The 57,671-nt window shown below is 35.0% G+C and carries 55 protein-coding genes, 2 pseudogenes and 1 riboswitch (2 of these 58 cut by a window edge); of the genes and pseudogenes, 23 read left to right on the top strand and 34 right to left on the bottom strand.

Translation table 11 applies throughout. The features are described 5' to 3' along the window. Window positions 1-146, bottom strand: partial view of a YuzB family protein gene (locus ACQVV1_RS21385; protein ID WP_000526076.1) — the 5' portion only. The gene continues 79 nt to the left of window position 1, outside the view; 146 of the gene's 225 nt are visible here — the first part of the coding sequence; the start codon lies at window positions 144-146; its stop codon lies off the left edge, out of view. 284 nt (window positions 147-430) lie between these two features. Here ACQVV1_RS21385 and ACQVV1_RS21380 point away from each other — a divergent pair, with 284 nt between their 5' ends. Next, the gene (locus tag ACQVV1_RS21380; RefSeq protein ID WP_000868355.1) at window positions 431-1,123 is read left to right on the top strand and encodes an RsfA family transcriptional regulator; all 693 of its coding nucleotides are present in this window, start codon (window positions 431-433) and stop codon (window positions 1,121-1,123) included. Between the two features lie 128 nt (window positions 1,124-1,251). Then, complete coding sequence (gene lipL / locus ACQVV1_RS21375) at window positions 1,252-2,097, top strand: octanoyl-[GcvH]:protein N-octanoyltransferase (RefSeq protein ID WP_242254137.1); 846 nt, start codon at window positions 1,252-1,254, stop codon at window positions 2,095-2,097. A 48-nt stretch (window positions 2,098-2,145) separates the two neighbouring features. Here the strand turns inward: lipL and pta are convergent, their stop codons facing one another. Beyond that, window positions 2,146-3,117 (bottom strand): phosphate acetyltransferase, encoded by a 972-nt coding sequence (gene pta, locus ACQVV1_RS21370; RefSeq protein ID WP_000067215.1) that lies wholly within the window; start codon window positions 3,115-3,117, stop codon window positions 2,146-2,148. A 281-nt stretch (window positions 3,118-3,398) separates the two neighbouring features. Between pta and hemQ the strand changes: the two genes are divergently transcribed. From hemQ to gerQ, 4 genes are all read left to right on the top strand, one after another. After that, window positions 3,399-4,142, top strand: coding sequence for a hydrogen peroxide-dependent heme synthase (gene hemQ / locus ACQVV1_RS21365; RefSeq protein ID WP_060633003.1), 744 nt, complete (start codon window positions 3,399-3,401; stop codon window positions 4,140-4,142). Window positions 4,143-4,466: 324 nt separating this feature from the next. Beyond that, a complete protein-coding gene (locus tag ACQVV1_RS21360) occupies window positions 4,467-5,738 on the top strand; it encodes a serine hydrolase (protein WP_242254135.1) in 1,272 nt (423 codons plus the stop codon). A 175-nt stretch (window positions 5,739-5,913) separates the two neighbouring features. Then, window positions 5,914-6,336, top strand: coding sequence for a cell wall hydrolase CwlJ (cwlJ, locus tag ACQVV1_RS21355; protein ID WP_063223928.1), 423 nt, complete (start codon window positions 5,914-5,916; stop codon window positions 6,334-6,336). A gap of 27 nt (window positions 6,337-6,363) precedes the next feature. Further along, window positions 6,364-6,801: a spore coat protein GerQ gene (gene gerQ / locus ACQVV1_RS21350; RefSeq protein WP_000068638.1), complete on the top strand. Its 438-nt coding sequence runs from the start codon at window positions 6,364-6,366 to the stop codon at window positions 6,799-6,801. A 31-nt stretch (window positions 6,802-6,832) separates the two neighbouring features. On the opposite strand, the gene ACQVV1_RS21345 is transcribed toward gerQ, so the two are convergent. The 3 genes from ACQVV1_RS21345 to ACQVV1_RS21335 form a co-directional block, all read right to left on the bottom strand. Beyond that, a complete protein-coding gene (locus tag ACQVV1_RS21345) occupies window positions 6,833-7,201 on the bottom strand; it encodes a DUF423 domain-containing protein (RefSeq protein WP_000688311.1) in 369 nt (122 codons plus the stop codon). Window positions 7,202-7,265: 64 nt separating this feature from the next. Next, window positions 7,266-7,553 (bottom strand): YwdI family protein, encoded by a 288-nt coding sequence (locus ACQVV1_RS21340; RefSeq protein WP_063223929.1) that lies wholly within the window; start codon window positions 7,551-7,553, stop codon window positions 7,266-7,268. A gap of 6 nt (window positions 7,554-7,559) precedes the next feature. Then, window positions 7,560-8,552, bottom strand: a complete 993-nt coding sequence (locus ACQVV1_RS21335) for a potassium channel family protein (RefSeq protein WP_242254313.1) — start codon at window positions 8,550-8,552, stop codon at window positions 7,560-7,562. A gap of 95 nt (window positions 8,553-8,647) precedes the next feature. On the opposite strand from ACQVV1_RS21335, the gene ACQVV1_RS21330 reads away from it, so the two are divergent. The 3 genes from ACQVV1_RS21330 (at window position 8,648) to ACQVV1_RS21320 (ending at window position 11,431) form a co-directional block, all read left to right on the top strand. Further along, complete coding sequence (locus ACQVV1_RS21330; protein WP_431169474.1) at window positions 8,648-9,931, top strand: purine/pyrimidine permease; 1,284 nt, start codon at window positions 8,648-8,650, stop codon at window positions 9,929-9,931. 178 nt (window positions 9,932-10,109) lie between these two features. Then, on the top strand, window positions 10,110-10,931 hold the full coding sequence (locus ACQVV1_RS21325) for a Cof-type HAD-IIB family hydrolase (protein WP_063223932.1): 822 nt from the start codon (window positions 10,110-10,112) through the stop codon (window positions 10,929-10,931). Between the two features lie 209 nt (window positions 10,932-11,140). Next, window positions 11,141-11,431, top strand: coding sequence for a DUF3817 domain-containing protein (locus ACQVV1_RS21320; RefSeq protein ID WP_002191320.1), 291 nt, complete (start codon window positions 11,141-11,143; stop codon window positions 11,429-11,431). 41 nt (window positions 11,432-11,472) lie between these two features. Here the strand turns inward: ACQVV1_RS21320 and ACQVV1_RS21315 are convergent, their stop codons facing one another. The 5 genes from ACQVV1_RS21315 to ACQVV1_RS21295 are packed head-to-tail and all read right to left on the bottom strand — an operon-like array spanning window position 11,473 to window position 15,938. Continuing rightward, window positions 11,473-12,150 (bottom strand): uracil-DNA glycosylase, encoded by a 678-nt coding sequence (locus ACQVV1_RS21315; RefSeq protein WP_242254131.1) that lies wholly within the window; start codon window positions 12,148-12,150, stop codon window positions 11,473-11,475. Window positions 12,151-12,169: 19 nt separating this feature from the next. After that, window positions 12,170-13,162, bottom strand: a complete 993-nt coding sequence (locus ACQVV1_RS21310; RefSeq protein ID WP_063223934.1) for a DUF2705 family protein — start codon at window positions 13,160-13,162, stop codon at window positions 12,170-12,172. Further along, entirely contained in the window at window positions 13,155-14,072 is a 918-nt protein-coding gene (locus ACQVV1_RS21305) for an ABC transporter ATP-binding protein (RefSeq protein ID WP_063223935.1), read from the bottom strand. Before ACQVV1_RS21305 ends, ACQVV1_RS21310 begins: the two co-directional genes overlap by 8 nt. Next, complete coding sequence (locus ACQVV1_RS21300) at window positions 14,069-14,950, bottom strand: SGNH/GDSL hydrolase family protein (RefSeq protein WP_242254129.1); 882 nt, start codon at window positions 14,948-14,950, stop codon at window positions 14,069-14,071. Before ACQVV1_RS21300 ends, ACQVV1_RS21305 begins: the two co-directional genes overlap by 4 nt. Before the next feature lie 10 nt (window positions 14,951-14,960). Continuing rightward, on the bottom strand, window positions 14,961-15,938 hold the full coding sequence (locus tag ACQVV1_RS21295) for a LacI family DNA-binding transcriptional regulator (protein ID WP_309259570.1): 978 nt from the start codon (window positions 15,936-15,938) through the stop codon (window positions 14,961-14,963). A gap of 97 nt (window positions 15,939-16,035) precedes the next feature. Between ACQVV1_RS21295 and ACQVV1_RS21290 the strand changes: the two genes are divergently transcribed. After that, window positions 16,036-16,662 (top strand): YczE/YyaS/YitT family protein, encoded by a 627-nt coding sequence (locus ACQVV1_RS21290; protein ID WP_242254125.1) that lies wholly within the window; start codon window positions 16,036-16,038, stop codon window positions 16,660-16,662. A gap of 24 nt (window positions 16,663-16,686) precedes the next feature. Here ACQVV1_RS21290 and ACQVV1_RS21285 read toward each other — a convergent pair whose 3' ends face one another. From ACQVV1_RS21285 to ACQVV1_RS21275, 3 genes are all read right to left on the bottom strand, one after another. Further along, a complete protein-coding gene (locus ACQVV1_RS21285; RefSeq protein ID WP_242254123.1) occupies window positions 16,687-17,982 on the bottom strand; it encodes a homoserine dehydrogenase in 1,296 nt (431 codons plus the stop codon). A 141-nt stretch (window positions 17,983-18,123) separates the two neighbouring features. Beyond that, window positions 18,124-19,029, bottom strand: coding sequence for a homoserine O-acetyltransferase MetA (gene metA / locus ACQVV1_RS21280; protein ID WP_431169471.1), 906 nt, complete (start codon window positions 19,027-19,029; stop codon window positions 18,124-18,126). Further along, complete coding sequence (locus tag ACQVV1_RS21275) at window positions 19,013-20,311, bottom strand: bifunctional O-acetylhomoserine aminocarboxypropyltransferase/cysteine synthase (RefSeq protein WP_309259571.1); 1,299 nt, start codon at window positions 20,309-20,311, stop codon at window positions 19,013-19,015. Before ACQVV1_RS21275 ends, metA begins: the two co-directional genes overlap by 17 nt. A gap of 93 nt (window positions 20,312-20,404) precedes the next feature. Then, a riboswitch (SAM riboswitch) is annotated at window positions 20,405-20,509 on the bottom strand. A gap of 319 nt (window positions 20,510-20,828) precedes the next feature. Here ACQVV1_RS21275 and ACQVV1_RS21270 point away from each other — a divergent pair. After that, entirely contained in the window at window positions 20,829-22,058 is a 1,230-nt protein-coding gene (locus ACQVV1_RS21270; RefSeq protein WP_431169470.1) for a chloride channel protein, read from the top strand. A 43-nt stretch (window positions 22,059-22,101) separates the two neighbouring features. Here the strand turns inward: ACQVV1_RS21270 and ACQVV1_RS21265 are convergent, their stop codons facing one another. Then, the gene (locus ACQVV1_RS21265) at window positions 22,102-22,797 is read right to left on the bottom strand and encodes a YjjG family noncanonical pyrimidine nucleotidase (protein ID WP_431169469.1); all 696 of its coding nucleotides are present in this window, start codon (window positions 22,795-22,797) and stop codon (window positions 22,102-22,104) included. A gap of 106 nt (window positions 22,798-22,903) precedes the next feature. Here ACQVV1_RS21265 and ACQVV1_RS21260 point away from each other — a divergent pair, with 106 nt between their 5' ends. Further along, entirely contained in the window at window positions 22,904-23,575 is a 672-nt protein-coding gene (locus ACQVV1_RS21260; RefSeq protein ID WP_063223944.1) for a transcriptional regulator YeiL, read from the top strand. A gap of 62 nt (window positions 23,576-23,637) precedes the next feature. Here ACQVV1_RS21260 and ACQVV1_RS21255 read toward each other — a convergent pair whose 3' ends face one another. From ACQVV1_RS21255 to ACQVV1_RS21245, 3 genes are all read right to left on the bottom strand, one after another. Continuing rightward, window positions 23,638-24,264, bottom strand: a complete 627-nt coding sequence (locus tag ACQVV1_RS21255; RefSeq protein ID WP_431169468.1) for an FMN-dependent NADH-azoreductase — start codon at window positions 24,262-24,264, stop codon at window positions 23,638-23,640. Window positions 24,265-24,455: 191 nt separating this feature from the next. After that, window positions 24,456-25,103 carry a response regulator gene (locus ACQVV1_RS21250; RefSeq protein WP_431169467.1) on the bottom strand — a complete coding sequence of 216 codons (648 nt, stop codon included), beginning with the start codon at window positions 25,101-25,103 and terminating at the stop codon, window positions 24,456-24,458. Window positions 25,104-25,123: 20 nt separating this feature from the next. Then, the gene (locus ACQVV1_RS21245; RefSeq protein WP_242254109.1) at window positions 25,124-26,674 is read right to left on the bottom strand and encodes a GAF domain-containing sensor histidine kinase; all 1,551 of its coding nucleotides are present in this window, start codon (window positions 26,672-26,674) and stop codon (window positions 25,124-25,126) included. Window positions 26,675-26,808: 134 nt separating this feature from the next. Between ACQVV1_RS21245 and pdxK the strand changes: the two genes are divergently transcribed. Next, window positions 26,809-27,633, top strand: a complete 825-nt coding sequence (gene pdxK / locus ACQVV1_RS21240; protein WP_431169466.1) for a pyridoxine/pyridoxal/pyridoxamine kinase — start codon at window positions 26,809-26,811, stop codon at window positions 27,631-27,633. 78 nt (window positions 27,634-27,711) lie between these two features. On the opposite strand, the gene ACQVV1_RS21235 is transcribed toward pdxK, so the two are convergent. The 8 genes from ACQVV1_RS21235 to ACQVV1_RS21200 form a co-directional block, all read right to left on the bottom strand. Further along, entirely contained in the window at window positions 27,712-28,767 is a 1,056-nt protein-coding gene (locus ACQVV1_RS21235; RefSeq protein WP_242254107.1) for a GGDEF domain-containing protein, read from the bottom strand. Between the two features lie 146 nt (window positions 28,768-28,913). Then, complete coding sequence (locus tag ACQVV1_RS21230) at window positions 28,914-29,117, bottom strand: YbdD/YjiX family protein (RefSeq protein WP_063223950.1); 204 nt, start codon at window positions 29,115-29,117, stop codon at window positions 28,914-28,916. Continuing rightward, complete coding sequence (gene cstA / locus ACQVV1_RS21225) at window positions 29,110-31,185, bottom strand: carbon starvation protein CstA (RefSeq protein WP_431169465.1); 2,076 nt, start codon at window positions 31,183-31,185, stop codon at window positions 29,110-29,112. Before cstA ends, ACQVV1_RS21230 begins: the two co-directional genes overlap by 8 nt. Window positions 31,186-31,306: 121 nt before the next feature. Beyond that, the gene (locus tag ACQVV1_RS21220; protein WP_242254103.1) at window positions 31,307-32,023 is read right to left on the bottom strand and encodes a LytR/AlgR family response regulator transcription factor; all 717 of its coding nucleotides are present in this window, start codon (window positions 32,021-32,023) and stop codon (window positions 31,307-31,309) included. A gap of 265 nt (window positions 32,024-32,288) precedes the next feature. Beyond that, window positions 32,289-33,488, bottom strand: coding sequence for an MFS transporter (locus ACQVV1_RS21215; protein ID WP_242254101.1), 1,200 nt, complete (start codon window positions 33,486-33,488; stop codon window positions 32,289-32,291). A 288-nt stretch (window positions 33,489-33,776) separates the two neighbouring features. Further along, window positions 33,777-34,517: a WecB/TagA/CpsF family glycosyltransferase gene (locus ACQVV1_RS21210; protein ID WP_242254099.1), complete on the bottom strand. Its 741-nt coding sequence runs from the start codon at window positions 34,515-34,517 to the stop codon at window positions 33,777-33,779. 15 nt (window positions 34,518-34,532) lie between these two features. Beyond that, a complete protein-coding gene (locus tag ACQVV1_RS21205) occupies window positions 34,533-35,633 on the bottom strand; it encodes a glycosyltransferase family 4 protein (RefSeq protein ID WP_242254098.1) in 1,101 nt (366 codons plus the stop codon). A 78-nt stretch (window positions 35,634-35,711) separates the two neighbouring features. Then, window positions 35,712-37,118 (bottom strand): O-antigen ligase family protein, encoded by a 1,407-nt coding sequence (locus ACQVV1_RS21200; protein ID WP_431169464.1) that lies wholly within the window; start codon window positions 37,116-37,118, stop codon window positions 35,712-35,714. 271 nt (window positions 37,119-37,389) lie between these two features. Between ACQVV1_RS21200 and ACQVV1_RS21195 the strand changes: the two genes are divergently transcribed. The 3 genes and pseudogenes from ACQVV1_RS21195 to ACQVV1_RS21185 all read left to right on the top strand — a co-directional run bounded on the left by ACQVV1_RS21195 (window position 37,390) and on the right by ACQVV1_RS21185 (window position 39,453). Continuing rightward, the gene (locus ACQVV1_RS21195) at window positions 37,390-38,022 is read left to right on the top strand and encodes a trimeric intracellular cation channel family protein (protein ID WP_000924376.1); all 633 of its coding nucleotides are present in this window, start codon (window positions 37,390-37,392) and stop codon (window positions 38,020-38,022) included. Window positions 38,023-38,151: 129 nt separating this feature from the next. Then, window positions 38,152-38,649: pseudogene (locus tag ACQVV1_RS21190) on the top strand (protoglobin family protein); the annotation flags it as partial. Window positions 38,650-38,712: 63 nt separating this feature from the next. After that, window positions 38,713-39,453, top strand: coding sequence for a methyl-accepting chemotaxis protein (locus ACQVV1_RS21185; RefSeq protein ID WP_396023932.1), 741 nt, complete (start codon window positions 38,713-38,715; stop codon window positions 39,451-39,453). Window positions 39,454-39,543: 90 nt separating this feature from the next. Here ACQVV1_RS21185 and ACQVV1_RS21180 read toward each other — a convergent pair whose 3' ends face one another. After that, window positions 39,544-40,857, bottom strand: a complete 1,314-nt coding sequence (locus ACQVV1_RS21180; RefSeq protein ID WP_431169463.1) for an ArnT family glycosyltransferase — start codon at window positions 40,855-40,857, stop codon at window positions 39,544-39,546. Between the two features lie 312 nt (window positions 40,858-41,169). On the opposite strand from ACQVV1_RS21180, the gene ACQVV1_RS21175 reads away from it, so the two are divergent. The 4 genes from ACQVV1_RS21175 (at window position 41,170) to ACQVV1_RS21160 (ending at window position 46,120) form a co-directional block, all read left to right on the top strand. After that, a complete protein-coding gene (locus ACQVV1_RS21175; RefSeq protein WP_000412135.1) occupies window positions 41,170-41,682 on the top strand; it encodes an acyl-CoA thioesterase in 513 nt (170 codons plus the stop codon). Between the two features lie 384 nt (window positions 41,683-42,066). Further along, window positions 42,067-43,521, top strand: coding sequence for an oligosaccharide flippase family protein (locus tag ACQVV1_RS21170; protein WP_063223957.1), 1,455 nt, complete (start codon window positions 42,067-42,069; stop codon window positions 43,519-43,521). 28 nt (window positions 43,522-43,549) lie between these two features. Beyond that, entirely contained in the window at window positions 43,550-44,371 is an 822-nt protein-coding gene (locus tag ACQVV1_RS21165; protein ID WP_431169462.1) for a glycosyltransferase family 2 protein, read from the top strand. Between the two features lie 195 nt (window positions 44,372-44,566). Then, a complete protein-coding gene (locus tag ACQVV1_RS21160; RefSeq protein ID WP_060633034.1) occupies window positions 44,567-46,120 on the top strand; it encodes an ABC-F family ATP-binding cassette domain-containing protein in 1,554 nt (517 codons plus the stop codon). A gap of 106 nt (window positions 46,121-46,226) precedes the next feature. Here ACQVV1_RS21160 and ACQVV1_RS21155 read toward each other — a convergent pair whose 3' ends face one another. Next, window positions 46,227-47,684 carry a glycosyltransferase family protein gene (locus ACQVV1_RS21155; RefSeq protein ID WP_431169460.1) on the bottom strand — a complete coding sequence of 486 codons (1,458 nt, stop codon included), beginning with the start codon at window positions 47,682-47,684 and terminating at the stop codon, window positions 46,227-46,229. A 303-nt stretch (window positions 47,685-47,987) separates the two neighbouring features. Between ACQVV1_RS21155 and ACQVV1_RS21150 the strand changes: the two genes are divergently transcribed. After that, complete coding sequence (locus tag ACQVV1_RS21150) at window positions 47,988-48,371, top strand: GtrA family protein (protein WP_063223961.1); 384 nt, start codon at window positions 47,988-47,990, stop codon at window positions 48,369-48,371. A gap of 36 nt (window positions 48,372-48,407) precedes the next feature. After that, complete coding sequence (locus ACQVV1_RS21145; protein WP_060633037.1) at window positions 48,408-49,379, top strand: glycosyltransferase family 2 protein; 972 nt, start codon at window positions 48,408-48,410, stop codon at window positions 49,377-49,379. A 29-nt stretch (window positions 49,380-49,408) separates the two neighbouring features. Here the strand turns inward: ACQVV1_RS21145 and ACQVV1_RS21140 are convergent, their stop codons facing one another. Next, on the bottom strand, window positions 49,409-50,281 hold the full coding sequence (locus tag ACQVV1_RS21140; protein ID WP_242254086.1) for a TetR/AcrR family transcriptional regulator: 873 nt from the start codon (window positions 50,279-50,281) through the stop codon (window positions 49,409-49,411). A 140-nt stretch (window positions 50,282-50,421) separates the two neighbouring features. On the opposite strand from ACQVV1_RS21140, the gene ACQVV1_RS21135 reads away from it, so the two are divergent. Further along, window positions 50,422-53,538 (top strand): efflux RND transporter permease subunit, encoded by a 3,117-nt coding sequence (locus ACQVV1_RS21135; protein ID WP_309259575.1) that lies wholly within the window; start codon window positions 50,422-50,424, stop codon window positions 53,536-53,538. A 28-nt stretch (window positions 53,539-53,566) separates the two neighbouring features. Here ACQVV1_RS21135 and msrB read toward each other — a convergent pair whose 3' ends face one another. From msrB to ACQVV1_RS21105, 6 genes and pseudogenes are all read right to left on the bottom strand, one after another. Next, complete coding sequence (msrB, locus tag ACQVV1_RS21130; protein WP_257148876.1) at window positions 53,567-54,019, bottom strand: peptide-methionine (R)-S-oxide reductase MsrB; 453 nt, start codon at window positions 54,017-54,019, stop codon at window positions 53,567-53,569. Further along, a pseudogene (msrA, locus tag ACQVV1_RS21125) lies at window positions 54,008-54,532 on the bottom strand (peptide-methionine (S)-S-oxide reductase MsrA); the annotation flags it as partial. The pseudogene msrA and the gene msrB, both read right to left, overlap by 12 nt. A 90-nt stretch (window positions 54,533-54,622) precedes the next feature. Further along, window positions 54,623-55,666: an AI-2E family transporter gene (locus ACQVV1_RS21120; protein ID WP_242254081.1), complete on the bottom strand. Its 1,044-nt coding sequence runs from the start codon at window positions 55,664-55,666 to the stop codon at window positions 54,623-54,625. 327 nt (window positions 55,667-55,993) lie between these two features. Then, window positions 55,994-56,686 carry an antiholin-like protein LrgB gene (lrgB, locus tag ACQVV1_RS21115; protein ID WP_000168869.1) on the bottom strand — a complete coding sequence of 231 codons (693 nt, stop codon included), beginning with the start codon at window positions 56,684-56,686 and terminating at the stop codon, window positions 55,994-55,996. Window positions 56,687-56,720: 34 nt separating this feature from the next. Further along, window positions 56,721-57,152 (bottom strand): antiholin-like murein hydrolase modulator LrgA, encoded by a 432-nt coding sequence (gene lrgA, locus ACQVV1_RS21110; RefSeq protein WP_060633042.1) that lies wholly within the window; start codon window positions 57,150-57,152, stop codon window positions 56,721-56,723. Between the two features lie 132 nt (window positions 57,153-57,284). Continuing rightward, window positions 57,285-57,671, bottom strand: the 3' portion of a protein-coding gene (locus ACQVV1_RS21105) for a LytR/AlgR family response regulator transcription factor (RefSeq protein ID WP_242254079.1). 354 nt of this gene lie beyond the right edge of the window; only the last 387 of its 741 coding nucleotides appear in the window; its start codon lies beyond the right edge, outside the window — the gene reads right to left on this strand; it ends in the stop codon at window positions 57,285-57,287.

Below are 57,671 nucleotides of genomic sequence, written 5' to 3'. Positions count from 1 at the left end.
GCGAATGATTTTTTACGACCAGGACCACAGTAAGACTGACATCCAACTTCAATCGTTGCACATGAATCTACTTTTTTTAACTTCGGAATCAACGTTTTAACGTTCGTTGCCTGACAATCATCACACACACGAAATTCGTTTCCCATTATATAACACTTCCTCTATTTTAAACTTTTCTCAAGTACATTTAAAAATAAACACTAAATGGTATTTTACCGCTCTTTGAAGCTCGTTGCAAGTTTCCTTGCGACGCTCTTTCTTCATATAATGCTACATATTTATATGTTCTACTACAGAGACTTCCGTCATTCTTGGCAAAATTTATACCTTTCATCGAAATCTACCATATTTTTAAAAGCTTTGTATAAAAGCTCATTTTTTTGCCCATTATAAAAATAGGAAGTTCATAAAAAGAAAGGGAGTTGAATCTATGAAAGTAAGACAAGATGCTTGGACGGATGAGGATGATTTATTACTTGCTGAAACTGTACTTCGTCACGTTCGAGAAGGAAGTACTCAATTAAATGCATTTGAAGAAGTAGGAGATCAATTAAATCGTACATCGGCTGCCTGTGGTTTCCGTTGGAATGCTGTTGTTCGCTATAGCTATGAACAAGCTCTTCAACTAGCAAAAAAACATCGTAAAGATAAAATGCGTGCTGCAAGCGGGGAACAAGCGAAAAAACGTTTACTTTATACACCACCAGCTTCAGATTCGATAACTGATTATGAAGAATTCGTACAAGAGGAATCAATTGTACAATATAAAGAAGCTATTCCATATCAAGAATCTACCGTTCCTGTTGCAAAAAGCTCTATGACAATGCAAGATGTTATTTATTTCTTACAAACAGTTGGATCCTCAAATATAAAAGTAACAGCTCTCGAAAACGAGAATACGAGATTGAAACAAGAAATTAAAGCACAAATCCTTCGAAATGAAGAACTAGAAAAGAAACTAGAAAAATTAGAAAAGCAATCTCATACTGTACAAGAAGATTACGAAACACTTATGAACATTATGAACCGAGCTCGTAAGTTGGCAGTCATGGATGACGAAGAACGTTCTCAAACATCTTTCCGAATGGATCGAAACGGTAATTTAGAAAAAATTGCAGAATAAAAAGGATGCATGTAATGCATCCTTTTTATTCTTTCACACCTAAACTTTCCCTTTATATATGAGAAAACTCCATTCTTCATTTTTTGCTATAATAGAGATTGTCATTTTAAAGATAAGGGGTTAGTTATATGAGCAATTCCCGTTCCATTTTATCGCAGCCAGAGTGGCGTATTGTAGATCAGTCTAGTTTAGGACCAACATTCCATGCATTGCAGTCATTCGCAATGGATGACACATTATGTACTAGTATCGGAAATGGTCAATCAGCTGCAACAATGCGTTCTTGGGTTCATCACAATACAATTGTTCTTGGCATTCAAGATTCACGCCTACCACACTTAGAAGAAGGTATTTCCTTTTTAAAGGAAAACAACTTCAATGTTATCGTTCGTAATTCCGGTGGACTTGCAGTCGTACTTGATGAAGGTGTTCTAAACGTATCACTTTTATTCCAAGAGACGGAAAAAGGTATTGATATTGATCTTGGATACGATACGATGTGGCACTTAATTCAGGAGATGTTACACGACTATGATGTTACAATCGAGGCAAAAGAAATTGTAGGTTCTTACTGTCCTGGTAGCTATGACTTAAGTATTCGCGATCAAAAATTCGCTGGCATTTCACAGCGACGTATTCGCGGCGGTGTCGCTGTCCAAATTTATCTTTGTGCTACAGGAAGTGGCTCTGAGCGTGCCACACTCGTTCGTGATTTCTACAACCTAGCAATCCAAGGAGAAGAAACACGCTTTACGTATCCTGAAATTGTACCGAGTACGATGGCTTCACTTTCAGAATTACTTGGCGAAACCATTACAGTGCAAGATTTAATGATGCGCCTTTTAAAAACACTGCAGCAATTCGCTCCAAAGTTAACACCATCTCAATTAACAGTAGATGAAGTTCCTTTATATGAGACGAATTTACAACGTATTATTGATCGTAACAATAAAGCACTTGGCTTAGAAAAATAAAGACCGTCGCTATTATAGCGACGGTCTTTATTTCAATTCATTATAGAATTAAAGTGCTTGAGCTGCTGTAATTAAAGCTAACTTGTACACTTCTTCTTCGTTACATCCACGAGATAGGTCATTTACAGGCATGTTTAAACCTTGTAAGATTGGTCCTACTGCTTCGAAGTTACCTAAACGTTGAGCGATTTTGTAACCGATATTACCAGCTTCTAAGCTTGGGAATACGAATACGTTAGCATCACCTTTAATTGTAGAACCTGGAGCTTTTTTCTCAGCTACAGATGGTACGAATGCAGCATCGAATTGGAATTCTCCATCTAAAGTTAATTCTGGAGCCATTTCTTTTGCAATGCGAGTTGCTTCTACAACTTTTTCTGTTTCTGGAGATTTCGCAGAACCTTTTGTAGAGAAGCTTAACATAGCAACGCGTGGGTCAATACCGAATAATTCAGCAGTTTTCGCACTCTCGATACCAATTTCAGCTAAATCTTGGCTGTTTGGTGCAATGTTAATTGCGCAATCAGCGAATACATATTTCTCTTCTTCACGTACCATGATGAATACGCCAGAAGTTTTTGTAACGCCTGGTTTTGTTTTAATGATTTGAAGTGCTGGACGAACTGTATCAGCTGTAGAGTGAGCTGCACCACTTACTAAACCGTGTGCTTTGCCCATGTATACAAGCATTGTACCGAAGTAGTTTTCGTCTTTAAGGATTTTGCGAGCGTCTTCTTCAGTTGCTTTACCTTTACGGCGTTCAACGAAAGATGCTACCATTGCATCCATTTCTTCGTATGTAGCTGGGTCATAAATATCAACGCCTGCTAATGTTAAATTCATGCTAGCAGCTTTTGCGCTAATTTCTTCTTTATTACCAACTAAAATTGGTTTTACTAACTCTTCTTTTGCTAAACGCTCTGCAGCGCCTAAAATTCTTTCATCAGTTCCTTCAGGAAGTACGATAGAAATGCCTTTTCCTTGAACTTTTTCTTTTACTGTTGTAAATAAGTTGCTCACGAATAAACCCTCCTACATATGTTAAAAAAACTCTATCTTTAAGAATACTGCTTTTCCTCTATATTTTAAACTTATAGCTCCCAAAAAATAGATAAAATAAAAATGATTATATTTTCATAAAATTCAGCATAGAAATAAAGCCCCCTTTAAGCCTTATCTTCTCCTATTTTCAAGTAAATTAAAATGTGACAATTTTATGTGCCAAGGTTTTATATAGATGATTTTAAAACTATATATGCTATAGTTAACGTGTAAAACTATCATTAACTGAGGTGAATAGAATGAGTGAAGCAACAACAACGTTAGATGGCTGGTATTGTTTACATGATTTACGTTCTATTGATTGGGCTGCATGGAAAACATTATCTAGCGACGAACGCGGACAAGCTGTGTCTGAATTTTTAAATGTCGTTGAAAAATGGAACGAAGTAGCTACTGCGAAAAAAGGCAGTCATGCAATGTATACAGTTGTTGGCCAAAAAGCTGATATTATGCTTATGATTTTACGTCCAACAATGGAAGAGTTAAATGAAATTGAGACAGAATTGAATAAAACAACATTAGCTGAATATATGGTTCCTGCATACTCTTACGTATCTGTTGTTGAACTAAGTAACTATCTTCCAGCTGATGAAGATCCATACCAAAACCCACAAATCTTAGCTCGCTTATATCCAGACCTACCAAAAGCAAATCACATTTGCTTCTATCCAATGGACAAGCGTCGCCAAGGTGATGACAACTGGTACATGCTTCCTATGGAAGAACGTAAAAAAATGATGTACAGTCATAGTAAAATCGGTCGTCAGTACGCAGGTAAAGTACGACAAGTTATTTCAGGATCAGTCGGATTCGACGATTTCGAGTGGGGCGTAACATTATTCGCTGACGATGTTCTTCAATTTAAAAAACTTATATATGAAATGCGCTTCGATGAAGTAAGTGCTCGTTATGGTGAATTCGGAACATTTTTCGTTGGAAACATTTTACCAGACGAAAAGGTAGAGAAATTTTTACACATATAAAGTGAAACTTTAATCAGCCCTCACCAATCGGGCTTTTACGGGCAATTGATACCCCTCCTAACTCCTTTGTTTTCGCTGAATTTCGAGGTAGGAATCTTACTGCCCGGCAAATAGCGGGGTAAATCGTAAAAAAGGAACGAAATTCGTTCCTTTTTTTATTATCTTCTATACTTCTCTTCAAAAAACTTCTTTTCTCTGCAAATTTGAACAAAAATCAACAAATTCTTTTCAAATTCCTAGTAAAATTGTAACCTTTTCATATCCAAATTTATGCTAAAATGGTACGAGCTACATGCTAATAACGATGCGAAGGTGATAAACTATATGAAGAAAATCTTGTCTATTTTACTAGCGCTTCTATTGTCAATTTCTTCCTTAGGAGTAACAACATCCCATGCGGAAGAAAAAATACATATAGAGGCTGCTGCTGCACTTCTGTTTGATGCAGATACAGGAAAAATACTGCATGAACAAAATCCAGATGAATTACTAGCTATCGCTAGTATGTCAAAATTAATTGTTGTTTATGCTGTATTAGAAGCAATTAAAGAAGGAAAAATCACTTGGGATACAAAGGTAAACATTTCTGATTACGCTTATGAAGTTTCACGTAATAATGAATTCTCTAACGTTCCGTTTGAAAAGGGACGCCAATATACTGTAAGAGAATTATATCATTCTATCGTTATCTTCTCTGCAAACGGATCTAGTATTGCCTTAGCAGAACTTCTTGCAGGAAGTGAGAAAAACTTCTTAAATCTTGCAAATGAACATGCAAAAAAACTAGGGTTAAAGAAATATAAATTTGTAAACGCTACTGGATTAAATAACGCTGACTTAAAAGGAAAACATCCTGAGGGTACTGATCCGAATGGAGAAAATTCCATGTCAGCTCGCGATATGGGTATTCTTTCAAAAACAATAATTACAAAGTATCCAGAAATGCTAGAGGATACAAAACAAAGATTTAGAAACTTCCCGGACAATCATCCGAAACCAATTCGTATGGAAAACTGGAACTGGATGTTACCAGGTGCCGCTTTCTCTTATGAAGGAACAGATGGTTTAAAAACAGGAAGTTCTGATACAGCCGGATACGGATTTACTATTACTGCTAAACGTGGTGATGTACGTCTTATTTCGGTTATTATTAAAACAAAATCAATGGACGAGCGCTTCACAGAATCTCGCGAATTAATCGAATATGGGTTTAATAACTTCGAAAAACAAAAGCTAAAAGTGAATAAAAACAATACAATTTCTGTAGTAAAAGGGAAAGAAGATCAAGTAACTGTTGCACCGGAAAAAGAAATAACAGTAATTGCGAAAAAAGGTAGCAAAGATTCTTATAAAATTGGGACTGAAGTAGATAAATCTCTTGCTAAAGATGGACATTTAGTTGCCCCCATTAAGAGAGATGCCAAAGTAGGCTCCATTACTTTAGAATCAACTGATAAGTATGGTTTCTTAAACGGTAGTAAAAGTATGAAAGTTACTGCAAAAACAACAGAAGAAGTTGAAAAAGCAAATTGGTTTGTGTTAACAATGCGCTCTGTTGGAGATTTTTTCTCAAACTTATGGTCTAAAGTATTTTAATGATGAAAAGCTGGCTCACGCTAGCTTTTTTTATTTTCCTCTCTCAATGTAAAACTTCGTTTGGTTGTCATATCTGAGTCCTTTTCCTCATACGTATGAACTAGTAATCGTTACACACTTCATCTAGAAATAAACCTCTTTCCAAAAGGTATTCCAAAAAGAGAGGTGACACATAATGGGTGTTATTGCTTATAACGAAGAAGATGTAAAGTTATTAGCTAGACTGATGCGTGCTGAAGCCGAGGGAGAAGGGCAACAAGGAATGTTAATGGTCGGAAATGTTGGGGTAAATCGTGTCCGCGGAAATTGTTTAGATTTTAAAAAAATACGTAATTTACGTCAAATGGTGTATCAAAATCCTGGCGGTTTTGAAGCAACTCAAAAAGGGTATTTTTATCAACGTGCAAGAGAACAAGATATCGCATTAGCAAGGCGAACGATTCAAGGACAACGTTTTTGGCCTGCCAACTTCTCCTTATGGTTTTTTAGACCTGAAGGCCCTTGTCCGCCAACTTGGTACAATCAGCAAAACTCTGGTCGCTTCAAAAAGCACTGCTTCTTCCAGCCATCTGCCGGAGACTGTCCAAGCGTATATTAAGGAATGAAAATGAGGAGGGATTTTTGAATGGCACAGCAACAAAATCCGTACTATGGAACAGGTTTTTATCAACCATCTGGAACTTATGTACAACCGCAACAAATGACTGCCGGGCAGCAACAACAACAGCAAGCAATGCAACAACAAGCTGCTCAAGCTGCTCAAGCCCAATATGCAATTTCTCAAGGTATGTTACCTCTAGAACAATCCTATATTGAAAATATTCTTCGCTTGAATAAGGGCAAACAAGCTACAGTTGTAATGACCTATGAGCGCGGTAGCTCACTCGGTACACAATCGTATACAGGTATTATCGAAGCTGCTGGTCGTGATCATATTGTAATTAGTGAGCCACAATCAGGGAAACGTTATTTACTATTGATGATTTACTTAGATTATGTAGAATTCCCAGAAGAAATTACGTATTTACCTAGTCAACAAGCAACTTATGCTCCAAGACCATAACAAAAGCTGGCATATGCCAGCTTTTGTTTTTTTATAACCCTTTTACAACTGCAGTTCCGACTAAGATCCATGCCACGATAAACGCTACACCACCAAGAGGTGTAATTGGTCCAAAGAACTTAATCCCTGTTGTGCTTAACGCATATAGACTACCTGAGAACATAATAATCCCAGCTACCATAAGCCAACCAGCAGTAGTTAAAAGTGATGATTGAATCTTATCCATTAATAAAGCAACTACGAATAGCCCACCTGCATGGAACATTTGATATGTAACGCCTGTCTTCCAAACTTCTAACATTTTTGCAGAAATTTTATTTTCTAAACCGTGTGCTCCAAATGCCCCTAACGCAACAGATAGCCCCGCTGCAATACAACCTAGTAAAAAGAAAATTTTCATTTTAATTCCCCTTTTTTATTTTTATCATAAGCAATTTTCACATATAATCCAAACGATTTAATTCTTAAAAATCAAATAACGAATTACCATTTGCGCCTTCTTCTTTTATATACACAGGTTCTCCAGAAACCGGCATAACTGGTTGAACAGTTGTTATAGGCTGCGTTCCAATTACTTGCGATTGAATTTGCGGCTCTCTATACGTAGGAGATTCAACCTGTTCATCTAATAGTAAATCACATAAAGCACGCACAACTAATAAATGATCTTTTGATTTTTGTCCTTCACTACTTTTTGCCTTTGCAATTTCATTCGCCATTTTATTTAAAATCTTATCGCTCGATATTTGCATTCCTTATCACCTCGTACTTTGTAGTTCTTTCTCAAATTGCCCCAGCTTCTCTACTGAACCAAATACTATTATCATATCATGTTCTTGCAATTTTTCCTGCCCCGTCGGATTATGTATAACATTCCCATTTCTCAAAATCGCTAAAATTGTTACATCAAATTGATTTCTCACATCACTTTCTAGTAACGATTTACTAGCTAAAATAGAGCCCTTGCCGACTGCAATTTCTTCAATTACAAATGACTGATCCACGCCATACAGTACTGTATCAATATAATGAACTGTTAGCGGATTCGCAATACCTTTTGCAATATGAATTCCTGCCATACTAGATGGATTAATCACCTTATTTGCACCGGCACGCCTTAATTTGTCTTCGGTTTCTGGTTTTTCCGCTCTTGCCACAATTTTAATTGCATCATTTAATCCTCTTGCCGTTAATGTAATAAATACATTTTCAGCGTCATTGGCTACGATAGCAACTAAACCGGCTGCCTTTGAAATTCCAGCATGATGTAACACTTGGTCTTCCGTCGCGTCCCCATGTACATACAAAAGTTTTTCCTTCTCCAATATACTTTCATCTTTATCCACGACGACAAATGGAATTTTCTTTTCTTGCAATTCATGTACAACTTGAAGCCCCACTCTACCGCAACCACATACGATAATATGATTTTGTAACTGTGCTATTTGTTTATCCATCTTCTTCCTCCGTACTGCATGAAATAAATTCCCTTCAATAATCATAGCTGCCACTACACCAATTGCATACGTAACGATACCAACGCCAACTGGTATAATAAGAAGCGCAAATACTTTCCCTGCATGTGTTAAAGGAACGGCATCTCCGTATCCAACAGTTAATACGGTAATCATCGTCATCCAAAATGCTTGAAACAAACTAATCTCTTCAATTGTCATAAATCCTAACGTTCCTAGAATTACAACAAAGGTCATACATATAACTGCTATCCATAATTGCTTACGTGCATTCATATCGTGTTTCAACTCTTTTCTCTATCTACAATCTTTGCCAGTGGAAATGAAATACATATATACTAGATACGGAATCTATGAAAGAGGTTGATATAATGAAAACATTTCTTTCCGCCTTACAATGGGCGCTATTTATTTTAGCTGGGAGCCTTATTGTACCAATTAGCGTCGCAACTAGTTATGGCCTCGATGGAGCTGAAGCTATTGCATTCGTACAAAGAACATTATTTGTTCTTGGCTTTGCTGGTCTACTGCAAGCTATATTTGGACATAAACTTCCTATTCAAGAAGGTCCTGCAGGCCTTTGGTGGGGGATTTTCTCCCTTTATGCAAGTTTAGGTGTCGTATTATTTGGATCAAGCAATGAAACACTTAAAGTCCTTCAATACGCCTTCCTATTAAGTGGCATTATTTGTATTATTCTTAGTGTTTTTGGACTCATCGATAAGCTAGTTCGCTATTTTACACCGACAGTCATTGGAACATATTTATTTCTTCTTGTCGCACAACTTAGCGGTTCCTTCTTAAAGGGAATGTTCGGCCTTGACGGACAACATACAGAAGTACAAGCCGACGTATTTATTCTTTCACTCATTGTTATTTTACTATCCTTTTTCATTATGAAGCTACCTATTGTTGGACAATATTCCGTTCTTTTCAGTATTGTCTGCGGCTGGATATTATTCGCATGCTTCGGATTATCTAATCCAGTAACGCCTGTGACAGATGTAATCCGTTTTCCATCCCTATTTGTTTTCGGAATGCCTCGCATTGAATGGAACATGGCGATTACGGTAGTGTTCGTTACACTATTACTTCTAACAAATATGTTAGCAAGTATTCGCGTTGTGCAAAAGATTGTCTCTAAGTATGAAGAAGGTGCCGCACCAGATCGTTTCAAACAAGCTGGCATTATAACAGGAATCAATCAATTACTAGGCGGTCTATTCTCAGCTATTGGACCTGTCGCCATTTCTGGATCAGCAGGGTTTATTGCAACAACTAATATTTATAAGCGACTCCCATTTATGTTAGGATCAAGCTTTATTATTGTCGTTAGTATATTCCCAAAGATCACTTCATTCTTTGCAGCAATTCCAGTTGCAGTTGGTTATGCTGCTATCTATCCTGTATTTGCAAGTATGATTGGTCTAGCTTTCCATGAATACGACACAGTACAAAATAAAGAACGATTATTTAAAGTAGCAGGCCTTTCCATCTTTACTGGGGTCGGAGTTATGTTCGTTCCAGCTGGAGCATTTTCTACACTCCCACCATTTCTAGCATCATTTTTAAGTAATGGTCTCGTTCTTGGATCTGTCATGGCAATTCTGCTTGAAATACTATTTTCTCGTTCTACAGAAAAACAACTATCGTAAATTGGAAAACTTCCATTATTGCACTCTACCTGTAGAGTTGTTACGATAAATTATCATGGGCAATACGCTCATGATAATTTATTTACTTCTTCCTGAAGAAGTTCGATGTCTTACTATTTATTCCTTAATATCTTCATGAACATGTATTTCTATTTAAATAAAGAAGGGAATTTTCAATATGACTTATAAAATGATTGTTTTAGATTTAGATGATACTTTACTACGTGACGACCATACCATTTCACCTCGTACGAAAGAGGCTCTAATGACTGCGCAAGAACAAGGAGTAAAGGTAGTACTTGCTTCTGGACGTCCAACATTCGGTATGCGCAATGTAGCGAAAGAACTTCGTTTAGAAGAATACGGCAGCTTTATTCTATCTTTTAACGGTGCAAAAATTATTAACTGTAAAACAAACGAAGAAATCTTTAGTAGTACGCTATCTCCTGAAATCGTTCACAACCTATTTGAAATTAGTAAAACTGAAGATGTATGGATTCATACTTACATTGGTGATGATATCGTAACGGAAGAAAATAATCCTTATACTGAAATTGAGGGCGATATTACTGGTATGCCAATTGTTGTAGTAGATGACTTTAAAGCTGCTGTTAAAGAGCCTGTAGTAAAAGTATTAATGAATAAAGAAGCTGAACGCCTTGTTGTAGTAGAAAAGAAACTACAAAAACAATTAGAAGGTCAATTAAGCGTTATGCGTTCGAAACCATTCTTCTTAGAATTTACTGAAGCTGGTGTTACAAAAGGAACGAGCTTAAACCAATTAATTCAAAAGCTAGGCATTAAGCGTGAAGAAGTTATCGCAATGGGCGATAGCTATAACGACCAGGCAATGATCGAATTCGCTGGTCTTGGTGTTGCAATGGGCAATGCACCAGATGATATTAAAGAAATTGCAAACTACGTAACAGATACAAATATGAACGATGGTGTTGCAAAAGTTGTAGAGAAATTTGTATTAAAAAGAGAAGCGCTCGTTTAATATTTTCACCCATAAAACCTATTTGAAGTCAAACACTTCAAATAGGTTTTTATTTAAATTCTCATGTTTTTGTGACTATATTTTGAACTTTGCACTATTCTCGTAGTGTAAACTTTCTTTTTGTATATAATGAAACAAAATAGACTATTTTATTTTGAAAAAGAATACAAATTTACTATAAACAAGCATACGTTAAAGGAGGATACTTTATGTTATCTACACCAATCGGACGATTAAGAGCAATCGGCTTAATTGAGGGGATTTCTTTCCTATTACTATTATTTGTAGCAATGCCATTGAAATATTTCGCAGGATTTGCAACAGCTGTTAAAATTACAGGCATGGCTCACGGCGTTTTATTTATTCTATTCATCTTCGCAGTAATTCAAGTAACAATCGTACACCGTAAATCGATTTTATGGGCACTTGGGGCATTCGTTTCATCAGTTATCCCATTTGGTACGTTTGTACTAGATGCAAAATTAAAGAACGAACAATAATAATAAAAAGGTAGTTAACGAATGTTAACTACCTTTTCTATTTATAAATTTGGAATTTCCCAATCAATTTTTCTCTCGCCCATATTAGCTAAAATCGCATTTACTTTAGAGTATGGCTTACTCCCAAAGAAACCACGTCTTGCTGATAATGGACTTGGATGTACGGATTCGATAATATGATGATTCGTATTCGTAATTAACTTCTTCTTCGCCTGTGCATGGCGCCCCCACAATATGAAAATAACTGGTTTTTCACGCTCATTTAATAGCTCAATCACGCGATCAGTGAAATGCTCCCAGCCTTTTCCTTTATGAGAATTTGCTTCACCTTGTCGAACTGTTAATACAGTATTTAATAGTAGTACCCCTTGCTCTGCCCACTTTACTAAATAACCGTTATTTGGAATATCGTACCCATATTCATCTCGAAGTTCTTTATACATATTTAGTAATGACGGTGGCGTTTTAATGCCTGGTTGTACCGAGAAGCTTAGACCATGCGCTTGATTCGGTCCATGATAGGGATCTTGCCCTAAAATAACGACCTTTGTATTTTCATAACTTGTATACTGAAGGGCATTAAAAATATCTTCTACCTTCGGGTAAACGACATGTGCACTGTACTCTTCTTTCAAAAAACTGGCTAAAGTACGATAATATTCTTTTTCAAATTCTGGTGCCAATAATGCCTCCCAATCATTCTTTAAAACATTTTCCATACCTTCACTTCCTATCCGATTAATTCACCATATCCTGCTTTGTAAACACTACAAACGAAATAATAAGAGAAACAACTGCCCAAACAGTTAAATTCATTAAAGAAAACCCCATCGATAAACCTTGTAATGCAGGTAGTTTTCCTGATAAATAATCTGTTAATGATAAGTTCACACTAAAAATATATTTCGCACCTTCCCAAGATGTTGCGAATGAACTTAAAATACCACCTGCGATTAATGCGGCTAGCATAACGCCCATACCAGCTGGTGTATTTCGAATTAAAACAGAAACCATAAAGGATATAGTTCCGACAACGATAGCAACAAACCAAGCTAATCCATACGCCATCAAAATGTATTGCCACTGAGGAATAAGATGTACAAAGTTCGTATTTAATGTTTCCTTATCAATGACAAATCCTGTTAACACAGGTAAATTCCATCCTGAGTATCCAAATACAAGCCCAGATAATATGTACGCAAACAGACCTACGAGAAGCAGTATGAGTGAAATGAAAAATAACATTGTCACATACTTACTAAGAAGTATTTTCCAGCGCCGAATCGGCCGCGTAAGTAACATCTTCATCGTTCCATCACTTCTTTCTCCTGAAACAATGTCAATAGCGACAATCATGACAAGAAGCGGAATAAACAATGTAATTCCTTGCTCAATAAACGCCCTTACAAAAGTTGGTGCACCTGGTGCCATCGGGTTAATATCGTGATCTAAATAATATTGTTGTTGCTCCACTCTTACCTTTAGCCAATCACGCCATTCTTCTGGCAACCTAGAGTTATTTAACCGATTCTGAGAATCAACAATTTGTTGTTGCAGTGACACTTTCCAATCAGTTGTGCCAAGTCGTTTTTGGGTCGTTTCTATTTCACGATACTGCGCATATACGAAAAGCGGGATCAAGATTGCTAAAATAAGCATGACAACAAAAATACGTTTCTTACGATAAATCTTTTCTGATTCATTCAAAACTAGATTCGCAAATTCACGCATGCTGCTCACCCCTTGTGAGTTCAATAAATAAATCTTCTAGCGTAAATACAAGCTCCTTAACACTATGTACATCTATCCCATTTTCTACAAAATATTTATTCCAACTACTTATAGATGCAATATCCATCCGGCATAGTAATCGGTCACCTTCTATACTCACTTCTCTTACTTCCTCAGCAGCTTCTAGCATATCTTTCGCCTTAGAAATTGGTGTAACAATCCATTCTACACGATCACTCGCTGTTTTAATTAACTCTTCAACCTTGGCAACTGTTATCATTTTTCCTTTATGAATAATCGCCACACGGTCACATATCATTTGTACTTCGCTTAGCAAATGACTTGAAATAAACACACTCATATTTTCTTCTTTCACAAGCTTATGTATAAATTCCCTAAGTTCTCTAATTCCAGCTGGATCTAAACCATTTGTTGGCTCATCTAATATGAGCAATTTCGGGTTTCCAAGAAGCGCTTGCGCAATACCAAGACGCTGTTTCATACCGAGTGAATATGTTTTTACCTTATCGTGAATTCTTTCATCCAAATGAACCATTTGAGCAATTTCAATAATACGTTCATCTGATATATCACCTAACATACGGGCAAATTGTTTTAAATTTTCCCATCCCGTTAAATATGTATACAGTTCTGGGTTTTCAACGATACTCCCAATTTGACGCATCGCTTCTCTGAAATTTTCCTTAATAGAATAACCACCAATAGAAATCGTACCTTCTGTTTCTTTAATCAATCCGACTAACATTCGAATGGTAGTCGTTTTTCCGGCACCATTCGGTCCTAGGAAGCCAAACACTTCTCCTTGTTTTACATCGAAGGAAATATTCTCTACAATTGTCTTCTTTCCAATTACCTTCTTCACGTCTCGTACGGAAAGTATCGTCGTCATTTTACCCCTCCTTGTTCTAGTTTTAATTTACTCGCAACATTTTGAACTAATCGGTCTGCCATATATGTATACCCTACTTCATTCGGATGGAAATGATCGGAGTATAATAAATCTTTCCCACGGTTTTGGAATAAATCAAATGTCGGTGTAATATACACATTTTTATTATTTATCGCTAACTTTTCTAAAGATGCATTCCAGTCTACAACAATGTTTGAAGACCCTTTTAAATCTTCTACATCTTCAAAAGGATTATATAAACCTAGCCAAAAAATAGGGCTATCTGTATTTAACTTACGAATTTCTTCTATAATTTTCTTCGCTTCATTTTGGAATGTTTCTGTATCAGGACGGTATGTTTCTAAATCTATCTTTCCAAGCGATTCCCAACCAGGAAATAAATCATTTCCTCCAATCGTTAAAACGATTACATCTGCTTGCTTAATTGAATATTGAGCGCCACTACTTTCAATTTGTTTTAATAAATCCGGCATTTTCGCACCACTAACCGCTAAGTTAGTTAAGGCAACCTTTTGCTTATAATCTTTTTGTAAATCTTCTTTCGTCCGTCCAATATAGCCAATTCCTTCTTTATCACCAACACCGCGTGTTAATGAATCACCTAAACTAACGATTTGTAACGTTCCTGTTTCCTTTTTCTCTTTTGCCACTACATCGGTCTTTTTAATTAAATTTGAAGCTTTCGGATTTAATACATCATTTACACCTGAAACAAAACCATATGCAAATAAACAGAAAGATGCAATTGTAATGAGTAGAATTACTTTTACTACTTTTGATCTCATATCAAAACCCCTTTTAGCTCTCATAGATTGTCCATAATTATACCAAACGCAATTTTGAAAAGCGATTTTCACACCTTATCTATTATGTTGTTTCCCTATGTACTAATTCTGGCAATAACTCTACGTGCTTTACATCTATTTTCTCATCATTAACCTTTTCATATAATAATTCAAATGCCTTCACGCCAACATTTTTACTAGAATATGAAATCGTCGTAATGCCTAAAATATCTGCCACATCTTGATCATCACAACCAATAATCGTAATATCTTCTGGAATACGAATTCCTTGTTTTTTCGCTTCCGTTACCATTCCCGCTGCAATATGGTTGCAAGATACAAGAAACGCAGTTGGTTTCACAGACATACGGATCCATTCCCTGATTACATCACGCCCATCCCCCACCGTAAAACAATCCTTAAACTTCCAGGCCTCTATCTGTGGTGCAGCAATCTGTTGAAGTGAATCCGCATATGCTTGTTTTCTTCTCTGACTATTAATACTATTGCTTCTTCCAATGCAATACCCAATACTTGTATGGCCGGCATCTATTAAGCTCTTCATCCCACGCGAAAACACTTTATAGTAATCAATGTGCACACTCGAAATGAAATTCGAGTCTATTTCTTCACACATAACAATCGGGCCAAATTTCGTATATTCTTCAAGCTGTTCCTTACTATTTGCCCGGGAACATATAATAACCCCATCAAGTTTTTTCATTTTTAACATATTCAAAATTTCTAATTCTCTTTCCTCACTATAATTCGTCTGACAAAGCATCATATTATAATTGTTTTTTGCTGTTTCCTTTGATATCCCCTCGATAATAGCGCTATAATATTGATCATTTACGTGCGGTAATAAAACGCCAATTACGTTCGTTTTTCCTTTCACTAAATGAATTGCATTCACATTTTGCGTATAATTTAATTCTTCTATGATCGCTAAAATTTCTTTTCGTTTCTGTTCATTCACATATGGATGATTATTCAGTACACGTGAAACAGTTGAAATAGATACCCCAGCAAGTTCAGCAATCTTTCTTATATTCGTCATCTCATTTTCCCCTTCTCATAAAAATTCTCCCTTGACCTGGTAAGCTTTCCACAATATATCCTGTCCTAGCAAATACATTTTGAAAGGATATACAACTATGCTTCGATTCAAATTAGAATATATATTTTTCATCGGCGGCCTACTTATTCTCGCCATCGGTATTAATATGATGACGACAATTACTTCCTTTGGACTTAGCCCTTATGATTCCTTCTTTATTGCACTATATCAAAATTTCGGGATAAGTATCGGTTTTTGGCTTTTCATGATTAACTTTGCTTTTACCCTTATCGTACTCTTTTGGAATAAAAAACAAATAACAGTTGGTACAATCGTAACAATGGTTCTTATTTCTCTTTTTGTTGATTGGATTGGTTCCATTACAACTATTATGGACGCTATCCGCTCTCTTCCAAAATATATAACACTTATTTGTGGAAATCTATTCGTTGGGACTGGGATTGGTCTTTATGTCTCTACAAACCTTTGCGCAGCACCTCAAGAGGCTTTCGTTTTAACAGTTGCTGAGAAAAAAAAATGGACATTTAGAAGAACAGAAATTTCATTAGCGTTTTTATTTTTAACATTAAGCTTTTTATTAAATGGACCTATCTATTTTGGAACTATTATCTTATCTTTTACAACAGGCTGGATTATACAAGCATTTATTCAAGTTGGTACGCAGATTTTAAATAGAAAAAAACCTATTAAGCAAGCCGCTTAATAGGTTTCTTTATTAGTCGAGATACTACTTAGCATCCCCTTCAATTCGATAGTTTGCTTTCACACAATCTATTTCTTCATACCCTTGCAACGTATGTAGAATATAATCATAATCAGCAAGAGACGCACGGTGCGTTACAATTACAATTTCAGCTTTTCCTTTCTCTTCAAGCGGCATTTGAATAATCTTTTCAAAACTAACATCACGCTCAGAGAATAATGAAGTAATTTTTGCAAATACACCAATTTCATCTTTTACATGAAGTCTTAAAAATTTCTTCACAACAATTTCGTCTGGCTCTTTTAATACCTTTTTATACTGCGGGGATACCGCACTATTTCCATTTACACCCAATCTAATATTTTGCATTACAGCTACTAAATCTGAAACAACAGCTGTTGCTGTCGGTAAGCTTCCTGCACCTGGTCCATAAAACATCGTTTCTCCAACTGCTTCACCATACACATATACAGCGTTATATTCGTTTTGCACGGCCGCAAGAGGATGTGTATTTGGAAGTAGTGTCGGTTCAACTGTAACCTCTAATTTTTCACCATCTCGCTTCGCAAGACCGATTAATTTAATCGTGTATCCTAAACTCTTACTGTATTCAATATCTTCTTCTGTAATAGAAGTAATCCCTTTTACCTTCACATCTCCAAGCTCTACATTTGTAGAGAAACCAAGGGTAGCCAAAATCGTCATTTTTCTTGCTGCATCTAAACCTTCCACATCTGATGTTGGATCTGTTTCTGCAAATCCAAGTTGTTGGGCTTCTTTTAACACGTCGTTATATGCTCTCCCTTCATCTGACATTTTCGTCAAAATAAAATTTGTCGTTCCATTTACAATTCCCATTACCTTCGTAATAAGATCGGAAGAAAGTCCTTCTACGATGCTTCGTAAAATCGGAATCCCTCCGGCTACACTTGCTTCATAAAACAAATCTGCTTTATTATCTTTTGCTACCGCTAATAGTTCCGCCCCATGCAAGGCCATTAAATCCTTATTGGCAGTCACAACATGCTTCCCACTTTGTAAAGCTTGCAAAATATATTCTTTTGCATCATCAATGCCACCCATCACTTCGATGACAACGTCAATATTTGGATTATCTAAAATTTCATTTGCATCTTGTGTTAATAGAGTAGAAGGTACCTCTACTTCTCTCTCTTTTTCAATATTTTGCACTAGTACTTTCGTTACTCTCACAGGACAACCTACTTGGTGTATAAGCCGCTCTTGATGATCTGTAATGATACGAACTACACCGCTACCAACTGTCCCAAGACCTAATAAACCAACTTGAATTTCTTTCATAATACTGTCCACCCCTCAAAAATTGTGTTTAGATGAAATTATATGAGCAAAAAATATGAAAAACAATATTTTTTGAACATTCGGAAAAATGAAGGTTAATCTGTACAAAGAAAACGTTGCCACGTGTTACACAATCTTTTTTTATAATACATAAGGGGTTTCTTGATACACGTAATAATTCAGCCAATTAGAGAATAATAGATTCCCATGGCTCCTCCACCTAACAAGCGGTTTCTCATTTGGATTATTATGCTTAAAATAATTTTTTGGCACATCAATATTTAACCCTTTTTGACGATCTCGTTCGTATTCTTCTTTTAACGTATCACAACTATATTCGCTATGACCGAGTGCGAAAACTTGCCTGCCTTCTTGCCCAATAACAAGATGAACACCTGCTTCTTCAGAGTTCGCTAATAATGTTAATTGTTCCACCTCTCTAATATCACTCTCTCGTACTTCTGTATGACGAGAGTGCGGAGCAAAAAACAACTCATCAAAGCCGTGTAACAATTTCACATGTTGTTCAAGGACCTCATGTTCAAATACACCAAACATTTTTTCCTTAAGAGGATACTTTGGAACGCCATAATGATGATACAAACCAGCCTGTGCCCCCCAGCAAATATGAAGCGTAGATGTTACATTCGTTTTTGAGTACTCCATAATACGCCCAAGCTCTTCCCAATAATCTACCTCTTCAAAAGAAAGAGTCTCTACTGGCGCCCCCGTAATAATAAGCCCATCAAATTTTTCATTCTCAATATCACGGAATGTTTTATAGAAACTCGTTAAATGTTCCTGTGCTACATTACGAGACAAATGCGATTCCATATGAAGTAAATGAACATCTAATTGCAGCGGTGTATTACCAATTAAACGAAGTAATTGCGCTTCTGTTTCTTGCTTTGTAGGCATTAAATTTAATATAGCAATTTTCAATGCCCGGATATCTTGTGTTTCTGCTCGCTCCTTCGTCATTACAAAAATATTCTCCTCCTGCAATACTTTGCGAGCTGGTAAATCTTTATCAATTATGATCGGCATGTTCTTTGCCTCCGACTAGCGCTGCTTCTAAATCTGCAATAATATCAGAAACATCTTCTATACCAACCGATAAACGAATTAAATCTGATGTAACACCAGCTAAACGCTGATCTTCAGCACTTAATTGTCTATGCGTTGTACTAGCAGGATGTATGACGCAAGTTCGTGCATCAGCTACATGCGTTACGAGAGTTGCTAGTTTTACATTTGCGATAAATTCTTTCGCTGCTTCTAATCCTCCCTTAATACCGAATGTTAAAACACCACTAGCACCTTTGTTCAAATACTTTTGTGCTAACGAGTAATTTTCATTACTATCTAATCCCGGATAATTCACCCATTCAATACGTTCATGATCAACAAGCCACTTAGCAACTGCGAGAGCATTTTCACTATGACGCTCCATTCGTAAATGCAATGTTTCTAAGCCGATATTGCTAATATACGCATTGAATGGGCTCATACAGTTTCCGTAGTCTCTTAATAATTGAACACGTGCCTTCACAATATAAGCTGCTGCACCAAAATTTTGAACGTAACTTACGCCGTGATAACTTGGATCCGGTTCAACAAGTTCAGGATATTTCCCATTTGTCCAATCGAAGTTCCCTCCGTCAATGACAATGCCACCTAAAGAACTTGCATGACCATCAATATATTTCGTCGTAGAATGAACGATAATATTTGCTCCATGTTCAAATGCTTGGCATAAATAAGGAGTGGCTAATGTATTATCCACAATAAAAGGTACTTCCAATTCTTTGGCTGCATCTGAAAATTCTTTGAAATTTAAAACGTTCATCGCTGGATTTCCTAGCGATTCCGCATAAACGAGTTTCGTCTGATCATTAGCAAGGGCCACAATTTCATCAGCTGTTAAATTTGGATTAAAGAACGTAACATCAATACCAAGTTTACGCAAACTCACCCCAAATAAATTAAACGTCCCGCCATAAACTGTGGAAGAACAAAGCAAGTGGTCTCCGCTACTACAAATATTTAAAACAGCGAGCATAATAGCAGCCTGCCCAGAGGCCGTTGCAACAGCTCCTACACCGCCTTCTAAATCTGATAACTTCTGCTCAAATGCTGCTAAAGTAGGGTTGCCAATACGCGTATAGATATATCCTTCTGCCTCTAAATTAAATAGTGCTGCTAAATCATCCGAAGTATCATATTTATACGTTGTACTTTGATAAAGCGGTAAAACACGCGGTTCACCATTCTTTGGCGTATAGCCACCTTGCACACAAATTGTTCCTTTTCCCCATGATTCTCCCATCTCTCATTCTCCTTTCTTCTTATACAAAATAAAAAACTGCCCCTTTCCTGAAAACAAGAAAGGAGCAGTTTGAAAACACGCTCTAAAGGCTCTTTCTTATCTTTCAGGATTATTACCTGCAGGATTTGGCACAATTCCGTTATACGGCTGTTGCCAAGGTTTCATCGGGCCTGTCCCTCCACCTTTTCTTGATAAGACTATGCAATTACCGTTGATTTTATAGCAATAATTTCCTAATGTCAATTAGTTTTTCTGAATGTTCTAAATTAACAACAAAGAATTTGATACACATAACAAAAGAAATATATTCCATATTAATTCGAAAAAGACCTTTTAAAATCCCCTATTAATACATAGAATTAAATAAGTAGTTTAACTGTATACATTCCAAATTCTGACGAGACCTCAATATATTGAATAAGCCAACCTCTCAAAAAGATACTATACATATTCATTTCATTTCACAGTAGTATATTTAATTCTTTCCACATTAAAACTTACATAACGGAGGTAGAACATGACACGCACAAAGGACATGCACTTTATACTCGTCCTATACGGCATTATTTTAGGCTCTATAGTAGGAGCAACAGTCTGGTTATTTTTAGTTACAATAAATATCGGCATTCACTTTATTTGGGGATACTTACCTACTATCTTATCTTCTCCCCCGTATTACACCATTTGTATAACAACTATCGGCGGTATTCTCGTTGGCTTAACCCAAAAATACTTCGGCACATATCCACGTCTTATGCCGGAAGTAATGGGTGAATATAAAAAAACAGGTAGAATTGAATACCGTTTTGTACATAAAGCTACTTTAACTGCGATTATCGTTTTAATATTTGGGGCTAGCTTAGGTCCCGAAGCAGCACTTGTTGGCATTATCGGTGGACTTTGTACATGGGTAGGGGATCGCTTTACATTCGCCTTAAAAGGAATGAATGAAATAACAGAGGTTGGAATTGGTGCTACTTTAAGTGTAATTTTTAACGCGCCATTATTCGGTTATTTAGCTCCAAATGAAAATGAGGGTGAACAAATTAATGAATTTTCTAAAGGAAAAAAAGCAATTGTATATTTAGCTACTACTTTCGCTGGTTTTTCCATTTATTTATTACTTAGTAAATTTGATAATCGTGGATCCTTTATCGTTGATTTTGGGGAAGGTTCCCTTTCTCTTAATGAATGGATTGCCTTTCTACCACTTGCTAGTATTGGTGCTATAGTTGGATTCTTTTATTTTAAATTAGAATTCACATTAGAGAAATTCATTCATCCTTTTAGGGAATACAAACTTACCCTTGGAATTATCGGTGGTATTTTATTAGGGGTTGCAGGAACTTTTCTCCCATACACATTATTCTCCGGAGAACATCAATTAAAAGATTTAGTCGTTGAATGGAGCCATTTATCCTTCTGGGTACTACTTCTTTCAGGGGTTTTAAAATTATGTATTACTGCCGTTTGTTTAAATACAGGTTGGCGTGGCGGACACATTTTCCCAATTATCTTCGCTGGATCTAGTATCGGATATGCTATAGCTTCCATTATCCCTATAGATCCAATTGCTTCGGTAGCCATTGTCACAACAGCAATTTCAAGCTATGCATTAAGAAAACCAATTGCTATAACACTACTATTACTCATGTTTTTCCCGCTCAACTTACTATTACCTATGCTTGGAGCGGCAGCGATTGGTAATGCATTTCCACTTCCTAAAAACAACGAAACTACAAGCTAATACAAATAGGCAGTAGGGACAAAAGTTCCACTGCCCATTTTCATTACACATGCTGCTTCAATATTGCATATAACTCTTCAAAATTTTGCACTTCATATGTCGGCACAATCTCGCTATTATTTGATTTCTTTTCTGGATTAAACCAACAAGTATCAATTCCCGCTACATATCCACCTTTAATATCAGCGCTTAACGAATCCCCAATAATGAGCCCTTCTTCAGGAGAAAAAATAGGAATTCGTTCAAAAACATAATCAAAATACTCTTTCATTGGCTTTTGATAACCCGTATCTTCAGAAACAAAAATATCTTTAAATAGCGAATGTAATCCTGCATTACGCAAACGTTTATCTTGCGTCTTAGAAACACCGTTTGTCACTATATATAAATCATACTCCCTCTGAATTTGATTTATAAATTCAAACGCGCCTTGTATGAGTTGATTCCCTTCTTCTAAGTAACTGCGATAATTATTTTCGAATAATATCCCATCCACTTCTTGTCCATATTCTTTAAATAAAACCGAAAATCTTGTATGTACTACTTCATCACGATTTATTTTACCTTCTTCAAAATCATCCCAAAGACCTTTATTAACTTTTTTATACTGTGCTTCAATCTCGCTAGTTAGAGGAATCCCTTTCTCCTCAAAAAGCATACGTAACGCTATCCTCTCAGCCTTTTGAAAATCTAACAATGTATTATCTACATCAAATAATAGTGTTTTATATTTTTTCATAGTCCCCTCACACTCTCTTTTCTACAAAAACAAATTCACATAAATCGTACCATTCTTTCTTGTAAAAATAATAGGAGATATCTCATACTAAACATGAGGTGAAAATATGAAAGTCAGCAAAAATAGCGAAGAAATCTCTCGTTACATACAAACTTACAACTTCCATGCTCTTTTTTCTTTCGATGTCTTACCATATGCTGAACTACATTCCTTTCAAAAGAAAGAAAGGATATGTAATGAAGGGGTTGATTTCCCTTATCTTTATTACTTAATTTCCGGTAAAGCAAAAATATATATGAGTCACAAAAACGGGAAGGTTTCCTTAATTAACTTTATTCAAGCACCTTCGTTTATTGGAGAATTAGGGTTAATTGGTGTAGAATCCGTTACGAAAACGGTGGAAGTGATTGAAGAATGTATGTGCTTGGCGCTTCCTCTTAAAGATTGTCAGCATCTTTTATTGCAAGATGCTACCTTTCTACAAAAACTATGCAAATTTATCGGTGAAAAAACAATTACCCGAACAGAAAGTTATGCCAAAAACAATAGTTATCCGTTCGAAAATCGATTAGCGGCATTTATTCTATTAACAGAACAAAATAACAGTTATACAGAAAAACATACCGAGGCTTCGGAATACTTAAATGTCAGCTACCGTCACCTTTTATATGTATTAAACCAGTTTTGCCAGCATAATTACTTAAAAAAAGACGGAAGAACTTATTACATACAAGATCGAGTTCAATTGGAAAAATTGGCTGACGAACTTAAAATATAAAAAAGTAGCATTAACATATAGACGTTAATGCTACTTTTTTCGAGTGACGATTCTATTTTCAATTAAAATTTGCTTGCTACTTTAGCTGCTTCTTCAAGACCCGCTGTAATGATCTCTTCTGCCTTATCTGGGAATTGGTTATGTCCTTCAATAACTACTTTTTCCATATTTGTTGCACCGAAGAAGCCCATCATGCTTGCTACATATTTAACAGCCATTTCTACTTCAGCTGCTGGACCTTCAGAATATACACCGCCGCGCGCGTTTAACAATGCAATCTTCTTATCTCCAATTAAACCAACTGGACCTTCTGGCGTATATTTAAACGTTTTACCAGCTCGGTTTAAATAATCAATATATGTGTGTAGTACTGCTGGAATCGTTAAGTTCCATAACGGGAAACCGAAAACAACTTTATCAGCTTCTAGGAATTGATTTAAGTACTTATCAGCAACTGCTACTGCTTTTGCTTCTTCTTCTGTTAAATCAAGTCCTTTACCTGCTTTGAATGTACCATTAATCATGTCTACGCCTAGGTATGGTAATTCTTCTTTATATAAATCAAGTTCTACTACTGTATCATTTGGATGTGCTTCTTTGTAATTTGCTAAAAATGCCTCATATAATTTCACACTAACTGCTTGTTCCGCTGGACGGTTGTTTGCTTTTACGAATAAAACTGTTGTCATTATGTTTTCCTCCTAATACTAGCTCTTCTGTTTTTATATGCTTTCAAAAAAGGTATCCCTTGTAATTGTTGTTTGTTGCTTACAAAACATATCTTATCTTTATATCAAGATAATTTCGTCCTCACATAGACGTATTTTTCCATAAAAAAAGTCCACCTTCCAAAGGCGAACTAGGTCTTACGACTTTTGTCTTATACAATTCCATTTTTCACTGCATATAACGCCGCTTGCGTGCGATCGGATAAATGTAATTTACTCAAAATACTACTTACATGAGCTTTTACCGTTTTTTCTGTAATAACTAAAACCGAAGCGATTTCTTTATTACTCATCCCTTTTGCTAATAGCTGCAACACTTCATTTTCTCTTGCTGTTAGCACATCCACTTGAATAGAAGGTTCTTCTTCCTTTTCTTCCACAGGTAATGTTTGAGAGAGAAGAGCGGTTGCTATATCTGGATGTAATTGAATATTACCTTTATAGGCGCTTCGAATAGCTTCAACAAGTTGGTCTGGTTCTACATCTTTTAAAATATAGCCGCTTGCTCCCGCCCTTAATGCTGGTAAAACATGTGCCTGATCAGAAAAGCTAGTTAATACTATTACTTTCACATCCGGATATTCTTGTTTGATACACGCCGTTGCCTCAACACCATCCATTTCGGGCATATATAAATCCATTAGTACAACATCAGGATTTGTCTCCCCTACTTTCACTAATGCTTCTCTCCCATTATTCGCTTCTCCAACTAACGCTAAATCTTCTTGCGTACTTAAGAAAAATGCTAATCCTTTTAAAACGACTGTATGATCATCAACTAACAATACTTTTATTTTCACAAACTTCCCTCATTTTCACATCATAATGGTACGTTTACTTTTATACTGGTTCTTTTCTTATCACTTACAATTTTAATTGTTCCACCAATTAATTCTACTCTTTCGCGCATCGTAGTCATGCCGAGTGATTTCTTCTCTTTTATATCCTTTTCTACAAAGCCTTTTCCTTGATCGACTATTTCTAATGATACATTCTTCTCCGTCACTTTGAAATAAATCGTTGCTTCTCTGACATTCGCATGTTTACTTACGTTATTTAAAGCTTCTTGTCCAATTCTCCATAGCGCTTCCTCTACTACACGCGGCAAATCACGAACACCTGTAACTTGTTCACGAATTTTCAATCCCAAGTTTTCACCGTACTGCTTTAAAGCTGGTAATAAGCCTTTTTCTAAACCTGCCGGACGAAGCTGCCAAATTAATGTTCTCATTTCCTTTAAAGCTCCTTGCGCTAGTTCACGCATCTCATGCAAAGATTGATCAACCTTTTCATTTTGACCTTTTAAAACAGCTTCAGCCCCTTTTGTCATAAAGGTTAATGAAAATAATTTTTGCGAAACAGAATCATGTAAATCCCTCGCTAATCGGTTTCTTTCTTCCATTCGTACGAGTTCACGGCGCTGTTCGTTTAATCTTAAATTCTCTATTATTAATGAAACGTGATTCGATAATGCTTGAATTACATCTATTGTATTAACATCAAATTCCCCATTATTTAAACTAACACATAAAACACCAAATATATGATTTTGGATATGTATTGGTGTAGCAATAACAGCTCCATTTAGATGTTTTAATAGAGCTAGCTCGCCTTGTTCTAACGCCTTCTTTGCTGCTTCTTTTACATCCTCTTGTAACTCTTCCTGACCATAAGAAGCTCGCAAAGATAACTCTATTTCTTCCCTAATAAAAAACGCCACTTGATTCCACTGAAATACTTCACCTACGTGATTTACCACTTTTTCAGGTAATATATTAAACTTATGAATCGTTTTTAAAGCTTGAATAAACCGCTCCAATTTCACATAATAATGTGCTCTTCGCTTTTCATTTTCATATAATTTTGTTCGCTTTAAGGCCGTCCCTATTTGGAAAGCAACTGATTGAAGCAATACTAATTCTTCTTCCGAAAAATGTGTTTTACCTGGACTAGCTACATTTAAAACACCAAATTTCTCTCCTCCAGCCTTTAAAGGAACCGTAGCATGATGAAGGATTCCTTCTGTATCTCCCCAATTATATTCAATTGCATTATTAATTCTTTTACATTCAATAATATTAACCGCTCGCTCTAATTTCCCATCCACAAAGCCACGTAAACACCAACACTCACCTTCACACATCGGGCGTTTATTTTCATATGTAAGTGCCTCTGGTAACTGGTAATCGATTAACCTCGTATATTTCCCATTTTCATCCGCAAGAAAAATCCAGCCCGTCGTTAGACCTGTTACACTGAGCAATTTTTCTAGCACCGCTTGCAGTACATGGTACATATCATTTGATGTATTTAGTGTTTCTGCAATTTCTTTTAATATAACTAATTCATTTGTACGATTCTCTTGAAACATAATTCGTCTCCTACATACAAGATTTTAAATAGCTCCTCAAATAAATCATCTACTTTTCACTTTGTACTTATTCATAACATTGATATAATGGTGAAAACATAGTTTTCATTATATCACCTGAGGGGGCTTTCATAATGACATTAAATAAAGCACTTACTATCGCTGGTTCTGACACAAGTGGCGGTGCTGGTATACAAGCAGATTTAAAAACATTCCAAGAACTTGGTGTATACGGAATGACATCTCTTACGACAATCGTAACGATGGATCCACATAACGGTTGGGCACATAACGTATTCCCAATCCCAGCTTCTACATTAAAACCACAGTTAGAAACGACAATTGAAGGTGTTGGAGTAGATGCTTTAAAAACAGGTATGCTTGGATCAGTAGAAATTATTGAAATGGTTGCAGAAACAATCGAAAAACATAATTTCAAAAATGTAGTAGTTGACCCTGTTATGGTATGTAAAGGTGCTGATGAAGCATTACATCCTGAAACGAATGATTGCTTACGTGACGTTCTTGTTTCAAAGGCATTAGTTGTAACACCAAACTTATTTGAAGCTTACCAATTAAGTGGTGTGAAAATTAATTCTCTTGAAGACATGAAAGAAGCAGCGAAAAAAATCCACGCTTTAGGTGCGAAATATGTCCTAATTAAAGGCGGTAGCAAGCTTGGTACGGAAACTGCCATCGACGTCCTCTATGATGGAGAAACATTTGATCTTTTAGAATCAGAAAAAATTGATACAACAAATACACACGGCGCAGGTTGCACATATTCTGCTGCAATTACAGCAGAGCTTGCAAAAGGAAAATCTGTGAAAGAGGCGGTAAAAACTGCTAAAGAATTTATCACAGCTGCTATTCGTTATTCATTCAAGATCAACGAATACGTAGGCCCAACACATCATGGTGCATATCGTAAATTCGTTGTATCAAAAGAACTTGTCTAACTAAATGAAAACACCCACAGAGTTCAGATATTCCCTCTCTGTGGGTGTTTTTTATAAGCTCTTCCGGTCATCTTACCTTTAAGATGCAGAACTGACCTGATTTCTACCATTTCTTTTGGAGTAATATAACGCGTCATCAGCAGCTTGAATAAATTGCTCTGGTGACTGTTCATATACTGAAATTCCTACTGAAACTGTAATTTTTATTTTTGTTCCATTTAACAATTGGAATGAATGTTTCTCAACAGCTGTGCGAACTTGTTCCCCCATACGCATTCCGTAAGTTAATCCCTTCCTCGGTATCAGAAGCGCGAACTCCTCTCCACCCTTTCGGAAGGCCAAATCTGGAAACGTTGAAACTTCTCGTAAAATACGCCCTATTTGTTTTAATACTTCATCTCCTGCAGGATGCCCATACGTATCATTTACATACTTAAAATGATCAATATCTATAAGTAGTAAACAAATTGAATCATTTTCCATGCGCTTATTACTAATATGACGATTCATCTCTAAGTCAAACTGTCTTACGTTTCCTAAACCTGTTAATGCGTCTATCGTTGCATATTGCTTCATCGTTTGAAATAACTCATTGGATTGTAAAACATAATTTGCACTTATAAACGTGATATATGCTGCTATACTACTACAAACTAAATATAATGCTACTATAGATCTATCCTTAAATAAAATAGAAAGTGGCACCGCTAAAATAGATAAACTATATACATTAAACCAGATCCACCTTGTAAATATAGAAGCTTTCATCCGCCAAATAAAAATAATTCCAACGCCTATCAATACAATAGTATAACAAGCCAATTCAGAGGCTAAAGAGTAATCAGTGAAAAACAATCGAGTAATTAAAATAATAGTAACTGTTATACTACTAGCTATTGGACCTCCAATTGTAATTGCCAAAATAACAGCTAAATAGCGTAGATCTAACATAATATCCTCAATATGTACACCAAAATGCATCAACAGTACACTTAATATTCCGGTAAGAATACCTACTACACATTTCTTCCAAAAAGAGAACTCTTCTTTTAACGGCCTGTCCCTTAAAAGCTGACCTCCAATAAAAATAAAGGAAAGAATAATTGTTGTGTTTACAAATAAATCCCTTAACATAAAATAATCTCCCTACTTTTCTATCTATCCCTTTCCTTATTTTATTGTATACGAAGTTCCTATAATTCCCAAAGATTTTTATTTATTTTTTGCTGTTTCACGTGGAACAGCAAAAAATAAAAAAGGACGAAAATTCGTCCTTTTCACTAACAACAGCGCGAGATTTTTCCACCCTTTGCATTAAATCTAGCTTCTTGTGCTTCTGCAAAAAACTGTTTTTGACATACAACTTCTTCTTCTGGATGATGCTTTTTCATATGCTCTACATATGTTTCATAGCTTGGTACTCCAACAAGTAAACTAATAAAGTGTTTCCTTTGTCCCCATACTTTCCATAGTCTTTTAAGCATAGTTCCTCGACTCACTTTCATCTCTAGGGATATATGGTGCCTCTTTTAGCGGCATCGGCTTATTTCTTAATACTTGAATCCAAATTCGAATTGCAGAAATTAATACAGCGATTACAACTATCATAAAAATCCCGCAAAGTGCCGCATCAATATAATCATTGAAAATAATTTGCTTCATTTGAGCGACATTTTTAGCTGGCGCTAACACTTTCCCCTCATCTAATGCTCCTTGAAACACCTTTGCGTGGGATAGAAATCCTATTTTAGGGTTTTCATGAAATAGCTTTTGATAACCCGCCGTCATCGTTACAATAAGCAATCCGACAGTTGGAATAAGCGTCACCCAAACATATGCCTTTTTCCCCATTTTGAACAAAATTGTCGTTCCAAGTAATAATGCAATACCTGCTAACATTTGGTTTGCAATACCGAAAAGTGGCCATAATGTATTAATTCCACCAAGCGGATCAACTACCCCTTGATATAAGAAATAGCCCCATCCTAATACACATAACGTTGTAGCTATTACATTCGCTAATGTAGAATCCGTTTTCCCAAATGGCTTATATACATGCCCTAAAATATCTTGAATCATAAATCGGCCTACACGCGTTCCAGCATCAATCGTTGTTAAAATGAATAGCGCTTCAAAGAGAATCGCAAAATGATACCAAAATGCCATCATGGCCGTTCCACCTATTACTTGTGAGAAAATATATGCCATACCTATCGCTAACGTTGGCGCACCACCTGTACGTGATAAAATCGTTTGCTCTCCAACGTTTACAGCGAGATCTTTTAGTTCATTTGGTGTAATAGCAAATCCCCATGAGGAAATAACTTGAGCTGCCTGTGAGACATCTGTACCGATAATTGCTGCGGGACTATTAATTGCAAAATAAGTTCCCGGTGTTAATACACAAGCTGCAATCATCGCCATCGCCGCTACAAATGACTCCATTAACATCGCTCCATAACCGATTGGCTGTGCGTGTCCCTCTTGCTCAATCATCTTCGGCGTCGTACCTGATGAAACGAGAGCATGGAATCCAGACACTGCACCACAAGCAATAGTAATAAATAAGAACGGGAATAAGTTTCCAGAGAACACAGGACCAGTTCCATCAATAAATTTCGAAACTGCTGGCATTTGTAGCTCTGGTGCTACAATTAAAATACCGATTGCTAATCCTACAATTGTTCCGACTTTTAAAAATGTGCTTAAATAATCACGTGGTGCTAAAAGCATCCAAACTGGTAATGCCGATGCGATAAACCCATATACAATAAGCATAATAGCAATTGTTTCGCCGCTAAATGTAAATATGCTTGCAAGTGCTGGATTTTCCGCTACATACTGCCCTCCAATAAGAGACAGTATAAGTAGGATAATTCCGATTGCTGACCCTTCACCAACCCGTCCAGGCCTAATGTAGCGCATATACGCTCCCATTAAAATAGCGATAGGAATCGTTGCTGCTATTGTAAACATTCCCCAAGGACTTCCGACAAGCGCCTTTACTACTACTAATGCTAATACCGCTAATAAAATAATCATAATGCCTAAAATACCGATCATTGCAATAAGTCCTGTAACAGGACCAATCTCATCTTTAATCATTTCTCCTAAAGATTTACCATTACGTCTCATCGAAGCAAATAAAATTACAAAATCTTGAACAGCTCCAGCGACAACTACCCCAACAATAATCCATATTGTCCCTGGTAAATATCCCATTTGTGCCGCCAAAATTGGTCCTACTAAAGGCCCCGCCCCAGCAATTGCTGCAAAATGATGCCCAAATAATACCCACTTATTTGTCGGAACATAATCTTTTCCATCATTTAATGTATGGGCTGGCGTTTGCCGATTATTATCTAAACCGAATACCTTTCTCGCTATAAATCTACTATAAAAGCGATAAGCAACTGCATACACACATACCGCAGCTACTAAGAGCCATACGGCATTAATAGTTTCACCTTGTGATAAAGCTATTACACCAAAAGCACCTGCTCCTACTGCTGCAATAACTCCCCAAAGTAAAATCGACTTCAATGTTCTCACATACAATCCCCCCAATACTATTTCTTAGTGGGATTGTACTAAATTTTCTGAATATTTAACTTGAATCCTCCCTATCATGAAGGATTTTTAGTTTATCATGTTAAAAAGTTCGCATTATCTGCTATAATTCAATTTTATTTCGAAGTCGTTTCACATAATTACGACTAACTGGAATCGGTTGCTCATCATATTTATCTAAATACAGATTATATGTGCCATTATAATAAGGTTTTAGTTCTTGTACATATGACATATTAATTAAATAACTTTTATGCACGCGTAAAAAATCATATACATTTAGCTTATTTTCCAGCTCCTGAAGTGTATATGTTGAAATATACTGATTATTTGTTGTATAAATTGAAACTGTTTTGTTTTCCTTATTTTTGCTTACATATACAATATCATCAGGGAAAACATACCTAATCCCCTCTTGACCTTCTATCGGTAGTTTTCGCAAATAACTCTTTGCTTTCTCGCCTTGCTCTTTACCCATTCTATATAAAAGGAATTGCAAATCTTCTTCGCGAAATGGGCGTAGTAAATAATAAACTGCTTGAAAACGAAATGCTGTAATGGACTCTTCTATATCTTCACCCATAAAAATAAATTTCGTATAACAATTTACTTCCCGTAATAAACTTGCATATTCAAAACCCGTTCCATCTAGTAATTTGGAATTTAAAAAAACAAAATCTGGTGTATGCTTCTTCATCATAAATAATGATTCTGTTCCTGTATTTGCTTCAAAACATTCTACATTCCTTATATTTTCAGTAAATTTTTCAACTAAACTTCTTCGCTCTTCTGCTTCTTCCATGATTAGTAAAATTTTCATTTCTTCAACCACCTAATTCTTTTGTCCGTATGTCCTGTTGTATACATTCGCTTTTATAAGGAACATTCCCTTTTTCTTACTATACCATTATTTATCTAAAAAAACAGAAAAAAGGGAACCACCACGGTTCCCCCTGCCCTTTTATTCCGTTATTTGTAGGCAGTACAAATAACGGAATGCGAAAACATGAGCCCTTAGTTTTACTGCTCTAAAACACAATTGGTACGGGCCAATAATCAGATCAATCACTGATTAAAGTTTTACCTTATACCAATTCTCGTTGCTTCGTTTCTTGCCCAAGTACAATTACAGCAACTACACCAATTAAAATTGATCCACAGAAAATCGTAAATATTAGTGATAATGAAGTCTGTGAAGCAACTAAGTATCCTACTAATAAAGGCCCAAGAATACCACCAATACGACCGAATGCTGCTGCCATCCCTGCACCTGTACCACGAATAACCGTTGGATACTGTTCAGGTGTATAAGCATATAATGCACCCCAAGCACCTAAATTAAAGAAGGATAGTAACATGCCTGCTACGATTAGTACCGTTAATGACTCTGCCACTCCAAACAAGTAAGCACTGCACGCTGTACCGATCAAATACGTAACTAAAACAAACTTACGACCAAGACGTTCAATAAACCAAGCAGCAGTGAAATACCCTGGCAATTGAGCTAACGTCATAATAAGTACATATTGGAAACTTTTTATTAAACTAAATCCTTTTAATACCATTACACTAGGTAACCAAAGGAACATTCCATAATAGGAAAAGACAACAGAAAACCATAGAATCCATAACATAATTGTTGCCCTACGATATTCCCCAGACCAAACTGACTTTATATTTTCGATAACAGATGGTCTTTTTTCAACCTTTTGGAATTTCGGAGAATCTGGCAAATTCCATCTTAAATATAAAGCATATAGTGCCGGAACCGCACTCAATACCATCGCCACTTCCCAACCATATTTCGGGATAACAAAATACGAGATAAGAGCTGCAATTAGCCATCCACCTGCCCAAAAACTTTCTAATAGCACAACTATTTTGCCACGTTCATGTGCTTCAACACTCTCTGATACTAATGTAGAAGCAACTGGAAGTTCTCCACCAAGCCCCATACCAATTAAAAATCGTAAAACAAGGAACATCGCAAGTGTCGTCGTTAAAGCAGTTAAACCACTACCGATAGAAAATAGTAATAATGTAATAATAAAGACTGATTTCCGCCCTATTTTATCTGATAGTATTCCAAAAACGAGCGCCCCGACTGCCATACCAATTGAATTAATGCTGCCTATCCAGCCCATTTCTTGCGTACTTAATCCCCAATCTTTTTGCAACGCTACCATTACAAATGAAAGCATCCCAACATCCATTGCATCAAATAACCATCCAAGCCCCGCTATACCAAGTAGCTTTCGCTTCGAAATTTCTTTCACCTTGCCCACAAGAAGTCCTCCTTACACAGCTGTCTTTACACATCATTTTACATGTGTGAATTGTATAAGTAAAATACTTTGTAAAAAATTCTCCTTCATCATTCCCAAAAAGCAAAATACATATCCCACTATTTGAGGGCCGTAAGAACCCTACCTCAAAATTCAGCTGGAGCAAAGAAGTTAGACTGAAAATATACTGTCATGAAACGCCCGATTATTGAGGGGCAACAATCAGTATTAGATAAACAAAACTTCAATTTATCAAAAATAGCCAAATAAAAAAGTAGCGATATTCCGCTACTTTTTCGAACGCATGATTTCTTTTAAAAATTCCGCTAATACTAACTGACGGCGCCAGCGCGTTGGATTACTACACAATCTATAAAACCACTCTAAATGGATCGCTTGAATCCATTTTGGTGCACGTTTTACCTCTCCAGCCCATACGTCTAAACTTCCACCTACTCCAACAGCCATTTTCGTTTCTAAACGATACTTATTAGTTTGGATAAAGTTCTCTTGTCTTGGGAAACCAAGCGCGACAAGTAATAGATCTGGTTTTGCTTCTTGAATACGAGAAACGATATTCTCTTCTTCTTCTTGTTTAAAATACCCATCTTGTATACCTACAATAGATACAGCTGAATATGTCTTCGTTAAATGATCTGCTGCAGCTTGTACAACATGCGGTTTTGCACCAAGTAAGAAAACAGATACCGGTTTATTCTCTTCTGATAGCTTCGCAAATAAATTACACATTAAATCAAAACCTGCTACACGTTCCTTTAAAGGTGTACCTAGCATACCACTTGCTTTTACAACTCCAATACCATCAGGTGTAATTAAATCTGTATTTAATAATGTTTTATGGAATGTTTCATCCTTTTTTGCACACATAACAATTTCAGGGTTCGCTGTTACTACCTGAAAAGTATGTGTTCGCTCCAATTCTAGTTGTCCCTTCAAATATTGGATTGTTTCATCCATTGTCATTGTAGAAAAAGGAACACCTAGAATATCAACCGTTTTTACTTCCATGATTAACTATCCTCTCTATTTCAGTAAAAGTTTTTTATATGCATTATAAGTATCTTCATACAAATTCTTTAGCGAGAAATGAGTAGATGCGTGATTATATAAACGATTTCCCATCGCTTCTAATTCACCATTCAACCATTTTTCGTAAGCATTTTCTAATGCGTTTGCTAATGAATCCGCATCACCAATCGGTACAATCCATCCATACGTATCATCAACTATTAACTTTCTCATATCGCCTACATTTGTTGCAATAGACGTTAAGCGTTGATTAGCCGCTTCTAATAAAACAAGAGGGAAACTTTCGCTATAAGAGGTTAACAAATTAATGTGTGCAGATGCATATAATTCTTTTGAATCTGTACGAAAACCTAGAAACATTACTTTATCCTCTAGACCCTTTTGTTTCACCATCTCTTTTAATTCTACTTCTATAGGACCATCACCAAGCAAGAGTACCTTTATATTGGGAATTTTAATTTTTTGTAATGCTTCAAATAAAATATCATGACCTTTAACAGGATGAAGACGCGCTACTTGAATAGCTGTAAATACTCCTTCACCGATGCCAAATTCACTCTTATCATAAGGTTTTACCGGATTACTATCATACTCAATTCCATTATAAACTGTACAAATCTTTTCTTCTGGTACACCTAGTTTTATTATGTTTCTCTTAAAGTTCTCCGTAATTGCAAAGAACAAATCTACCTTCCTGAAAGAACGTAAATTTAACTTCGTAAATACCCATCCTTTTAATCCCCTCTTCATAAAATCCAAAGTTGGATCACTGTGGACAGTCATTATCCATTTCGCTTTTATACCTTTTTTCAAGAGGGAGAGATAGAAATTTGCTCGTGCGCCATGTGTATGCACAATGTCAAATTGATTTTCATTAATAAATGCTTTTATTTTTGAAAGAATTGATAGGTCGTACCGAGATGATTGGGTAAAAACATGCACTTGAATGCCAAGGTTTCTCGCCTCTCTAGCAATTGCACCTTCTTCAAATACCATTAATTCCACTTCTTCCTTTGAAAATTGAGATAAAAGTGAAATAATATGTGTTTTTCCCCCACCTTCTTCTGCACCAGCATTCATATGCAACACTTTCATTTCTTACATCCCCCATTTTTTTCTTTTTATTTACTATAACAAAATAAAAGCTAACATATGCTAGCTTTTATTTTTCTATCATTCAATTTCCAGGTCAACTATTAAATATGCCATGATTACTACTAAGTAGAAACTCACTCCAGGTGCAATTAAAATATGACCAGCCATGAATGAAATACCTAATCCGAGAAATATCGCTGCAATCACCATTGCATATTTCACAGTGAATATTTGTTTAAATTTAGTAAATATACATGCAATAAATTTAATACCAAAGTATAAAAATGGAATTACAAGTAAAATGAACCCTATGATTCCGAAAGAATAGAACCAATCATGGAAGTCACGTTCAATTAACTTCGGCTGTTCTTTATAGTTACCAGCGTAACCCATTCCTAATAATTTTTGAGACATTGGAGCTTCATTATAGAAATCTTTATACATCTGTTCAAATAATTGACGCCCACTAAAAATAAGAGCTTGCGTTTCTTCTTTTTTCTCCGCTACTTTTTCTTTTTCTTTCTCTTTTTCCTTTTCTTTCTCTGTCACAGGAGGTTTATGCTCTTTAGCTTCCTCCTTCTTTTTCTCTTCCTTTTTCACACTCTGTTCTTGTTCAATCAATTGGAAATGGAATCCCATATTTTTCATAAATGGTGAAAAAGGTGTATATGCCAATATGCCTACAAATACAGTCATTGCAAGAAAACCATTTAATAAATAGGCATGTTTCTTTCCATCTTTACGTTGTGTAAATGCTTGAATAAAGCACATAACAACTGCGATAGCCATTGATCCAAAGATTGCTCCTACGCCAACCTTTGTTCCAATTGCAAATAGTGAATAAACAACTAAAATTGAAGGAATCCAATAGTACGCTTTACCTATACTTTTTGTTTTTTCAATTGAATACAAAATAACAATCGGACACATGATGGCTAAAATAGATCCTAGCTCGTTACCTGCATAAAACCAACCGCGTGATCCTAATTTTACCCATTCATAACTATTATAATCTGTTCCAGTAGTAATCGAAGCTACCATTACTACCCCTATAATTAGTGATGCATACGTAATATAGTCACGCATTTTTGAATTTGAATGGCTTTTTTCTTTTAAAGACTTGAATACAAACACATAACAAGTAAGCATAACAAAAGGATATAAAGCTTTTGCTATAAATTTAATTTCTTCTGTAAGTACCATAGGGGTTTTTGTAAGCTTGTTATTTACTAATCCGATTGTAAAGACTATCCCTACTAAGATTATATACAATATATATTTTATATTTCCTTGTTTCTTCGTTTGAATTAAAATATATATCCCGCTTAGGAACATAACGAATAAGCGTGTAATAACTCCAATGGTCGTATCAATTTTTAAAACCATGATACAGAACGCTGTAAGCAAATCTAAAATCGGTTGCAACAAAATAAAGATTAGTAGAAAATTTTCAAATTTATTACTTTTACTATTTTCGCTTAACATCTAGAACCTCCATAACTATTACCTAATTTCAATCTATACAGTTAATATTTTTTCTCATCTCAAATATTTATTATAACATATATTTTTTAATTAAACGTCTCACATTTCTACCCCAACCTTACCTTACAGAAAAAAGATTATTTGTATTTTCAAGCGCTTTCTTTCCTCATTTTTTCTTTTTTTCTACATGTAACGAAAATGCATTGTTATTTACATAACTTTAGTGTATATTTTTTCTCTGGAACATCTTTAGGAGGAAGGGATTACAGCAATGTTATTAATCGACATATTTACGTTTCTTGGCATTATCGCCGCTGCTATTTCCGGTACATTAGTTGGTTTAAAAAAAGATTTAGATTTATTTGGTGTCCTTTGTTTAGCTGTAGCTACTGCGCTCGGCGGCGGTATTATTCGTGATATTATGATCGGTAACCTGCCTCCTGTCGCATTTGTTAAACCCATTTACTTTTTCGTAAGCGTATTATCAGCATTATTTACTTGTATGTTTTTTGAACGTATCAATAAACTGCAAGTCGTTATTATGCTTTCTGATGCTGTTGGCCTAGGTGTTTTTACAGCCATTGGTGCAAATGCGGCAATGTCACATCATGTTGACGCCTCATTTCTAGTTGTTTCAATGGGAGTCATTACAGGTATTGGAGGCGGTATTTTGCGTGACATTTGCGCTCAAGATATCCCTTACGTATTCCGAAAAGAGATTTACGCAATCGCTTCTATTTTAGGAGCAATTAGTTTCCTAATCACATATGCAATGGGGGCACACGTATTAGCTTTCTATGTTTGTTTATTAGTAACATTCATTATTCGTGTTGTCACTGTAATATATAATGTACATTTCCCAGTTTTCTTTAAAACACATGCTAAAATTAATAAAGGCCATTAAGAGAATTCTGCATAGAATTCTCTTAATTTATATACTATTCTACACACTAATATAGAGTAATTGTATATAAAAATATATAATTATAATAGAACCAAAAATGAAAACGCTTTATACACAGGGGGAAGAACGATGCTTGGGGTTTTTAAAAAACATACAAATAAAACATACGCCAGTATACTTGAATTAAGTAAGGATCAACAAATCACTTTTAACGTACCTACTAATTCTGAATTGAAAATTCAAATGGATATGCTACATATTTCAAAGGAAGATTTACAAATCGTAAAGGTACTACAGCCCTTTATTTATGAAGAAATTGATTGGATTACGGAAAAATTCTATGTCAATATTACAAAACAGCCAAATTTAATTACTATTATTGAACGTTATAGTTCTATTCCAAAACTAAAGCAAACTTTAAAAACACATATAAAAGAATTATTCAGCGGAGATATGCATGAAGATTTTATTGAACAACGTGTTCGAATTGCCAAAAGACATGTACAAATTGGCTTACATAGAAAATGGTATACTGCCGCTTATCAAGAATTATTCCGCTCAATCATGAAGATATTGCAAACAAAAATTAAAACAATTGACGATTTTTCACATTCTATAAACGTTATAAATAAATTATTTACCCTTGAACAAGAACTCGTTATTGCGGCTTACGAATCTGAATATGAAAGAATGCAAAAAGAACATGAAAAAGAAAAAGAAATAACAGCTATGACCATTACGCATATTGCAACAGAACTAGCATCTGTATCTGAAAAAACGAGCGCTTCTATTCAACAGTTAACCGCTAAATCTGAAACTATTGTAGAAATTGCCAAAACAGGTACATCATTAGCTACAACATCGGAGGAAAAAGCCAATAAAGGGAAAGAGCAATTAAATCAGCAAAATAAACGAATGGAATACATTCAAACGAACATGGAAACTATCATTACAGATACTCATGAACTTCTCGATATTTCTAACAAAATTAACGAAATCATAGATATTGTAAAATCAATTGCAGAGCAAACAAACTTACTCGCACTAAATGCTGCGATTGAATCTGCTCGTGCTGGGGAATTTGGTAAGGGCTTCTCCGTTGTAGCTGGAGAAATTCGAAAGTTATCAGAGCAAACGAAAGAATCCATATCCAACGTGACAAAGCTCGTTGAAAAAACAAATGAACAAATTATTCGTGTCTCTTCTTCAGTCAAACAAATTAGCTCCCTCGTATCTGAAGGAACAGATGGTATGTCTGCAACAGATCAATACTTCCAAGAAATTGTAAAAGACATGTCTAACTCGAAAGAGCAGAATAAAAAAATTGAAAATGAGTTAGAAACCATTTCACAAGTAATGAAAGGAATTCAAGACGATTCCTCAAAAATGGCTTTAACAGCCGATAGTTTACAACTGGAACTGAACCGATAGAGTGCAGATTATGTCAGTAGGGATTCTTTATCTCCACTAATTCTTAGTCCTCATCTTCCATTCAAAAAAAGAATCCAATCTGGATTCTTTTTATTTTCTGAAGAATATTTTTTGACAGTACACATAGCTCATATAAACACCAAAGCTTTGCAAAATAAACAAAGCTGGCACTATAAGATTGTAATATGCCATATCTACTTGGAAGAGTCTTAACAATACGTATCCACTAATTAACAATAAGAACAACATATATCCTTCGTTTTGTTGTTTCTTAATAAGAAAGTGTAATAAAGCAATAGACATAAACAATGTTACTGCTATATATATAAGTTTTTCACATTTAAATAGAATAGAATGTATTCCCTCATCTGAGAATTGATTAATGACTGGCTTTAAAAGTTCAAACCTTTCTTCTTCAATCTCTTTTAGCTTTTGGTCAATACGCTCTGTTACGCTTTGATTCTTTGTCATTTCCCTCTCATTTTTACCTTTTCCAATCAAAACAGATTGAACATACGTTTCGTTTGAAATCGTATATTGTGACATTCCCATTGTCTGAATTCCATAACTCACACCAAAATGGGCACTATAAAATAGAATAAGTATCCCTATCATCTTTAATAATACTTTTTGCTTCATTGCTGATTGAAAAAGTTCAACTAACAATACATATACAGCAATAAAAATAGGAAGAAATAACCCCATTGGGAAAATCATATTACTACATGCAAATAAAATTGCTGCAAGCACCCACATATAAGGATGATCTAAACCTTTATATAAAAGTATGTAACAAGCTAAATAAAATAAAAATATTGCGAGTGATTCTGATGTTAATAAAGAACTCATAAATATATTTGGAATATATAAAGCGTAAAATACAGACGCAATACGACCGCATTCTTCTCCAAAAACGATTGCTGCAATACGATAAATGAAAAATGCAGTCCCTGTGCAAAATAAAATATTAAATAACTGCAATGCGAATACTGTATCACCAAATATACGAATAATAATTGATTCATAAATAATAAAAGGTAACTGTGCTATATTCTCTACGCTATTACCAATTGCAACCTGCTTTGCAGACTCAAACATAGCTTTCATATCACCGATTAACGGAACATCTACAAATAAAACCATACTAAGTCTCACAACTATACATGTACTGATAAGAAAAATAAGAAATTGTTTATCTGTAAAACGATACTGTAAAATCGATGCTACCAACAGCATGAGAATAACGAAAATAACCAATACAATTGTTACACTTGTTGTATTGTCTCCAAAAAATTGTTTGCTTGTTTCGAACGCAGACCAACAACTGTAAACAAAAAATGCGAGCATCGCACCAATCATTATTTTACTGAAAAAAGACGAAAAATTTGTTTGTATATGATTCATATGTCCATTGCACCTCTATTTCCATTCATAACAAAACGATTCTATCATGAATAGGCACACAGCTGATAGGGAATTTCTATGACAAATACAGGGTCCTAATTTTTTCACTTGCAATGTAAGCGAATCCTCTTTTACACTACACTTTATATAAGATAACTTTTCTTTCAGTTACATGAATACAAATACAGAAGTTTTACTCACCCTCTTCTGGAATTCTTTACTTCATTAAATATCTATGGATTTTTAATATTTTTGTACTCCACTTACAATACATGTCATTCTGATTGAAAACAGAAAATAGGGGCTGACCATATGGAAAAGAAATTCATGCGAGAATCCAAAGCAATTAAAACAACACGTGTTTTTCCGAATGATTTAAATAATCATCAAACACTTTTCGGAGGAAAATTATTAGCAGAAATTGATAGTATCGCTTCAATTGCAGCTGCAAGACATAGCCGTAAACATTGCGTAACAGCATCTATCGATTCTGTAGATTTTTTAACTCCAATTCATCAAGCAGATTCTGTTTGTTACGAAGCATTCGTATGTTATACAGGAAAATCTTCAATGGAAGTGTTCGTAAAAGTAATTGCAGAGAATTTATTAGCAGGAGAACGTAGAATAGCTGCAACATGTTTCATTACATTCGTTGCATTAAAAGACGGAAAACCTTCATCTGTTCCACAAGTACTGCCTGAAACTGAAGAAGAACATTGGCTACACACAACTGGTTCTGAGCGTGCAGAAAGTAGAAAAAAAGGGCGTGTCAAAAGCAAGGAAATGGCTGAAGTTCTAACTTTAAGTAAACCTTGGAGTATATAGGACTTTACCATTAAAACATCTTCTGAGCGAATAATTATCATATATTCGCTCATTTTTTATAATCATTTCCACACCTTCATACAACCATTACTCCTTTTCACACATACTATGTAATATTTTTATACAGATCCGTTCGCTATTCACTTTTTCTAATTGATAAAATCTCATTTATAACACGGTTCTATTCCATCAACAGTTGCTTTACAAAGTTTATGTAGGGTACACTTATACGGGTGGTCAACAAAACAATTTAAGGATTTGTAAATCGTGTAGAAAACACCTTACACTTCATTATATTGAAAGAATTAACTGTAGTTAAAAACCTTACTATGACATAGCAAGTATTTTAATTAAATTGGATTATTTTAATGGAAAGGTGAAATTATGCAGAAATCAATTGCTTCAAATATTTTTTATAAAATACTGCTCAATACGTTTAATATTATCCTTCCAATTTTAGTTGGTCCTTACGCATATCGAACGTTAGGAGCCACTTCAATCGGAACCGTTAATATTGCTGAAACTTTTTTCAATTACTTCTTCGTGTTCGCCGTATTTGGTGTATACCAATATGGTTTACGTGAAATTAGCTTAATTAAAAACGATAAGAAGAAAGTTTCTAAGTTATTTACAAGTCTCTATGTAATTAACTTCACAACTAGTATTTTGGCTTTATCAGCCTTTGTGCTCTTTAGTTATATTGGATATGGACATGAAAGTCTATTTCCAGTTCTTCTTATTTTTGGTTTTAATTTCATATCTAACATGTTTTATGTGGAATGGTTCAACGAGGCATATGAAAATTATGACTTCATCACTAAAAAAACCGTTATCGTTCGATTAATCTATGTCGTACTTCTTTTCTCTTTCATTCATGGGGTCGACGATTACAAAACATATGCTGGTTTATTAGTATTATCCACATTTTTAAACCACTCTATTAGCTTTATATATGTGAAACGCCAAGTGAAATTTGATTTTTCCGACTTAACGATTATTCCTCATTTAAAACCGTTACTATTAGTCTTGATTTTTTCAAATGCTAATATTTTATATACTCAATTAGATCGTCTTTTTTTAGGAATATATGTTGGAAAAGAAGAAGTTGCATATTACGTAATGGCTTTTCAAATTATGATGATTATTAATACACTTATGTTAAGTGTTGTACAAGTAACCGTTCCAAGACTCTCTTATTTATCAGGAAATGCGTCTGAAATGGAGTATGAATCTTTACTAAATAAAATTTCAAAAGTATATTTCATTACCCTATTCCCTGCTGCAATCGGTTTAATGCTCATTGCTCATGGAGCTGTTGTCATTTACGGTGGACAACAGTTTGCCGGAGCTGGTAATACACTAATTGTTTTCGCCTTCTATATGATTACAGTTGGCATTGAGTCCATTTTATCGAATCAAATTATTTATGTGAAAAAGAAAGAAAGCATTTTAGTGCGATTTTTATTTATTTGCGGATTTATCAACTTAGCATCTAATATTGCACTAATATTCTTCCATGTACTTACACCAACAACCGCAATTTTTACAACAACAATTGCGAATTGTTTCTTAATCACATTTGAATATATTTATGTGAAAAAGAAACTAAAAGTGAATTATACGTTATTCGATATACAAAAACTTAAATATCTCTTTTATTCCCTAACATTTATACCGATAGCATTCGTTATTGATATGATCGTATCTGGACAAATACTACAAGTTATCCTAGTAATAATAACGTGTGGATTAACTTATGCCCTTATCCTCTTTATAACAAAGGATGAAATTCTCTTTTCACTACTCGAAAAGATACTAGCACGATTCAAAAAGGCTTAAACGCAATCTCTAAAAGGAGCTGTTAAACTTGAAATTTTCTTTAATCATGGCTACTTGTGGCAGACGTGATGATATTCTTGACTTAGTAAAATCACTTGAACAACAAACTTACAAAAACTTCGAACTTATCGTAGTAGATCAAAACGATACGCCAATCTCTGATTTATTTGATGAATATAAAGATAGATTTTCTATTAATTACATTTATACACCTATTAAAGGACTATCGAGAGCTCGCAATGCAGGCTTAAAAGTAGCGGATGGCGATTTTATCGCTTTTCCAGATGATGATTGTATTTATGAAACAAATGTTTTAGAGAGTATATTAGAAACCTTCAACTCTAATAAAGATGTTCATTTTATCTCAACAAACACGACAAATGTTGAAGGAACGGGTTCTTTAATACACTCGCCGAATACAGACATTATTTTAAATAATAAGTATGGATTCATGGGACCTTCTTTCACACTATTCTTTACAAAGCAATTTGTACAAGATGTAGGTACATTTGATGAAGATTTAGGTGTTGGTTCGGGAACGATTTATGGAGCTGGTGAAGAAACTGACTTTGTACTACGCGGTATGAAACAAAATTATACTGGTTTATTTAGAAAAGATCTGTTCGTATACCATCCTGTAAAAGAGGAAATTATTAATGAACAATCATTAAAACGTGCCATTTCTTATGCTGGTGGTTTTGGTAGGGTTATTCGCTTACACTACGGATTCTCTTATTTCTTACGTGCTGTTGCTGCCGCAACATTCCGTATGACACAAAATATTTCTAATGATAAGCGCAAATTCCATGCAAATCGCTTACGTGGAATTGTTCGTGGTTATTTAAAATAAAAAATAAGGTGTAACCACTTTTATTAAATGGTTACACCTTATTTTTATTTCTTTCACATCATAGCAAACCATCATCCTTTTGGAATCGCATACCCTACTGGTCAAATACATTATATATTTTGGAAATGATAGCATTCTATCCAAGAATTTAGTATCATGATTCAAGACACTATTTAGAAATGAACGGAGGACATTATGAGCTTATTAACTGTTGAAAAATTAGGCCATACATTTGGTGATCGTACATTATTTAAAGATGTATCCATGCGCTTACTTGCAGGGGAACATGTTGGATTAGTTGGAGCAAACGGTGTTGGTAAATCAACATTTATGAATATAATTACTGGTCAGCTTATCCATGACGAAGGTCGTGTAGAATGGACACCTGGTACAAATTACGGTTACTTAGACCAGCATACTATTTTAACACCTGGTCGCACAATTCGTGATGTATTAGCAGATGCGTTTTTACCTTTATTTGAAAAAGAAAAAGCTTTAAATGAAGTTGCAGAAAAAATGGGAACTGCTACACCGGAAGAATTAGAGGAACTTCTTGAGCAAATGGCAGAAATTCAAGATGCTCTTGAGGCAGGCGGATTCTATTTATTAGATATTAAAATTGAAGAAGCAGCACGTGGTCTTGGAATTGACGCAATTGGTCTAGATCGTGACGTTGCAGCATTAAGTGGTGGACAACGTACAAAAGTATTACTCGCAAAATTACTACTTGAGCAACCAGAAGTACTACTATTAGATGAGCCTACCAACTATTTAGACGTTGAACATATTCATTGGTTAACAACTTATTTAAAAGAATATCCACACGCATTCCTATTAATTTCCCATGATACGGAATTTATGAATAAATGCGTCGATATTATTTTCCATCTAGAATTCACAAAAATGACGCGTTACACAGCGACATATGAAAAATTCCTAGAGCTAGCAGAAATGAATAAAAATCAACATATCAACGCTTATGAGAAGCAGCGAGAATTCATTAAAAAGCAAGAAGATTTTATTGCGAAAAATAAAGCTCGTTACTCAACAACAGGACGTGCAAAGAGCCGTCAAAAGCAACTTGATCGCATGGAACGTATCGATCGCCCTGAAACAGCTATTAAACCTGAGTTTTCATTTAAAGAAAGTCGTGCAAGTAGCCGATTCGTCTTTGAAGGGGAAAATGTAGAAATTGGATATACACATCCGCTATTACCAAAATTAACGATGACAATTGAACGCGGAGAAAAAATTGCAATTGTTGGATGTAACGGTGTCGGTAAGTCAACACTGTTGAAGACAATTTTAGGTAAGATTAAACCATTAAGCGGAAAAACAAGCCTTGGTGACTTCTTAAATCCATCATACTTCGAACAAGAAGTAAAAGCTGATAATATAACACCAATTGATGATGTTTGGAATACTTTCCCTAGCTTAGACCAACATCAGATACGCGCCATGTTAGCGAAATGCGGTTTGAAAAACGAACATATCTCTCGTCCACTGAACCAATTAAGCGGTGGCGAACAAGCAAAAGTTCGTTTATGTAAACTAATGGGTGAAGAAAGTAACTGGTTACTCTTTGATGAGCCAACAAACCACCTTGATGTTACAGCAAAAGAAGAGCTACAAAAGGCGATGAAAGCATATAAAGGAACAATTCTTCTTGTATGCCATGAACCAGACTTTTATGAAGGTTGGATAACAAAAACTTGGGATGTAGAGAAATGGGCTCAGCAAAACGCTTAATCCAATAAGAACTATCTTTCAAATTTTATAAGTAAAAAAGCAGTTGCTTCTAAAAGGATTCGTACACACCCTTTTGAAACAACTGCTTTTTTTACTATTTTTTTACTTATCTTTTTACTATATCTCTGTCACTTTTTTTATTATAAATATGCTTAATACCAAAAGCAGCTAAAAAGATCATAGGTATTGTAGCCGAATAATGATACCTCGGTGCTACTTCTACTATCATTTGTGCCATTGTTAGCCCAATTACATATAAACAAATAATTAAAAGTGAAGATTTATTTTTATTTTTTATAGCTACTAACGCTCCGAACAGTGAAGTAACTAGTAAAAAGTAATAGAAGACATTAGAAATTATAGTATAGCGTACTTTATGGTCCATAATTGGATCTGCATATTTAACAGCTTGTTCATCATTACCTAAAAAGATAATAAATTTATCATACATTAGTTTCCCGAAATCTATATCATCGTTTTTGATTCTCTTTTTCGCTTCTTCAAGCATTTGCTTTTGGACGTCCTGAGCACTCCATCCTGGTTGACCACTATAATGATATAGTAATGCTGAATCTCCTGGATTCCATGTTCCTGAGGCTCCCTTATTAAACCCTACATGAATATTGTATCCCGGCACTGTTGCTATCTCTTCACCTAAACGTAATGTTACATAATGATTTGCCGCCGAAGACATCATTAAGTATCCAATAATGATAACCCCTAAGTATGCCACCTTATTAATAAGTAGCTTTTTATTCCCGATATGTTTTGTATCTATAATAAACATCCATATCGCTAAGGCTATAATTGGCACTGCTGCAATTGGTCTTGCCATGTTTATTAATACAAGTAATGCAGCTAATAGAATTGAATACATAATAACCTTTGCAATCGTTATATTTTCAAGTTTATCATAAACAATTATCATAATTGCCCAGGCTAATAACAGTACTGTACAATACAACGGTTCTGAAAGTGCAAACATGTTATACATCGTTTGTGATGGCAAGAGAATCCATAAAACACTTGCTGTTATCGCTGTTCTCACTCCACCAATTCTTCTAGCTATAAAATATATTAATCCCATCGAAATTGTAGTTAAAACAACATTAATAATTGGCGGAATCATAAAGTTTGCACCAAATATTTTTAGGAAGATACTTAAGAATGAAGCATAACCAAAAATATGTGGAAATAATGCAACATATCTATCATGAATAACAAAGTTATCACCTAATGCTTTTGCAGTATTGAAAAAGGCTTCATAGTCACCAATCGGATCAATCTTATATGTAACAATCCATGCAGTTTTCACTGCTACACAAATAATTAGCAGTACAAAAAAGCATATTTTTTCATTTACTCTCTCAAGATATAGCGATCCACTACTAAGTATAAAGTTTCCAATTGTACATAATAATAAAACTCCAACTAATATCATTACATAATTATATTTTTGAGTATCTGAAAAATAATCAAAAATTAATATTGCAACGAAAAAGCTATAAATGCCGTATATGGCACGTGTAGAAAAAGTTGAAAACAATCCAGAAAAACGTTCCAAAAAAACTCACTCCTTAACATATTTATATGGGAAAACATTATATTTCCTAAAAAAATTACACTACCAGCTACTATACATTAATATTACCATGATTTCCATGTTTGCTCTCATATTGTCCGGTATGCCAATTTAAAATAACCTTTTTTATTATTGACAAATTCATTCTATATCCTAAAATGATATCCACTCAAAACATATAACATCTTAGTATAAACTATGCTATAATTGATAGTTGTTATATAAGAATAACCTTTCTACATTTCTTGTTTTATTTATATATTTTATAAAGATGAGGATACTATTATGGAGAAACTCTTAAAGTTTGGTTTAGTAGGAATCTTTAATACGCTCATTACCATTATTAGCTTTTGGATCTTATTAAAGTTCGGGATGAACTATCTTGTTGCGAATACCATTGCCTATTTAATTGGTGTTGCCAATAGCTACTATTGGAATAAAAATTGGGTGTTTAAACCTAATAATAAAAGCACGTCAATGTTCTTTAAATTTCTAACTGTAAATTTAATTGTATTGGCTTTTAATACATTATGTTTATTTATATTAGTAGATAAGCTTGCCTTGAATGCATTAATTGCACAGATTTTCGCAATTGGTGTCGGAATGGTTATAAATTTTGTCCTTAATAAAATTTGGACATTCAACCAAACTGAAAATGCTACTAATTAAATTTGAACGACTTATTAAAAATACGGAGGATACAACATGCAAAAATTAATTTCGGTTGTAGTTCCTATGTACTTCGAGGAAGAAGTAGCACAGGAATGTTATAACCGTTTAAAGTCCGTTATGCTTCAAAATGATATTAATTACGAGTTTGTCTTTGTAAATGACGGTAGTACAGACCGTACAATGGAAATTTTATCTGAGATTGCAGCAAATGATTACCGTACAAAAATCGTTAATTTCGCGCGTAACTTTGGACACCAAGTAGCCGTTACAGCTGGTATTGCTGCTGCAAAAGGTGACGCTATTGTAATTATAGACGCAGACTTACAAGATCCACCTGAAGTTATTCCTGAACTTATTGCAAAATGGGAAGAAGGATATGAAGTTGTTTATGCAAAACGTAAACAACGTAAAGGTGAAACTTGGTTTAAACTTTTAACAGCTAAATATTTCTATAAATTCCTAAACTACATGTCTGATATCGATATCCCAAAAGATACTGGTGACTTCCGAATCATCGATCGCAAGGTAGCTGATGTTTTCAATCAAATGACTGAGCGAAATCGCTTCATCCGCGGTATGATGTCTTGGGTTGGCTTCCGCCAAACGTATGTTGAATATCAACGCGATGAGCGCTTTGCTGGTGAAACAAAATATCCATTAAAGAAAATGATTAAATTTGCATCTGATGGCATTATTGCATTTTCGACAAAGCCATTACGCATCGTTATGTCTTTAGGTTTATTATCAGTTCTTATTTCTATAATTGTCTTACTATATACAATTACTGTGAAAATTCTCGGACATGATACGCAAACAGGTTGGGCATCTATAATGGTTGCTATTACATTCTTTAGTGGTATTCAGTTATTTGGCCTTGGCATCGTCGGCCAATATATTGCTCGTATTTATGACGAAAGTAAAAACCGTCCGATTTATATCGTAAAAGAAACAATCAATATTGAGCAAGAAGAGACTACACAAACAAAAGAAAAAGTGAATGCATAAAAAAAAGGTAACAATGAAAACTGTCATTGTTACCTTTTTATATTGTAATATCCCATAAGTCGTAAACGGAATTCTTTTAAATTTGGATATACTTCTAAATTAGACAGCATTCCTTGGATGACCGGAATCCTTGGATTTGGTAATCTCATTTCCGCCTCCAAAACATCTAGCGTAACAATTAATTCATCATCTTCTAATTGATCAGCTAATGTACGTTTAAAAACAATAATTTCTTTCAAAAAATGTTCCTTAACCTGCTCCTTAATAAGCTCTGATTTACAAAGGAATTCTCCAAGCTTTTCTTCATGTAACACGGGTTCTTCCGAAGATTCTACCAATCCATCTACTAAATCATCCACTCTTTTCAAAATAAACGCAGAGACATACGATAAGTCAATTTCTGATGCTTGTATAATGATTAGTTCTAAATATCCACGGCATATGCCCTCTACCATAATTACTAAATCTAACAAATATGGAATAACCTTGTCACCATAAATAGACAGTAAACTATTACGATAAAATGCGTGAGACTCTAACTTCATCCGCATCATAAATTCTTCCACTTCTTTATTAAAAGGAATAGCATTTTCCCTCGCATGCATAATAATAAATTCTTTATGCTTTTGTATATCGTTAAACTGGCAATGCAATTGTTTTGCAAATTTTTCACGTGGTAATAATGATTCTTTATCAATATCCATCATTTTATTTTGAATCTTGTCATAGTAATATCGAAGTGTTGCTAATAAAAGCTCATCTTTCGATTTAAAATATAAATAGAAAGCTCCCTTAGATATGCCACAAGCTGTCACAATTTCCTGCACTGATGTCGCATTTACACCCTTAGTCGCAAATAACTTCATAGCCATCTCTATAATTAAGCGCTCTTTTTCTTTCATATCTTCTCTCCTAAACTTAATCTCGCATCTTATCATGAATTTATTATACCATCTCTTTTCATTGACGACTGACCAATCAGTCAGTTATATTATGTATTAGACTGACCAGTTGGTCAATACAATAAAAAGGGAGCGCAAACATGAACAAAATCATTAATTTCTCGTTAAAAAATAAGTTCGCAGTTTGGCTACTAACCATTATTGTTACCATTGCAGGTATTTATTCTGGGCTTAATATGAAGCTGGAAACAATTCCTGATATAACAACACCGGTTGTAACAGTAACTACGGTTTATCCTGGTGCTACACCAGAAGAAGTAGCTGACAAAATTTCAAAACCAATGGAAGAGCAACTACAAAATTTAAGTGGTGTAAATGTTGTTAGCTCATCATCTTTTCAAAACGCATCTTCTATTCAGGTAGAATATGATTTTGATAAAAACATGGAGAAGGCTGAAACAGAAATTAAAGAAGCTCTCGCAAATGTGAAACTGCCAGAAGGCGTACAGGACCCGAAAGTTTCACGTGTAAACTTCAATGCCTTTCCAGTTATTTCGTTAAGCGTAGCAAGTAAAAGTGAATCTTTAGCTACCTTAACTGAAAATGTAGAAAAAAATGTTGTTCCAGGATTAAAAGGACTTGATGGGGTCGCATCTGTTCAAATTTCAGGTCAACAAGTAGATGAAGTACAACTTGTCTTCAAGAAAGATAAGATGAAAGAATTAGGTTTAAGTGAAGATACTGTAAAAAATGTAATTAAAGGATCGGACGTATCTTTACCACTTGGCTTATATACATTTAAAGACACGGAAAAATCAGTTGTTGTAGATGGAAATATTACAACAATTAAAGCACTAAAAGAACTGAAAATCCCAGCTGTTCCTTCATCACCGAGTGGTCAAGGTAGTCAAAATGCTGGAGCTGGTACACAAATGCCGCAAATGAATCCAGCCGCTATGAACGGGATTCCGACAGTTACATTAGACGAAATTGCTGACATTAAAGAAGTCGGAAAAGCAGAATCTATTTCTCGAACAAATGGAAAAGAAGCAATTGGAATTCAAATTGTAAAAGCTGCTGACGCGAATACAGTTGATGTTGTAAATGCAGTGAAAGATAAAGTAAAAGAACTTGAGAAAAAATATAAAGACTTAGAGATTATTTCAACATTCGACCAAGGTGCACCTATTGAGAAATCAGTAGAAACAATGCTGAGCAAAGCCATTTTTGGTGCTATCTTTGCGATTGTTATCATTATGCTGTTCCTACGAAATATCCGAACAACATTAATCTCTGTCGTTTCCATACCACTTTCTTTATTAATTGCTGTATTAGTCATAAAGCAAATGGATATTACGCTTAACATTATGACACTTGGAGCAATGACAGTCGCTATCGGGCGCGTCGTCGATGATTCCATTGTTGTTATTGAAAATATTTACCGACGTATGTCATTATCAGAGGAAAAACTACGCGGGAAAGATTTAATTCGTGAAGCTACGAAAGAAATGTTTATTCCAATTATGTCTTCTACCATTGTAACAATTGCTGTATTTTTACCGCTTGGACTAGTAAAAGGTATGATCGGTGAAATGTTCTTACCATTCGCCTTAACTATCGTCTTCGCTTTATTAGCATCATTACTAGTAGCAGTTACAATCGTACCAATGCTAGCGCATTCTTTATTTAAAAAAGAGAGCATGAGGGAAAAAGAAGTACATCATGAGGAAAAACCAAGTAAATTAGCAAATGGTTATAAGCGCATACTTGCATGGGCTTTAAATCACAAAATTATTACATCAAGTATCGCTGTCCTTCTATTAGTTGGTAGCCTTGCACTTGTGCCAATTATCGGTGTAAGTTTCTTACCAGCTGAAGAAGAAAAAATGATTATTGCAACATACAACCCTGAACCAGGTCAAACATTAGAAGACGTTGAAAAAATTGCAACAAAAGCTGAAAAGCACTTCCAAAATAATAAAGACGTCAAAACAATTCAATTCTCATTAGGTGGAGAAAACCCAATGAGCCCTGGTCAATCAAATCAAGCAATGTTCTTCGTACAATATGATAATGACACGAAAAACTTTGTAAAAGAGAAAGAACAAGTCGTTAAAGATTTACAGAAGATGTCTGGAAAAGGTGAATGGAAAAACCAAGATTTCGGAGCGGGTGGCGGTAGTAATGAAATTAAACTATACGTTTACGGAGATAGCTCTGAAGAGATTACACCTGTCGTAAAAGATATTCAAAATATCATGAAGAAAAATAAAGACTTAAAAGATATAGACTCTAGTATTGCAAAAACATATGCAGAGTACACTTTAGTCGCAGATCAAGAAAAACTAAGCAAAATGGGTCTAACGGCTGCACAAATTGGAATGGGACTTTCTAATCAGCATGATCGCCCTGTTCTGACAACAATTAAAAAAGACGGTAAAGATGTCAATGTATATGTAGAAGCTGAAAAACAAAATTATGAAACAATCGATGACTTAACAAATCGAAAACTTACAACACCACTTGGTAATGAAGTGGCTGTGAAGGATGTAATGACTGTAAAAGAAGGGGAAACTTCGAATACAGTGAAACACCGCGATGGCCGTGTTTATGCGGAAGTGAGTGCAAAACTAACATCTGATGACGTTTCAAAAGCATCTGCCGCTGTTCAAAAAGAAGTAGATAAAATGGATCTTCCTTCTGGCGTAGATGTTTCTATGGGTGGCGTTACAAAAGATATTGAAGAATCATTTAAGCAACTTGGCTTAGCGATGTTAGCTGCGATTGCCATTGTATACTTCGTTCTTGTCGTTACATTTGGCGGTGCTCTTGCACCATTCGCAATTTTATTCTCGCTACCATTTACAATTATCGGAGCTCTTGTTGCCTTATTAATCTCTGGTGAAACGTTAAGTGTATCTGCAATGATCGGTGCGCTTATGTTAATCGGTATCGTTGTAACAAACGCAATCGTGCTTATCGACCGCGTTATTCATAAAGAAAATGAAGGTCTATCAACACGTGAAGCTTTATTAGAAGCTGGTGCAACACGTCTTCGTCCTATTTTAATGACTGCAATTGCAACAATCGGGGCTCTTATCCCGCTTGCATTAGGATTTGAAGGTAGCGGCTTAATTTCTAAAGGACTTGGTGTAACAGTAATTGGTGGATTAACAAGTTCAACGTTATTAACACTTCTTATCGTTCCAATCGTTTATGAAGTATTAAGTAAGTTTAAAAAGAAAAAAGCAAAATAACAAAAAAATAACCTCGCTAACTGCGAGGTTATTTTTTATTTCCAAACAAAATTAGAAAATCACCATAGCCTTCTTTCTCTAATTCCTCTTTTGGAATAAATCGAAGGGCTGCTGAGTTTATACAATAGCGAAGTCCATTTGGTCCTGGGCCATCTGGAAATACATGTCCAAGATGTGAATCCCCTTCTTTGCTTCTCACTTCCGTACGCGTCATATTATGACTCACATCCATTTTTTCTTTCACACTAGCTGACATAACTGGCTTTGTAAAACTAGGCCAGCCGCATCCGCTATCAAACTTATCGAAAGAAGTAAATAAAGGTTCTCCTGAAACGATGTCTACATAAAGACCTTCTTCTTTATGATTCCAATATTCATTTTGAAAAGGTGGTTCTGTTCCATTTTCCTGCGTTACATAAAACTGCATCTCATTGAGTTTTTCTTTTAAATGAGCATTATCCTTTGGCCAATGTTGCTTAATAAACGCATCTCGCCCTGAGCCCTTACGGTATAACTCGTAGCGGAATGTGTTTTTCTTATGATATCCTTGGTGATATTCTTCAGCCTGATAAAACGTAGTAGCTGGTAATATTTTTGTCGCAATCGGCTTTGAAAAACGCCCACTCTGTGCAAGCTCTTCTTTTGAATCCTCTGCCTTCTTATGTTGTTCTTCATTATGATAAAAAATCACTGTTTCGTAAGACTGTCCACGATCGTGGAATTGCCCACCTACATCAGTCGGATCAACTTGTCTCCAATATATATTTAATAACTCTTCATACGGCATTTTGGTTGCATCAAATGTAATTTGTACTGCCTCATAATGTCCTGTCGTTTCCGAGCACACTTCTTTATAGGTTGGATTCTCTTTATGACCGCCTGTATAACCAGAAACAACCTTTATAATCCCTTCCATCTCTTCAAATGGCGAAACCATACACCAGAAGCACCCTCCAGCAAATGTAGCTAATTCTACCTTTTCATTTACAACCATTCTTTCACCCCTATTCTATATTCTTCTTACAGTATGGCATAAGAAACATCATGTTATAAAAGAAAAAGCATCGAACATCGATGCTTTTCTCTACTTCATTTTATTTTTTTCCAAGTCCTTCTCCATTTCATCACTCGTCACATCTAAGACATCTAATAAGAAAATGAAGATTGGAATACCGATAATTAGTCCCCATACACCTAAGAAGTGTTCTGAGAAGATTAATACCATAAACGTATAGAAAATCGGTAAGTTTGTTTTTTGCGACATAAACTTCGGATTTAACACGTAACTTTCAAGCGCATGAATGACTGTTACGATAATTAAAATATAAACAACGTACATAATACCGCCGATATTGTAGGCAATCATACAAAGTGGGAATAACGAAATGATAACCCCAGCTACTGGAATTAAACCGAGTAAGAAGATCATTAACGCTAAACCTAATAATTGTGGGAATCCTAATATCCATAATGCAATAACGGATAAAACACAGTTAACAACTGCAATTAAAAATTGTGCTTCGATTACTTTTCCGAATGAACGTGCAAATTTCTTACCGAAGTACTCAATTTCAGTATAGAAAATTGCAAGTCGGCTTTCTTTAAATTTTGCAGTAAAAGCAACGATACGAGATTTCTCCAACAGGAAAAATAAACTTAAAATTAAAGAAAGTAAAACTTGAAGTCCGAACTTCCCGACATTTGTAATCGATTTATACAAAATGTCTACACCTTGTCCTACATATTTAGAAAGTTCCATATGATTGACAGCATTAACTGCATACTTAATTAATTCACTATCCGGTGGGTTTCTTAAAAATACGTTAAATTGATAAATCAATTGTGAAATTTGTATCGTTAATACTGGTAAATATTTAAATAGCGTAATAGCAATTCCACCAATTAACATGACATATAGAAATGCTATAATGAGCTTTCGATTGATGGGCATAAAATGATCTAATTTACGAGAAATAAACTTTTGGAATCGATCCATTAAATACGTGAGAATAAACGTAATTAAAATTAAATTCAACATACTTTGCAGCCCGTATAACACGAGAGCAAGTATTACTAATACGAGTAACCTCTGAAATCCTTTGCTTTGAAACAGGTTTTTTATTTGCATAATCGACGAGTACTCTCTCCTGTCCTATAAAGTAAAACGTTAATAAGTAGATTTTTCTCTCTTTTCTACTTTTAATTATTCATTCATATTAAGATTTTTATAAGCTCATTATACGCCTACCTTAGTAGGTCTATAGTAGCTTACTTCTTATTTTACAATACAATGACCTAATTCAAAACGTATTCTACATAGTATTAATGAAGATTTAAGGAAACTTACATTTTATTAGAGATAGGTCTTACCACTACTGTAACATAAAAAGCAAGCTATCAGTAGAAATCTGTCCTACAAATAGCTTGCTTTTCTCATTTTTTTAAGTAAGTTTTACTATCCAATAAACGGCATGAACATTGGTATGACAACTACTGTTACAACCCCTACTACCGTTACAGCAATGCTTGCCATAGCTGCCTCTACTTCACCCATTTCAATTCCTACTGCTACTCCTAATGCGTGACCTGCTGTTCCAAGCGCTAAACCTTTTGCAATTGGATGTTTCACTCTAAATGTTTTTAAGAATAATGCTCCTAATGCGTATACGATAACTGCGTTAAAAATAACTGCAAACGATGTAATTGCTGGTATACCACCAATACTTTCAGAAATTGGTAACGCAATTGCTGTTGTTGCTGCTTGCGGTAACATTGAATTCATTACTGCTGTATCTAGACCAATTGCTTTTGCAACAATGAACACGACAATTACTGAACAAATAGATCCTACTACGATAGCTGATAAAATTTGCCACCAATATTTTTTTAACTTATCAACTTGTTTATATAACGGTATTGCAAAGGCAATTGTTGCTGGTTCTAAGAAGAAACTAATCATTTTTCCGCCAGTATTATACTCTTCAAAAGTAAAGTTACCTACCTTTAAAAAGACAATCCCTAATACCATCGCTACAAATAATGGTGTGAATAAGAAGAATCCTTTAGAATGCTTAAATAATAATGTGCCGATTCCGTATGCGATTAATGAAACGACGATTCCGAAATATGGAGTCATTGTACTTGCCATGTTCATTACCTCCTAACAATATATTCTAAAATGGTTACGCAACCTTTCCGTGCTTGCGTCCTTTATTTACTACTTTCAATTCTTTTGTATCTTCTGTTTCTTTTTCATCTTTTCCTAAAATAAATTGTGCAAATAACCCTGTTACAGCGAGTAAAATAATTGTTGCGACAACAATTACAGTTAAAATTTGTACAAAATATTGTCCCATTACACCAAGAGAATTAATAACTGAAATACCTGATGGGACGAAAAGGAATCCGATAATACCGGTTAAAGCTGTTCCAAGTGATTCAACTTGCTCCAATTTAATTACTTTTAAACATAATAGACTAAATAAAATGACTAACCCGATTACCGATGAAGGCATCGGAATTGGTAAATGTGTTGCAATAATATTAGAAATTAACATAATAGCTGAGAATATGAATGCTTGTGATAAGAAACTATATACTTTTTTTGTACTCATTTTGGCCACCTCTTTCGATTTGGTACCTTTATTGTATAGGATATAAACGCCTAAGTAAGCGTTTACATAACAGAACGTCAAATATACAAAATCAGTTACAAATATAAAAGGATGAAATACAAAAGCTGCTTCTTAAATACGAAGCAGCTTCTTGAGTTCTTTTGCATATGTACGGCTAACAGGTACTTTCGATCCTTCTTTCATGATTAAATTATAAGTAGAATTGAACCATGGCTGAATTTCAGTAATATGATTAATATTTGCAATAAAGCTACGATGGACACGCATAAAACTTGCTTGTGGCAACTTCTTTTCCAAAATTACAAGTGTATCGTGTGTTACATACGTTTCCCTCATTGTTTTTACTGTCACTTTTCCATCTACAAGCCCTACATATACAATATCTTCAATATTAACAAGTACGATTGATTCTTCAATTGGTAATGCTAATTTATGCATCTCTGCTGTTACATCTGTTCCCTTTATTTCTTGCTTTGTTTCTATTTGCGATTGTTTTTG

It is taken from the genome of Bacillus basilensis (genome assembly GCF_050630465.1).
Lineage (GTDB): Bacteria > Bacillota > Bacilli > Bacillales > Bacillaceae_G > Bacillus_A > Bacillus_A basilensis.
This window is presented reverse-complemented; position numbering and strand designations above follow the sequence as displayed.

Bases quoted from the DNA above. Each gene is read 5' to 3' on its own strand.
- ACQVV1_RS21380 (WP_000868355.1), top strand. From the start codon at position 431: ATGAAAGTAAGACAAGATGCTTGGACGGATGAGGATGATTTATTACTT.
- lipL (WP_242254137.1), top strand. From the start codon at position 1,252: ATGAGCAATTCCCGTTCCATTTTATCGCAGCCAGAGTGGCGTATTGTA.
- hemQ (WP_060633003.1), top strand. From the start codon at position 3,399: ATGAGTGAAGCAACAACAACGTTAGATGGCTGGTATTGTTTACATGAT.
- ACQVV1_RS21360 (WP_242254135.1), top strand. From the start codon at position 4,467: ATGAAGAAAATCTTGTCTATTTTACTAGCGCTTCTATTGTCAATTTCT.
- cwlJ (WP_063223928.1), top strand. From the start codon at position 5,914: ATGGGTGTTATTGCTTATAACGAAGAAGATGTAAAGTTATTAGCTAGA.
- gerQ (WP_000068638.1), top strand. From the start codon at position 6,364: ATGGCACAGCAACAAAATCCGTACTATGGAACAGGTTTTTATCAACCA.
- ACQVV1_RS21345 (WP_000688311.1), bottom strand. From the start codon at position 7,201: ATGAAAATTTTCTTTTTACTAGGTTGTATTGCAGCGGGGCTATCTGTT.
- ACQVV1_RS21340 (WP_063223929.1), bottom strand. From the start codon at position 7,553: ATGCAAATATCGAGCGATAAGATTTTAAATAAAATGGCGAATGAAATT.
- ACQVV1_RS21335 (WP_242254313.1), bottom strand. From the start codon at position 8,552: ATGAATGCACGTAAGCAATTATGGATAGCAGTTATATGTATGACCTTT.
- ACQVV1_RS21330 (WP_431169474.1), top strand. From the start codon at position 8,648: ATGAAAACATTTCTTTCCGCCTTACAATGGGCGCTATTTATTTTAGCT.
- ACQVV1_RS21325 (WP_063223932.1), top strand. From the start codon at position 10,110: ATGACTTATAAAATGATTGTTTTAGATTTAGATGATACTTTACTACGT.
- ACQVV1_RS21320 (WP_002191320.1), top strand. From the start codon at position 11,141: ATGTTATCTACACCAATCGGACGATTAAGAGCAATCGGCTTAATTGAG.
- ACQVV1_RS21315 (WP_242254131.1), bottom strand. From the start codon at position 12,150: ATGGAAAATGTTTTAAAGAATGATTGGGAGGCATTATTGGCACCAGAA.
- ACQVV1_RS21310 (WP_063223934.1), bottom strand. From the start codon at position 13,162: ATGCGTGAATTTGCGAATCTAGTTTTGAATGAATCAGAAAAGATTTAT.
- ACQVV1_RS21305 (WP_063223935.1), bottom strand. From the start codon at position 14,072: ATGACGACGATACTTTCCGTACGAGACGTGAAGAAGGTAATTGGAAAG.
- ACQVV1_RS21295 (WP_309259570.1), bottom strand. From the start codon at position 15,938: ATGACGAATATAAGAAAGATTGCTGAACTTGCTGGGGTATCTATTTCA.
- ACQVV1_RS21290 (WP_242254125.1), top strand. From the start codon at position 16,036: ATGCTTCGATTCAAATTAGAATATATATTTTTCATCGGCGGCCTACTT.
- ACQVV1_RS21285 (WP_242254123.1), bottom strand. From the start codon at position 17,982: ATGAAAGAAATTCAAGTTGGTTTATTAGGTCTTGGGACAGTTGGTAGC.
- metA (WP_431169471.1), bottom strand. From the start codon at position 19,029: ATGCCGATCATAATTGATAAAGATTTACCAGCTCGCAAAGTATTGCAG.
- ACQVV1_RS21275 (WP_309259571.1), bottom strand. From the start codon at position 20,311: ATGGGAGAATCATGGGGAAAAGGAACAATTTGTGTGCAAGGTGGCTAT.
- ACQVV1_RS21270 (WP_431169470.1), top strand. From the start codon at position 20,829: ATGACACGCACAAAGGACATGCACTTTATACTCGTCCTATACGGCATT.
- ACQVV1_RS21265 (WP_431169469.1), bottom strand. From the start codon at position 22,797: ATGAAAAAATATAAAACACTATTATTTGATGTAGATAATACATTGTTA.
- ACQVV1_RS21260 (WP_063223944.1), top strand. From the start codon at position 22,904: ATGAAAGTCAGCAAAAATAGCGAAGAAATCTCTCGTTACATACAAACT.
- ACQVV1_RS21255 (WP_431169468.1), bottom strand. From the start codon at position 24,264: ATGACAACAGTTTTATTCGTAAAAGCAAACAACCGTCCAGCGGAACAA.
- ACQVV1_RS21245 (WP_242254109.1), bottom strand. From the start codon at position 26,674: ATGTTTCAAGAGAATCGTACAAATGAATTAGTTATATTAAAAGAAATT.
- pdxK (WP_431169466.1), top strand. From the start codon at position 26,809: ATGACATTAAATAAAGCACTTACTATCGCTGGTTCTGACACAAGTGGC.
- ACQVV1_RS21235 (WP_242254107.1), bottom strand. From the start codon at position 28,767: ATGTTAAGGGATTTATTTGTAAACACAACAATTATTCTTTCCTTTATT.
- ACQVV1_RS21230 (WP_063223950.1), bottom strand. From the start codon at position 29,117: ATGCTTAAAAGACTATGGAAAGTATGGGGACAAAGGAAACACTTTATT.
- ACQVV1_RS21220 (WP_242254103.1), bottom strand. From the start codon at position 32,023: ATGAAAATTTTACTAATCATGGAAGAAGCAGAAGAGCGAAGAAGTTTA.
- ACQVV1_RS21210 (WP_242254099.1), bottom strand. From the start codon at position 34,517: ATGGAAGTAAAAACGGTTGATATTCTAGGTGTTCCTTTTTCTACAATG.
- ACQVV1_RS21205 (WP_242254098.1), bottom strand. From the start codon at position 35,633: ATGAAAGTGTTGCATATGAATGCTGGTGCAGAAGAAGGTGGGGGAAAA.
- ACQVV1_RS21200 (WP_431169464.1), bottom strand. From the start codon at position 37,118: ATGTTAAGCGAAAATAGTAAAAGTAATAAATTTGAAAATTTTCTACTA.
- ACQVV1_RS21195 (WP_000924376.1), top strand. From the start codon at position 37,390: ATGTTATTAATCGACATATTTACGTTTCTTGGCATTATCGCCGCTGCT.
- ACQVV1_RS21185 (WP_396023932.1), top strand. From the start codon at position 38,713: ATGCAAAAAGAACATGAAAAAGAAAAAGAAATAACAGCTATGACCATT.
- ACQVV1_RS21180 (WP_431169463.1), bottom strand. From the start codon at position 40,857: ATGAATCATATACAAACAAATTTTTCGTCTTTTTTCAGTAAAATAATG.
- ACQVV1_RS21175 (WP_000412135.1), top strand. From the start codon at position 41,170: ATGGAAAAGAAATTCATGCGAGAATCCAAAGCAATTAAAACAACACGT.
- ACQVV1_RS21170 (WP_063223957.1), top strand. From the start codon at position 42,067: ATGCAGAAATCAATTGCTTCAAATATTTTTTATAAAATACTGCTCAAT.
- ACQVV1_RS21160 (WP_060633034.1), top strand. From the start codon at position 44,567: ATGAGCTTATTAACTGTTGAAAAATTAGGCCATACATTTGGTGATCGT.
- ACQVV1_RS21150 (WP_063223961.1), top strand. From the start codon at position 47,988: ATGGAGAAACTCTTAAAGTTTGGTTTAGTAGGAATCTTTAATACGCTC.
- ACQVV1_RS21145 (WP_060633037.1), top strand. From the start codon at position 48,408: ATGCAAAAATTAATTTCGGTTGTAGTTCCTATGTACTTCGAGGAAGAA.
- ACQVV1_RS21140 (WP_242254086.1), bottom strand. From the start codon at position 50,281: ATGAAAGAAAAAGAGCGCTTAATTATAGAGATGGCTATGAAGTTATTT.
- ACQVV1_RS21135 (WP_309259575.1), top strand. From the start codon at position 50,422: ATGAACAAAATCATTAATTTCTCGTTAAAAAATAAGTTCGCAGTTTGG.
- ACQVV1_RS21120 (WP_242254081.1), bottom strand. From the start codon at position 55,666: ATGCAAATAAAAAACCTGTTTCAAAGCAAAGGATTTCAGAGGTTACTC.
- lrgB (WP_000168869.1), bottom strand. From the start codon at position 56,686: ATGGCAAGTACAATGACTCCATATTTCGGAATCGTCGTTTCATTAATC.
- lrgA (WP_060633042.1), bottom strand. From the start codon at position 57,152: ATGAGTACAAAAAAAGTATATAGTTTCTTATCACAAGCATTCATATTC.